51 protein-coding genes, 6 tRNA genes and 1 riboswitch (1 of these 58 only partly in view) are annotated in these 56,335 nt (G+C 71.1%); of the genes, 22 read left to right on the top strand and 35 right to left on the bottom strand.

The window, feature by feature from the left end:
- The first annotated feature begins 122 nt into the window (after positions 1–122).
- Positions 123–1,385, top strand: a complete 1,263-nt coding sequence (locus ACFYNU_RS21730; RefSeq protein ID WP_356596084.1) for a PrsW family intramembrane metalloprotease — start codon at positions 123–125, stop codon at positions 1,383–1,385.
- 35 nt (positions 1,386–1,420) lie between these two features.
- On the opposite strand, the gene ACFYNU_RS21725 is transcribed toward ACFYNU_RS21730, so the two are convergent.
- The 5 genes from ACFYNU_RS21725 to ACFYNU_RS21705 form a co-directional block, all read right to left on the bottom strand.
- Positions 1,421–2,485, bottom strand: coding sequence for a M23 family metallopeptidase (locus ACFYNU_RS21725; RefSeq protein ID WP_356596062.1), 1,065 nt, complete (start codon positions 2,483–2,485; stop codon positions 1,421–1,423).
- Positions 2,486–2,496: 11 nt separating this feature from the next.
- A riboswitch (cyclic di-AMP (ydaO/yuaA leader) is annotated at positions 2,497–2,651 on the bottom strand.
- A gap of 294 nt (positions 2,652–2,945) precedes the next feature.
- Complete coding sequence (locus tag ACFYNU_RS21720; RefSeq protein ID WP_388767018.1) at positions 2,946–4,148, bottom strand: PP2C family protein-serine/threonine phosphatase; 1,203 nt, start codon at positions 4,146–4,148, stop codon at positions 2,946–2,948.
- Positions 4,149–4,561: 413 nt separating this feature from the next.
- Positions 4,562–5,308, bottom strand: coding sequence for a MerR family transcriptional regulator (locus tag ACFYNU_RS21715; protein WP_356596058.1), 747 nt, complete (start codon positions 5,306–5,308; stop codon positions 4,562–4,564).
- A 154-nt stretch (positions 5,309–5,462) separates the two neighbouring features.
- Positions 5,463–5,536 (bottom strand) — tRNA-Met (locus tag ACFYNU_RS21710).
- A 92-nt stretch (positions 5,537–5,628) separates the two neighbouring features.
- Positions 5,629–5,808: a hypothetical protein gene (locus tag ACFYNU_RS21705; RefSeq protein ID WP_356596056.1), complete on the bottom strand. Its 180-nt coding sequence runs from the start codon at positions 5,806–5,808 to the stop codon at positions 5,629–5,631.
- Positions 5,809–5,909: 101 nt separating this feature from the next.
- On the opposite strand from ACFYNU_RS21705, the gene ACFYNU_RS21700 reads away from it, so the two are divergent.
- Complete coding sequence (locus ACFYNU_RS21700; protein WP_356596054.1) at positions 5,910–6,566, top strand: HAD family hydrolase; 657 nt, start codon at positions 5,910–5,912, stop codon at positions 6,564–6,566.
- Positions 6,567–6,582: 16 nt separating this feature from the next.
- Here ACFYNU_RS21700 and ACFYNU_RS21695 read toward each other — a convergent pair whose 3' ends face one another.
- The gene (locus ACFYNU_RS21695) at positions 6,583–6,798 is read right to left on the bottom strand and encodes a hypothetical protein (protein WP_356596052.1); all 216 of its coding nucleotides are present in this window, start codon (positions 6,796–6,798) and stop codon (positions 6,583–6,585) included.
- Positions 6,799–6,979: 181 nt separating this feature from the next.
- On the opposite strand from ACFYNU_RS21695, the gene ACFYNU_RS21690 reads away from it, so the two are divergent.
- On the top strand, positions 6,980–7,186 hold the full coding sequence (locus ACFYNU_RS21690) for an antitoxin (protein WP_356596050.1): 207 nt from the start codon (positions 6,980–6,982) through the stop codon (positions 7,184–7,186).
- Positions 7,187–7,303: 117 nt separating this feature from the next.
- On the opposite strand, the gene ACFYNU_RS21685 is transcribed toward ACFYNU_RS21690, so the two are convergent.
- Positions 7,304–7,735, bottom strand: coding sequence for a VOC family protein (locus ACFYNU_RS21685; protein ID WP_356596048.1), 432 nt, complete (start codon positions 7,733–7,735; stop codon positions 7,304–7,306).
- A 79-nt stretch (positions 7,736–7,814) separates the two neighbouring features.
- Here ACFYNU_RS21685 and ACFYNU_RS21680 point away from each other — a divergent pair, with 79 nt between their 5' ends.
- Positions 7,815–8,411: a TetR/AcrR family transcriptional regulator gene (locus tag ACFYNU_RS21680; RefSeq protein WP_356596046.1), complete on the top strand. Its 597-nt coding sequence runs from the start codon at positions 7,815–7,817 to the stop codon at positions 8,409–8,411.
- 120 nt (positions 8,412–8,531) lie between these two features.
- On the opposite strand, the gene ACFYNU_RS21675 is transcribed toward ACFYNU_RS21680, so the two are convergent.
- On the bottom strand, positions 8,532–9,431 hold the full coding sequence (locus ACFYNU_RS21675) for an alpha/beta hydrolase (protein WP_356596044.1): 900 nt from the start codon (positions 9,429–9,431) through the stop codon (positions 8,532–8,534).
- Between the two features lie 85 nt (positions 9,432–9,516).
- Between ACFYNU_RS21675 and ACFYNU_RS21670 the strand changes: the two genes are divergently transcribed.
- Positions 9,517–11,505, top strand: a complete 1,989-nt coding sequence (locus ACFYNU_RS21670) for a BTAD domain-containing putative transcriptional regulator (RefSeq protein WP_356596082.1) — start codon at positions 9,517–9,519, stop codon at positions 11,503–11,505.
- 17 nt (positions 11,506–11,522) lie between these two features.
- Here ACFYNU_RS21670 and ACFYNU_RS21665 read toward each other — a convergent pair whose 3' ends face one another.
- Positions 11,523–12,278: a DNA-binding response regulator gene (locus ACFYNU_RS21665; protein ID WP_356596042.1), complete on the bottom strand. Its 756-nt coding sequence runs from the start codon at positions 12,276–12,278 to the stop codon at positions 11,523–11,525.
- Positions 12,279–12,345: 67 nt separating this feature from the next.
- Between ACFYNU_RS21665 and ACFYNU_RS21660 the strand changes: the two genes are divergently transcribed.
- Positions 12,346–13,188, top strand: coding sequence for an oxidoreductase (locus ACFYNU_RS21660; protein ID WP_356596040.1), 843 nt, complete (start codon positions 12,346–12,348; stop codon positions 13,186–13,188).
- A gap of 116 nt (positions 13,189–13,304) precedes the next feature.
- Here ACFYNU_RS21660 and ACFYNU_RS21655 read toward each other — a convergent pair whose 3' ends face one another.
- Complete coding sequence (locus tag ACFYNU_RS21655; RefSeq protein ID WP_356596038.1) at positions 13,305–14,867, bottom strand: hypothetical protein; 1,563 nt, start codon at positions 14,865–14,867, stop codon at positions 13,305–13,307.
- Between the two features lie 577 nt (positions 14,868–15,444).
- Between ACFYNU_RS21655 and ACFYNU_RS21650 the strand changes: the two genes are divergently transcribed.
- Positions 15,445–16,791 (top strand): AAA family ATPase, encoded by a 1,347-nt coding sequence (locus ACFYNU_RS21650; protein ID WP_356596036.1) that lies wholly within the window; start codon positions 15,445–15,447, stop codon positions 16,789–16,791.
- Positions 16,788–17,663, top strand: a complete 876-nt coding sequence (locus ACFYNU_RS21645) for a hypothetical protein (RefSeq protein WP_356596034.1) — start codon at positions 16,788–16,790, stop codon at positions 17,661–17,663. The genes ACFYNU_RS21650 and ACFYNU_RS21645 overlap by 4 nt, the downstream gene beginning before the upstream one ends.
- A 93-nt stretch (positions 17,664–17,756) precedes the next feature.
- Here ACFYNU_RS21645 and ACFYNU_RS21640 read toward each other — a convergent pair whose 3' ends face one another.
- Positions 17,757–18,398, bottom strand: coding sequence for a TetR/AcrR family transcriptional regulator (locus ACFYNU_RS21640; RefSeq protein ID WP_356596032.1), 642 nt, complete (start codon positions 18,396–18,398; stop codon positions 17,757–17,759).
- A gap of 203 nt (positions 18,399–18,601) precedes the next feature.
- Here ACFYNU_RS21640 and ACFYNU_RS21635 point away from each other — a divergent pair, with 203 nt between their 5' ends.
- A complete protein-coding gene (locus tag ACFYNU_RS21635; RefSeq protein ID WP_356596080.1) occupies positions 18,602–19,618 on the top strand; it encodes a medium chain dehydrogenase/reductase family protein in 1,017 nt (338 codons plus the stop codon).
- A gap of 122 nt (positions 19,619–19,740) precedes the next feature.
- Here ACFYNU_RS21635 and ACFYNU_RS21630 read toward each other — a convergent pair whose 3' ends face one another.
- From ACFYNU_RS21630 to ACFYNU_RS21600, 7 genes are all read right to left on the bottom strand, one after another.
- A complete protein-coding gene (locus ACFYNU_RS21630) occupies positions 19,741–20,409 on the bottom strand; it encodes a DUF4232 domain-containing protein (protein WP_356596030.1) in 669 nt (222 codons plus the stop codon).
- Positions 20,410–20,714: 305 nt separating this feature from the next.
- Positions 20,715–21,518, bottom strand: a complete 804-nt coding sequence (locus ACFYNU_RS21625) for a type II CAAX endopeptidase family protein (RefSeq protein WP_356596028.1) — start codon at positions 21,516–21,518, stop codon at positions 20,715–20,717.
- A 136-nt stretch (positions 21,519–21,654) separates the two neighbouring features.
- Positions 21,655–22,338, bottom strand: coding sequence for a phosphonatase-like hydrolase (locus tag ACFYNU_RS21620; protein ID WP_356596026.1), 684 nt, complete (start codon positions 22,336–22,338; stop codon positions 21,655–21,657).
- Positions 22,339–22,349: 11 nt separating this feature from the next.
- The gene (gene phnE, locus ACFYNU_RS21615) at positions 22,350–23,162 is read right to left on the bottom strand and encodes a phosphonate ABC transporter, permease protein PhnE (protein WP_356596024.1); all 813 of its coding nucleotides are present in this window, start codon (positions 23,160–23,162) and stop codon (positions 22,350–22,352) included.
- Positions 23,159–23,866 (bottom strand): ATP-binding cassette domain-containing protein, encoded by a 708-nt coding sequence (locus tag ACFYNU_RS21610; protein ID WP_356596022.1) that lies wholly within the window; start codon positions 23,864–23,866, stop codon positions 23,159–23,161. The genes phnE and ACFYNU_RS21610 overlap by 4 nt, the downstream gene beginning before the upstream one ends.
- Positions 23,866–24,783: a phosphate/phosphite/phosphonate ABC transporter substrate-binding protein gene (locus ACFYNU_RS21605; protein ID WP_356596020.1), complete on the bottom strand. Its 918-nt coding sequence runs from the start codon at positions 24,781–24,783 to the stop codon at positions 23,866–23,868. The genes ACFYNU_RS21610 and ACFYNU_RS21605 overlap by 1 nt, the downstream gene beginning before the upstream one ends.
- A gap of 182 nt (positions 24,784–24,965) precedes the next feature.
- Positions 24,966–27,038, bottom strand: coding sequence for an alkaline phosphatase D family protein (locus ACFYNU_RS21600; RefSeq protein ID WP_356596018.1), 2,073 nt, complete (start codon positions 27,036–27,038; stop codon positions 24,966–24,968).
- 131 nt (positions 27,039–27,169) lie between these two features.
- Here ACFYNU_RS21600 and ACFYNU_RS21595 point away from each other — a divergent pair, with 131 nt between their 5' ends.
- Positions 27,170–27,898: a GntR family transcriptional regulator gene (locus tag ACFYNU_RS21595; protein WP_356596016.1), complete on the top strand. Its 729-nt coding sequence runs from the start codon at positions 27,170–27,172 to the stop codon at positions 27,896–27,898.
- A gap of 15 nt (positions 27,899–27,913) precedes the next feature.
- On the opposite strand, the gene ACFYNU_RS21590 is transcribed toward ACFYNU_RS21595, so the two are convergent.
- Positions 27,914–28,987 carry a zinc-binding dehydrogenase gene (locus ACFYNU_RS21590; RefSeq protein ID WP_356596014.1) on the bottom strand — a complete coding sequence of 358 codons (1,074 nt, stop codon included), beginning with the start codon at positions 28,985–28,987 and terminating at the stop codon, positions 27,914–27,916.
- Positions 28,988–29,259: 272 nt separating this feature from the next.
- Between ACFYNU_RS21590 and ACFYNU_RS21585 the strand changes: the two genes are divergently transcribed.
- The 3 genes from ACFYNU_RS21585 (at position 29,260) to cutA (ending at position 31,721) form a co-directional block, all read left to right on the top strand.
- Entirely contained in the window at positions 29,260–30,324 is a 1,065-nt protein-coding gene (locus ACFYNU_RS21585) for a cobalamin-independent methionine synthase II family protein (protein ID WP_356596012.1), read from the top strand.
- A 171-nt stretch (positions 30,325–30,495) separates the two neighbouring features.
- Positions 30,496–31,158 (top strand): HAD-IA family hydrolase, encoded by a 663-nt coding sequence (locus ACFYNU_RS21580; RefSeq protein ID WP_356596010.1) that lies wholly within the window; start codon positions 30,496–30,498, stop codon positions 31,156–31,158.
- Between the two features lie 239 nt (positions 31,159–31,397).
- Positions 31,398–31,721, top strand: coding sequence for a divalent-cation tolerance protein CutA (cutA, locus tag ACFYNU_RS21575; protein WP_356596008.1), 324 nt, complete (start codon positions 31,398–31,400; stop codon positions 31,719–31,721).
- Between the two features lie 379 nt (positions 31,722–32,100).
- Here cutA and ACFYNU_RS21570 read toward each other — a convergent pair.
- The 6 genes from ACFYNU_RS21570 to ACFYNU_RS21545 all read right to left on the bottom strand — a co-directional run bounded on the left by ACFYNU_RS21570 (position 32,101) and on the right by ACFYNU_RS21545 (position 36,719).
- Positions 32,101–32,173: transfer RNA gene (locus tag ACFYNU_RS21570), tRNA-Lys, on the bottom strand.
- Positions 32,174–32,318: 145 nt separating this feature from the next.
- On the bottom strand, positions 32,319–34,457 hold the full coding sequence (locus ACFYNU_RS21565) for a DEAD/DEAH box helicase (protein WP_356596006.1): 2,139 nt from the start codon (positions 34,455–34,457) through the stop codon (positions 32,319–32,321).
- Between the two features lie 204 nt (positions 34,458–34,661).
- On the bottom strand, positions 34,662–35,261 hold the full coding sequence (locus tag ACFYNU_RS21560) for a hypothetical protein (protein WP_356596004.1): 600 nt from the start codon (positions 35,259–35,261) through the stop codon (positions 34,662–34,664).
- Positions 35,262–35,434: 173 nt separating this feature from the next.
- A complete protein-coding gene (gene crcB, locus ACFYNU_RS21555; protein WP_356596002.1) occupies positions 35,435–35,788 on the bottom strand; it encodes a fluoride efflux transporter CrcB in 354 nt (117 codons plus the stop codon).
- Positions 35,785–36,252, bottom strand: coding sequence for a CrcB family protein (locus ACFYNU_RS21550; RefSeq protein WP_356596000.1), 468 nt, complete (start codon positions 36,250–36,252; stop codon positions 35,785–35,787). The genes crcB and ACFYNU_RS21550 overlap by 4 nt, the downstream gene beginning before the upstream one ends.
- Before the next feature lie 89 nt (positions 36,253–36,341).
- A complete protein-coding gene (locus ACFYNU_RS21545; RefSeq protein ID WP_023540541.1) occupies positions 36,342–36,719 on the bottom strand; it encodes a metallopeptidase family protein in 378 nt (125 codons plus the stop codon).
- A gap of 100 nt (positions 36,720–36,819) precedes the next feature.
- On the opposite strand from ACFYNU_RS21545, the gene ACFYNU_RS21540 reads away from it, so the two are divergent.
- From ACFYNU_RS21540 to ACFYNU_RS21510, 7 genes are all read left to right on the top strand, one after another.
- Positions 36,820–38,499 carry a metallophosphoesterase gene (locus ACFYNU_RS21540; protein WP_356595998.1) on the top strand — a complete coding sequence of 560 codons (1,680 nt, stop codon included), beginning with the start codon at positions 36,820–36,822 and terminating at the stop codon, positions 38,497–38,499.
- 80 nt (positions 38,500–38,579) lie between these two features.
- Positions 38,580–38,652 (top strand) — tRNA-Glu (locus tag ACFYNU_RS21535).
- Between the two features lie 38 nt (positions 38,653–38,690).
- A tRNA-Asp gene (locus ACFYNU_RS21530) sits at positions 38,691–38,765 on the top strand.
- A 22-nt stretch (positions 38,766–38,787) separates the two neighbouring features.
- A tRNA-Phe gene (locus tag ACFYNU_RS21525) sits at positions 38,788–38,861 on the top strand.
- Between the two features lie 159 nt (positions 38,862–39,020).
- Positions 39,021–42,968, top strand: coding sequence for an ATP-dependent RNA helicase HrpA (gene hrpA / locus ACFYNU_RS21520; RefSeq protein WP_356595996.1), 3,948 nt, complete (start codon positions 39,021–39,023; stop codon positions 42,966–42,968).
- Positions 42,969–43,072: 104 nt separating this feature from the next.
- Positions 43,073–43,147: transfer RNA gene (locus ACFYNU_RS21515), tRNA-Asp, on the top strand.
- Between the two features lie 32 nt (positions 43,148–43,179).
- Positions 43,180–43,605: a DUF6274 family protein gene (locus ACFYNU_RS21510; RefSeq protein ID WP_388767015.1), complete on the top strand. Its 426-nt coding sequence runs from the start codon at positions 43,180–43,182 to the stop codon at positions 43,603–43,605.
- A gap of 405 nt (positions 43,606–44,010) precedes the next feature.
- Here the strand turns inward: ACFYNU_RS21510 and bldC are convergent, their stop codons facing one another.
- Both bldC and ACFYNU_RS21500 read right to left on the bottom strand, forming a co-directional pair.
- On the bottom strand, positions 44,011–44,217 hold the full coding sequence (gene bldC, locus ACFYNU_RS21505; RefSeq protein ID WP_003949541.1) for a developmental transcriptional regulator BldC: 207 nt from the start codon (positions 44,215–44,217) through the stop codon (positions 44,011–44,013).
- 552 nt (positions 44,218–44,769) lie between these two features.
- Positions 44,770–45,618 (bottom strand): hypothetical protein, encoded by an 849-nt coding sequence (locus tag ACFYNU_RS21500; protein WP_356590692.1) that lies wholly within the window; start codon positions 45,616–45,618, stop codon positions 44,770–44,772.
- Between the two features lie 154 nt (positions 45,619–45,772).
- Here ACFYNU_RS21500 and ACFYNU_RS21495 point away from each other — a divergent pair, with 154 nt between their 5' ends.
- Positions 45,773–46,873 carry a Glu/Leu/Phe/Val dehydrogenase dimerization domain-containing protein gene (locus tag ACFYNU_RS21495; protein WP_356590690.1) on the top strand — a complete coding sequence of 367 codons (1,101 nt, stop codon included), beginning with the start codon at positions 45,773–45,775 and terminating at the stop codon, positions 46,871–46,873.
- 300 nt (positions 46,874–47,173) lie between these two features.
- Positions 47,174–47,422 (top strand): DUF3073 domain-containing protein, encoded by a 249-nt coding sequence (locus ACFYNU_RS21490; RefSeq protein ID WP_356590688.1) that lies wholly within the window; start codon positions 47,174–47,176, stop codon positions 47,420–47,422.
- A 98-nt stretch (positions 47,423–47,520) separates the two neighbouring features.
- On the opposite strand, the gene purM is transcribed toward ACFYNU_RS21490, so the two are convergent.
- The 8 genes from purM to purQ all read right to left on the bottom strand — a co-directional run.
- Complete coding sequence (gene purM / locus ACFYNU_RS21485) at positions 47,521–48,600, bottom strand: phosphoribosylformylglycinamidine cyclo-ligase (RefSeq protein WP_356590686.1); 1,080 nt, start codon at positions 48,598–48,600, stop codon at positions 47,521–47,523.
- A 140-nt stretch (positions 48,601–48,740) separates the two neighbouring features.
- On the bottom strand, positions 48,741–50,258 hold the full coding sequence (gene purF / locus ACFYNU_RS21480; protein ID WP_356590684.1) for an amidophosphoribosyltransferase: 1,518 nt from the start codon (positions 50,256–50,258) through the stop codon (positions 48,741–48,743).
- A gap of 144 nt (positions 50,259–50,402) precedes the next feature.
- Positions 50,403–51,230 carry an META domain-containing protein gene (locus ACFYNU_RS21475; RefSeq protein ID WP_356590682.1) on the bottom strand — a complete coding sequence of 276 codons (828 nt, stop codon included), beginning with the start codon at positions 51,228–51,230 and terminating at the stop codon, positions 50,403–50,405.
- Positions 51,231–51,305: 75 nt separating this feature from the next.
- Complete coding sequence (locus ACFYNU_RS21470; RefSeq protein ID WP_356590680.1) at positions 51,306–52,100, bottom strand: sterol carrier family protein; 795 nt, start codon at positions 52,098–52,100, stop codon at positions 51,306–51,308.
- A 10-nt stretch (positions 52,101–52,110) separates the two neighbouring features.
- Positions 52,111–53,013 (bottom strand): M23 family metallopeptidase, encoded by a 903-nt coding sequence (locus tag ACFYNU_RS21465; protein ID WP_356590678.1) that lies wholly within the window; start codon positions 53,011–53,013, stop codon positions 52,111–52,113.
- Positions 53,014–53,124: 111 nt separating this feature from the next.
- A complete protein-coding gene (locus ACFYNU_RS21460; RefSeq protein WP_356590676.1) occupies positions 53,125–53,649 on the bottom strand; it encodes an ArsR family transcriptional regulator in 525 nt (174 codons plus the stop codon).
- A gap of 123 nt (positions 53,650–53,772) precedes the next feature.
- Complete coding sequence (purL, locus tag ACFYNU_RS21455; RefSeq protein WP_356590674.1) at positions 53,773–56,031, bottom strand: phosphoribosylformylglycinamidine synthase subunit PurL; 2,259 nt, start codon at positions 56,029–56,031, stop codon at positions 53,773–53,775.
- A protein-coding gene (gene purQ / locus ACFYNU_RS21450; protein WP_356590672.1) for a phosphoribosylformylglycinamidine synthase subunit PurQ crosses the window boundary here: on the bottom strand, positions 56,031–56,335 show its final stretch. The gene runs 376 nt beyond the window's last position; only the last 305 of its 681 coding nucleotides appear in the window; its start codon lies beyond the right edge, outside the window — the gene reads right to left on this strand; it ends in the stop codon at positions 56,031–56,033. Before purQ ends, purL begins: the two co-directional genes overlap by 1 nt.

The raw sequence follows: 56,335 nt of genomic DNA, 5'->3' as shown, positions 1-56,335 counted from the left end.
CCCCGCAGGAGCCTCCGTACGAGTCCACGTACGAGTCCGCGTACGACTCCCCGTACGAGTCCGCGTACGGGTCCCCGCATCCGGCGATCCCCGCGTTCGAGCGACAACAGCAGCTCGGTGACATGTGGGCCGCCGTGCCGGAGCGGGCCCGCTGGCGCTACCGGCCGCACCGCTCGTTCTGGCGGCATCCGGCCGTGCGCGCGGGCGGGGTGATCATCGTGCTCGCCATCTGCGGGCTGCTGATCCTCTCCCTCGTACGGGAACAGACCGGCACGCGCGGCTTCCTGGTCGGTCTCGGTCTGGCGACCCTGCCGGTGCCACTGCTGATCACGGCGTTCCGCTGGCTGGACCGGGTGGAGCCGGGGCCCTGGCGGAATCTGATCTTCGCCTTCGCCTGGGGCGCCTTCGCCGCCGCCCTGGTGGCGATCACGGCGAACTCCTTCGCGACGCAGTGGATAGCCACCGCCACCGCGGACCCCACCGGCGCGGAGTCGCTGGGGGCCACGGTGGTCGCGCCGATCGTCGAGGAGAGCGCGAAGGCCGTCGCGATCCTGCTGATCTTCCTCTTCCGGCGGCGGTCCTTCACGGGTCTCGTCGACGGGGTCGTCGTCGCCGGCTTCACCGCGACCGGCTTCGCCTTCACCGAGAACATCCTCTATCTCGGCAACGCCTTCGGCGAGGACCAGCAGATCGGCAACTCGGGCTTCGCGTCCGTGACGGCGGCGACCTTCTTCGTACGGGTCGTGATGGCGCCGTTCGCGCATCCGCTCTTCACGGTCCTCACGGGCATCGGCTTCGGCATGGCCGCGCTCGCCGCCCGCCGCCGGCGGGTGCGCCGATGGCTGCCGCCGGTGCTCGGCCTCGTGCTGGCGATGGGCATGCACGCGCTGTGGAACGGCTCGACGGCGCTGTTCGGCCCGTACGGCTTCTACGCGGTGTACGCGGCCTTCATGGTGCCCGCCTTCGCCCTGCTGACCTGGCTGGCGATCTGGAGCCGGCAGCGCGAACTGCGCACGGTCTCGGCCGAGTTGCCCGCGTACGCGGCGGCCGGCTGGCTCGCCGAGACCGAACCGCTCGCGCTGTCCTCGATGCGGGCGCGCTCGATGGCGCGCGAGATGGCGGGGCGTAGTTACGGCCCTTCGGCGGCCCGCACGGTCGGCGAGTACCAGACTTTCGCGACCGCCCTGGCGTTCCTGCGCCACCGCGCGCGGCGCGGCGCGGCGGAGGCGGACTTCGCCGAACGCGAGCAGGAGTTGCTGCACCACCTGTGGCAGCGCCGGGAAATGGCGTCGCCCGCGCTGGCGTACGCGGCGCGGGCGACGGGCCGGGTCTGGACACCGCCGCCGTACATCGACTACGGCGGCTACAACCCGTACAAGACCTGAGACATCTTCTTCCGGGACAGAATCTGGGACACGCCCTAGGGCGTGAGTCCCTTGCTGCGCAGCCAGCTCAGCGGGTCGATTCCGCTGCCGCCCGCGGTGTGCACCTCGAGGTGCAGATGCGGACCGGTGACATTGCCGGTGGCTCCCACGCGTCCGATGGTCTCGCCGGTGGTGACCTTCTGGCCGGCGCCGACGGTCATCGAGGAGAGGTGGGCGTACCAGATCTCCGTGCCGTCGCCGAGCTCCAGCACCACGCGGTAGCCGTACGACCCCGACCAGCCGGCCGACTTGACGGTGCCGCTGTGGACGGCCTTGGTGGGCGTGCCCGTGGGGGCGGCGAAGTCGAGGCCGGTGTGCTGGCCGGAGGACCACATGGAGCCGGTCTGGCCGTAGGTGGAGGTGAGCGTGTACGAGGAGGTGGGGAGCGAGAAGCTGGCGGCCAGCTTCGCCAGGCGCTCCTTCTCGGCCTTGGCCTCGGCCGCTTCCTTCGCCTTGCGCTTCTCCTCGGCGGCCTTCTCCTCCGCCTCGGTCTGCTGCTTCTTGGCATCGGCCGCGGCCTTCTCGGCGGCGGCCGTCTCGGCGCTCGCCTTCTGCGCGGCGTCGGCCTCGGCCTGCTGCTGCTCCGCCTGCTGGAGGATGCGGGCGCGCAGCGCCTCGCCGGAGTCGGTGGTGCCCTGCTGGGCGTCCGCGGCGGTGAGGCCCGCCGTGGTGAGCGGGGAGGGCGTCTCGTCGCTCTTCTTGTCGCCGTCGGACATGAAAGACCCGACGCCGGGAAGGGACTTGGCGTCGGGAAGATTGTCCGAGATCGCGTCGGGGAGGGATATCGAGACCGCGGGCTTGTCCTGCGCGGAGGCGATGCCTCCCGCGCCGACCGCGGCGATGACACCTACACCGAGGACGGTGGAGCTGCGGGCGAGAGCGTTGCGCTGCTTGGCCACACGGTGCTTGCCGCGTACGGGACGGACGGACTCCGCGGTGGGATTCCACTCCTGCCAGTCCCTGTTCGCCTCGCCGTCGGCGCGGTCGGTGCCGGCGAGCCGGCTGCCGGGTCCGAAATGGAGTGGGGCTGAGGCTTCGGGGGCAGGCCTGTTGGACGCCACTGGGGCGCTCTCCTTTCCTTCCTTCTCGCCTACCGGGTTAGCTGACGGGTTCGGAGCAGGAAGGTCTCCTACGAGCGCTTCTCGCCGCACAAGGCAGCAACAGGCGCCCGATTCACCCCAATTGGTGGTTCCCCGGTTTCCTTGCGGAATTCGGCGCGTGCGCACGGTGCCGTCTCTTTCGACGGCTGGGACAACCGCGCTGCGTTATCGAACGTTAATAGACGACCGGGGCTTATTCCAAGCTGTTCCGGGTGATCGTTAGCACGAGCGGCCTGGACCAACCGGGACACAACCGGGTGGAATCGGGCGAGTTGATCGGCCTTCGAGCCGTGTGCGATCACACACTCGAACTGACGGTGCGTCAAATGTTATGCGGAGCGATGCTCCTCAACTACGCAGTGTGGTGGGCGAGATGACCGCGCCCGGCGCCGCGGCACCGACGGACCGGAAGGAGCCGCCGTCACGGCACGACGGGCATCGTCCGGCGCCGCTCCGGCTGCCGCTCGGTGGGCCGGCTGACGGCCAGCAGCGCCATGTCGTCCGTGCTGCCGCCGCCGGTGTGCAGCCGTACGTCCCCGACGATCGCGTCGAGCAGTTCGTCGGGGCCGGGGAAGATCCGCCCCGCGAGCCGTTCGCGCGGGTTGTAGAAGACGCCCGCCCTGTTGCGCGCCTCGGTGAGCCCGTCCGTGTAGAGGAGCAGCGTCGCGCCGGAGTGGTAGGGGATCTCGTCCGCGCGGTCCGGCCAGGCCCCCAGCTCGCCCATTCCGAGCGGCAGCGCCGGTTCGCCGGGGGCCAGCACGGTCAGCGCGCCGTCCGCCGCGAGCAGCAGCGGCTCCGGATGCCCGCGGTTGACCACGCGCACCATGCCCTCGGCGTGCGGGATCTCCGCCAGTACGGCGGTGGTGAAACCCTCGAACAGATCGATCCCCGTGCGCCGTGTGCCCTCGCGCGTCAGCGCCCGCTCCAGCCGGCGCGCGACCCCTTCGAGCGACCGCTCCTGCTCGGCGGCCTCCCGGAAGGCGCCGATGACGACGGCCACGGTCTCGACGGCGCCCATGCCCTTGCCGCGTACGTCGCCGACCACCAGCCGTACCCCGTACTCCGTGTCCTGGACGGCGAACAGGTCACCGCCGATGAACGCGCCCTCCTCCGCCGCCTCGTAACGCGCGGCGATGTGCAGCCCGCCGATCCGGGCGGCGGGTGTCGGCAGGACGGCGCGCTGGGCCGCCTCGGCGATGACCCGCGCCGAGGCCAGGCGTTCGCCACTGCGCCGTACGACACCGTTGATGGCCAGGGCGAGGACGGAGACCGTGAAGACGGTCAGCGATTCGGTGACGGTCTCGACCCCGCTCACCGTGTCGTTGACGAAGTGCAGCGCGATGGCGGTGGCGGTGGACAGGACGCCGACGACGACGGTGCGCGCGAACGAGAAGAACGGGGCCGCGACCAGCGGCGCCGCCGCGTAGAGCGGGGAGGCGGTGATCGCGGTCGGGGTCGCCTGGTCCAGGATGATCGCGCCCACGATGATCAGGAAGGGCAGGAGCTCCACGATCGGATGCGCCGGGCGCCCGGCGTGCCGGCCGCGTCCGCGTCCGCGCCGGGCCGGACGCGGATCCTCGGGACCGAAGCCCGCGGGGTGCTTGCCGGCGGTGGTGGAGGGCAGGCCGTCCCAGGTGGGGTCGTCCGGGTCGAAGGGCGGCGGGGCGACCGTCGGCGGACGCGAACTCGACAGCCGGATCGCCCGGGATTCGGCGTCGGCGCGCCGGAAACCGCGGTCGACGCTCCGCCGGATGCCGCGGCGGGCGCTGTTCCCGAGGGCGCGGAGCCTGCCGGGCAGGCCGGGACGGCGGGCAGCCCTGTCGTCGGGACGGCGGTCGCCGCTTCCGCCGCCGCCCGCCGTCCCGTCGTCTCCGCTGTCTCTCGGGTGCCCCACCAGTGGCCTCCTGCCCGGTCCGTCGACGGCTGCGGACGGTACCGCGCCCTCCCCAGGCTGGCCCCTCACGCGCCGGGCGGCTACCCGCCGTCGACCGAGTGGGCTATCGGCGGGCCGGTGCGGTGACCGGGACGGCGCCCGGGTCAGTCGGTGAGGTGGCGCTCGGCGTACACCTTCATCGCGTCCCGTACGAGGACGGCCGTGCCCTGCTCGTGCTTGTCGTAGTGCCGGCCGAAGCGCGCGTCGTCGACATACATCGCGGTGACACCGATGACGTACGACCGGGAAGGGCTCGTGACGCCCGACAGCCAGTCGCAGTGCCGGGCGGCGACGGCCTGTGCCCCGTCACTGTCGGCGGCGAGACCGTCCTTCTTGGCCTGTCCCCAGTCGCGGGCGATGGACTCGTGCCGTCCCATGAACTCCCGGCGCTCGCTCTCGCTCAGCGAACGCCACCAGCGGTCCCCCTTCTCGTACGCCTCCCGGCCCCACCGCTCGGTCACCTCCTCCTCGTACCGGGTGTGATCGAAGCCGTCGAGAATCTCCTCGGCCATGAGCTGTTCTCCCCTCTCGGTCTTGTGGAGAGTGGTCCGCACCGACGCGATCAGACGTCCCACCCGCGCGCGCTCCTGTTCGAGCAGCGCGAGATGGGTGCGCAGGGCGGCGGCCGTGTCCTGTTGGCCGTCGAGGATCCCGGCGATCGCGGGCAGGCCGAGGCCGAGTTCTCGCAGCAGCAGGATCCGCTGCAACCGGACGAGGGCGTCCTGGTCGTAGTAGCGGTAACCGTTGCCGCCGACCCTGCTCGGGTTCAGCAGTCCCAACTCGCCGTAGTGCCTGAGCGTGCGGCTCGTCGTGCCGGCCTTCTTCGCGATGTCCTGGATCGACCACTCCATGACCGAAACGCTAAATCTTGACGTTGCGTAAAGGTCAAGGCCGATCGGTCGGCGTCCGGCGAACGCGGCCGGGCGGGCGGCCGGGCGGGCGGGCAGGCAGGCAGGCACGACGAAGGCCCGGATCCAGTGGATCCGGGCCTTCGTCTTCTGCCAGTAGCGGGGACAGGATTTGAACCTGCGACCTCTGGGTTATGAGCCCAGCGAGCTACCGAGCTGCTCCACCCCGCGCCGTTGAATGCAACATTACGCCATCCGGACCAAGATCATCTCCATTTCCGATGTCCCGGCCCCGATCGGCCCCCCGTCGGCCCCCGATCGGCCTAAGCCGCCTCCACCACATCCGCCCGGACCGCCGCGGCCCACTCGACCAGCAACCGCTGATACTCCTGCTGCTCGGCGGGGGACAGCGCCCGGCCCGCGCGCGCCCACAGGGCACGGATCTCCGCGTTGACGACGGCGGCGGGGCGGACGGAAACGCTGGCATCGGAGGAAGCTGACATGCCCCAAGGCTACGGCCCGCCACTGACAATCGGCAGAGCGTGTCCCCCCACGGCCGCGCACCGCCACCATCCGGGGCCCCGCAGCCCCTACGCTTACCCCGGTGATCGAAACCATCGTGTTCGACGTCGGCGAGACTCTCGTCCGCGACGACCGCTACTGGGCCTCCTGGGCCGACTGGCTCGGTATCCCCCGCCACACCATCTCCGCGCTGGTCGGCGCCGTCACCACCCAGAGCAGGGACAACGCCGACGCGCTGCGCCTCATCAAGCCCGGCATAGACGTCGGGGAGGCGTACCGGGCCCGGGAGGCCGCCGGCCGGGGCGAGCACCTGGACGAGTCCGATCTCTATCCCGACGTACGGCCCGCCCTGGCCGGTCTGCACGAACTCGGCGTGCGCGTCATCATCGCGGGCAACCAGAGCGTCAAGGCCGGTGAGCTGCTGCGGGGCCTCGATCTGCCCGCCGATCTGGTCGTCACGTCCGGCGAATGGGGTGTCGCCAAGCCGTCGGGCGAGTTCTTCGCCCGGGTGGTGGAGGCGGCGGACACCGTGCCGGAACGGATTCTGTACGTCGGCGACCACCCCATGCACGACCTGTTCCCCGCCCAGCGGGCCGGGCTGCGGGCGGCGCATCTGCGGCGTGGCCACTGGGGTTATCTGGCGGCGGACGATCCGGACGTCGTCGCGGCGGCGGACTGGCGGATCGACACGCTCACACAGCTGACGCCGATCGTGGCGGAGCAGCGGCAGCCGACCTGACCGGTGCTCCGAGCGGTCACCCGGCGCCGCCGTACTCGTGCGGCTGCCCGCCCTGCCACTCCACCCAGACGGGGTCGTCGAGCAGTTCCCACGCGTCGGGCAGCCCGGCGAGGCGCAGGAATTCGATCAGATGGTCGTCACTGTGCGCGAGTCCCATGATCCGGCCGCGGACGGTGACCCGCCGGCCGCCCGTCCCGGACGGCCGGTGTACGACGATCGGTGCGTCACTCATACGGTCAAGAGTGCGACTCCCCCGTCCGGCGCGCAGCCTCGGGGTCCGGTCTTTACCCGGAGATCGCAGCGAAATGGTGCACTCAGCTGCGGTTCCTCACGATTTGTCGCCGCCCGGATGCGGGACAGGGGGGACGCCCCGATGCTGGGAGGGGAGCAACCCCCACAAGGGAGGACGAACCATGTCGATGCTCGACAAGCTCAAGGGCCTGGTCAAGGGCCACGAGGACACCGCGCGGAAGGGCGTCGACAAGGCCGGTGACGCCGTCGACAGGAAGACCGGCGACAAGTACAAGGGCCATGTCGACACCGCTCAGCAGAAGCTCAACGAGCAGCTGGGCTCCCAGGACCGGCCCACGCCGGGCGACGACCGCCCGCCGCAGAACTGACGCGTGGCGCCGGTACGCGGCGCCGACACGCGAAAAGGCCCCGACCGGTTCCCGTTCCGGTCGGGGCCTTCGCGGCGTCCGCGCGTATCAGGACCGCGCGCATTGGAACCGCGCGTATCAGGACCGCGCCATCGCGAGGCCGACGTACTGCTCCGCGAACTCCGGGGTCGGTTCGATCGGCGTGATCATGTCGATCAGTACCCCGTTCGGGTCGGCCACGATGAAGTGCCGCTGGCCGAAGTCCTCGCTGCGTAGGGTGAGTACGGGGGTCAGGCCCTCGCCGTCGACGAGCCGTCGCCACTCCGCGTCCACGTCCGCCACCTCGAAGTTGAGGAGCAGCCCCTGGACGGGCCTGCCGTAGCCGGCGGGCACCGTCGGGTGGGTGGGGTCGAGGAGCGCGAGCTCGTACGGGACGGGGCCCGGCCGCCGGAGGCTGACGTACCAGTCGGCCTCGAACGTCGTCTCGAAGCCCAGCAGCCGCGTGTAGAAGTCGTGGGATTCCTGGAGCCGCGCGGTGGCGATCACGGGATAGAAGCTGGTCAGCTCCATGACAGTTCCTTTCGCATACCATTGGTACGCGAACAACGCTATTCGCATACTATTGGTATGTCAAACGGAGAGAAGCACGATGCCGCAGGAGCAGGGGACCCGGGCCCGGCAGCGGGAGAAGACCAGGCAGACACTGCTGCGCGAGGGCCGGAGACTCTTCGCCGAGGTCGGTTACGGCGCGGTGAGCCTCGCCGAGATCGTCACCGCGGCCGGTGTCACCAAGGGCGCGCTCTACCACCACTTCGACAGCAAGACCGCGCTCTTCCGCGCCGTACTGGAGAACGTCCAGGAGGAGGTCGGGTCACGTGTCGCGGACGCGGCCGGCACGCGGGACGATCCGTGGGACCAACTGGTCACCGGCTGCCAGGAGTTCATCACCGCGACGACCGCGCCGGACATTCAGCGGATCATGCTTCTCGACGGGCCCGCCGTACTGGGCTGGACCGAGTGGCGGGCGATGGACGAGGCGTCGTCGGCCCGCCATCTGACGGAGGCGCTGGCCGGGCTGGTGGCCGGGGGTGTCATCGCCGCACAGCCGGTGGCGCCGCTCGCGCATCTGCTGTCGGGCGCGATGAACGAGGCGGCGCTGTGGCTGGCGACATCGGCGGACCCGGCGGACCTGACCGACACGCGGGCGGCGCTGGGGCGGTTGCTGGACGCGCTGCGGGTGCGCTGAGCGGGTCCGATCCGCCCGGCCCCGGTCCGCCCGCCTCGGTCCGCCCGGCCCCGGTCCGCCCGGCCCCGGTCCGCCCGGCCCCGGTCCGCCCGCCTCGGTCCGGCCTTCGGGTGCGGCTGTTCAGCGGGTGAGCAGGTCCCGTATCGCCTCGACGACCTCCCCCGGTGCCTCCTCCGCCATGAAGTGGCCGCACGAGACGGTCGTGTGCCGCAGGTCGGGCGCCCAGGCGCGCCAGCGGGCGGCGGCGTCGAAGCCCAGGGCCGCGCCCCAGTCCTGCTGGAGGACGGACACCGGCATCCGCAGCCGGTTCCCGGCGTCGCGGTCGGCCTGGTCGTGGGCGACGTCGATCCCGGCCGAGGCGCGGTAGTCGGCGACGATGGAGGGAACGGCCGCGCGGGAGGCCGCCAGATACTCGGCGCGGATCTCGGCCGGAATCGCCCGCGGGTCGCGCGTCCAGATGTCCAGGAAGTGGCCGAAGAACGCGTCCGCGCTCGCGCTGATCATCCGCTCGGGCAGACCGGGCGGCTGGGCCATCAGATAGAGGTGGAAGCCGACGGCGGCGGTGGTGCCGTGCATGACGTCCCAGGTGTCCAGCGTCGGCAGGACGTCGAGCGAGGCGAGATGGGTGATCACCTCCGGGTGGTCGAGCGCCGCGCGGACGGCGACGAGGGCGCCCCGGTCGTGCCCGGCCAGCGCGAACCGGTCGTGCCCGAGCGCGCGGGCGAGCGCGACGGTGTCGGCGGCCATGGTGCGCTTGGAGTACGTGGCGTCGCCCGGCCCGTCGGACCGGCCGGTGCCCTCGGCGGGCTTGTCGCTCGCGCCGTAACCGCGCAGGTCCGGGCAGATGACGGTGTGCCGGGCGGCGAGTTCCACGGCGACATGCCGCCACATGAGATGCGTCTGCGGGAAACCGTGCAGGAGCACGACCGGGCTGCCCGAGCCGCCGACGGCGACGTTGAGAAAGACACCGTCGGCGACGGCGACGCGCTGATAGGTGAAGCCGGGGATGGTGGGGTGCATGATGCGCTCTTTCGTAGGGTGCTTCCAGCCTGTGGCAGGCGAATCAGCAGTGGGTCAGCGCGGGAGGCGGAGCACCGTGGAACGGGTGGGCGACGAGGTCTTCTTCGGTGTGCTCGGCCCCGTGACGGCCGAGGACCGGGGCGGACCGATCGCGCTCAAGGGCCCGCGCCACCGCGCCGTACTGGCCCGGCTGATCGTCGCCCGCCGCCAGGTCGTCCCCGTCGGCCGGCTGGTCGCCGACCTGTGGACGGACGATCCGCCGCCGGCCGGGGCGGTCGGCGCCGTACAGACCTTCGTCGGCGCGCTCCGGCGTGCCCTGGAACCGGACCGGCCGCCCCGTACCCCCGCCCGGCTGCTGGTCACCGAGGGCCCCGGGTACGCGCTGCGCCCCGGGCCGGACGCCGTCGACGCCTGGCGTTTCGAGACGGCGGTCGGCGAGGCGGCGGCGCTGGAGCCCGCGCGGGCGCTGCGCCGGCTCGGCGAGGCGCTGGAGATATGGCGCGGGCCCGCGTACGCCGACTTCACTCAGGAGGAGTGGGTACGGGGTGAACGCGCCCGGCTGGCCGAACTGCGGCTCCGGTCCGTCGAGCGCAGGGCCGAGGCGCGGCTTGCCGTGGGCCAGGCCGCCGAGGCGGTCCCCGACCTGGACGCGCATCTGACCGATCACCCCTGGCGCGAGGACGCCTGGCGGCTGCTGGCGCTGGCCCTGTACCGCACGGGCCGTCAGGGGGACGCCCTCGCCGTCCTGCGCCGGGCCCGGTCGACGCTGGTGGAACAGCTCGGGCTGGATCCGGGGCCGGCGCTGCGACGGCTGGAGGCGGACGTACTGGCGCAGAATCCGGCGATCGACGCCACGGCCGGCCTCGCCGAGACCGCGTCAGGGCTGTGGACGCGGGCGGCGGTGGCGTACGACCGCACGGTCGCGGCCGGCGCCCGCGCCCGCCTGGAGACGACCGTGGGCCTGCTCCGCGATCTCGCGGTGACCGGCGCCGACGGGCTGACGGCGGCGCGCGAGCAGCGGATGGCGGCGATCACCGCCGCCGAGGAGTCCGGCGACCCGGAACTGACCGGCCGGGTGATCGGCGCCTACGACGTGCCCGCGATCTGGACGCGCGGCGACGATCCGGAACTGGCGCGGCAGGTCGTCGCCGCCGCCGAACGCACCCTGGCCGTGCTGCCCCGGCGCGACGGGTACGACGCGGTGCGCTGCCGGCTCCTCGCCACCGTCGCGGTGGAGATGCGCGGCACGCGCTCCGCACGCGGACCGCAGGCGGCGGCGCAGGCGGAGACGATCGCACGGCGCCTCGACGACCCGGCGCTGCTGGCGTTCGCGCTGAACGGGACGTTCATGCAGTCCTTCACTCGCGCGGGCCTCGCCCCGCGCCGCGCCGAAGTCGGCGCGGAACTGGTCGAGTTGGGCGCGCGGCACGCTCTGGCGACCTACGAGGTCCTGGGTCATCTGATCCGCCTTCAGGCGCTGGGCGCGCTGGGCGACTTCACGGCGGCCGACGCCCACGCGGACGCGGCGGACCGGCTGGCGGCCCGCCACGAACGGCCGCTGGTGGGCGTCTTCACCGAGTGGTACGGCGCGCTGCGGCTGGCCGCGTCCGGGGATCTCGCCGGGGCGAGGGCGGCATACGAGACGGCCGCGACCAAGCTCCCGGCCGCCGGAATGCCGGGGCTGAGCGAGGGCCTGCTGCCGCTCGCGCTGCTGTCGCTGCACTTCGCCGACGGCCCCGCCGTCCCGCCGCGCGAGGCGGTCGACCCGGAAGCCGACTGGGGACCGTACCGCCCCTGGATCACCCCGCTCACCGCGCTGTCCACCGGCGACGACGCCGGGGCGCTCCGCGCTCTGCGCGCCCTGCCGGAGGCGCCCCACGACCTGCTGTACGAGGCCCGCTGCTGCCTGGAGGCAACGGCGGCCCTGCGTCTCGCGGACCGCACGGCACTGGTCCGCGCCCGCACCCGGCTGCTCCCGGCCTCCGCCGAACTGGCGGGCGCGGGAAGCGGGTTGCTCACGCTGGGCCCGGTGGCCGGGTATCTGAGCGCGATCGGGAGGGCGCTGGACGGCTGAGGGGCCATGGCGCCGGCTCACTCGCGCCCCGGTGTCAGCCCCAGCTCCCCCGCCCGTACTCCCGCCTGGAAGCGGGAGTCCGCCTCCAGCCCGGTCATCAGCTCCGCCACCCGCCGCCGGTACGTACGCAGTGAGACGCCCAGCCGTCTCGCCGCCGACACGTCCGTGCGGCCCGACGCCAGTTCCCCGAGGATCACACGGGCCTCCGCGTCGAGATGCGGGACGTCGCCGCGCAGATAGGTGTCGAGGTCGAGTGCGGTGTCCCAGAGCGCGCGGAACATCGAGTGGACGCCGTCGACCAGGGTCTGCAACGTCGTCACCGTGTACTCACGGCCGGCGGGAGTCTCCCGGCCGGCGAGGATCATCACCCGGCGGTCGATGAGGATCGTCTCGTGCGGCAGCCGCGAGCCGCTGATCCGTACGAGCGCGCCCGCGCCCCGCACCTGCCGCAGATGCGCCCGCGCCTCCTCGTCGGCGAGCGCGACCGGGCTGAGCAGTTTGCGGACGGTGAGGCCCGGGGCGTACGGGGTGTGCCGGATGTCCGGGGTGTCCGGGGTGTCCGGGGCGTACGGGGTGCTCTGGTTGCTTGGGGTCTTGGGGGCGTACGCCGTGCTCATCCGGGCCCGGACCGCCTCCCTCGCCGCCGGCTGCGACCACGTCCTGAGGTCCCGCGCGGCGCAGACGAACTCGTTACGCGCGGAGGCGAAGAGATGCCCGGCCCGCGCGACCAGCTCCGCGTCCCCACGCACTGAAAACACGTGTTCGTTCCGCATCTCCCCAGTCTGGCACCAAGCTGCCACCCGCTCGCCGGATGTGGCGGCCGAGCGCAGCATGGGCCGTATGACGACCAAGACCTTCTCCCTGGGCGGAGACCTGACCATCAACCGGCTCGGCTTCGGCGCCATGCGCCTGGCCACCGGCACCTTCGACGGCCCGACGCGCCCTTCCGAGACCGGCATCGCGGTGCTCCGGCGGGCCGTGGAGCTGGGTGTGAACCACATCGACACCGCCGGGTTCTACGGCCGAGGAGGCGTACGGGCGAACGAGCAGATCCGTACGGCCCTGACCCCCTACCCCGCCGACCTGGTGATCGCGACGAAGGTCGGTCCGCTGCCCGGCCCGGACGGTGTGCCGAGCGGGCAGGCGACGCCCGACCAGCTGCGCGGCCTGGTCGAGACCGATCTGCGCACCCTCGGGCTCGACCGGCTCGACCTGGTCTATCTGCGGGTGGGCGGGATGACCGGGCCGGGCGGGGAGTCGGTCGCGGAACGGTTCGCGGCGCTGGCCGAGCTGCGCGCGGAGGGGCTGATCCGGCACCTGGGCATCAGCAACGTCGACGCGGCCCAGTTCGCGGAGGCCCAAACGGTCGCGCCCGTCACGGCGGTGCAGAACCAGTACGCCGACGACAGCGCGCTCCTCGCGGAGTGCGAGGAGGCGGGTATCGCGTACGTGCCGTACTTCCCGCTCGGCGGTGGCGGCACCCCGCTCGACACCGAACGGCTCGGCAAGGTCGCGGCGCGCCGGGGCGCGACCACGGCGCAGATCGCGCTCGCCGCGCTGCTGGCGTCGTCGCCGTCGGTCCTGGCGATTCCGGGCACCGGCTCGCTCACCCATCTGGAGGAGAACGTCGCGGCGGGCGACATCGCTCTCGGCGACGAGGACCTGTCCGTGCTGCGCGGCTGACGGCGCCGCGCGGCTGACGGCGGAACGCGGTGGCCCCCGGGAGTCCGGGAGTCCGGGACCCGGGGCCGACCGCGTAGCGCGTAGCGCGTACCGCCTATCGCCTGTCGCCTGTCGCCTCAGGTCGGGATGGGCTTGATCTTGCTGCAGTTCTTCCATTCGACCCAGGGCCGTGCGCCACCGTTCTTCGGCGCCGTCGCGTACATCGGGTCGCCGGTGATCGTCTGGTTCTTCTCCTCATGGGTGATGTCGATCCCGAAGAGCTTGAACCCGAGGGTGAACTGCCCGGCGGAGATACCGAAGCCGATGCCCAGCGAGGCGTTCCACCAGTCGGTGTTGGCCTTGTAGTCGAGCTTGCTGAGCTTGCCCTTGTCGTACAACAGCCGTTCCAGCGGGCTCGCGTCGGGGCCCGGCACCTTGGCCGCGTCGCTGGGGGTGGGCAGCGGATTCTTCGCGGGCTGGTCGCCGTTGCCGCGCAGCCAGTCCTCCACGGCGGTGCTGTCGGCGTCGTTGTCGAGGATGAGTTCGGCCGTCTCGGTGTGGATCTGCGAGTTGGTCGATCCGCCACCGCCGCCGACATCGATGGTGACGGGGCCGGCGTTGGCGCCGCCCTCGACCTTGACGCCGCCGCCTCCGCCGGCCTCCTCGCTGGTGGTGATCATCAGCTTCTCCGGGCGGTGCGCCTTGCCGTCGGCTTCCTCCTGGTCGTAGGTCGCCGCGTCGTAGGTGACGGAGACCTGCTGCATCCTCTCGCCGGTGGCGATCCCGCCCGCGCCGCCCGCGCCCTTGACCGTGAACGTGTAGACGAAGGTGATCTTCCCGGCGTTCGGTCCGCTGTGCGAACGCATGACGACGACGTCCTCGGTCATCGTGCCGTTGGCCAGCTCACCGGATATCTTCCCGAGGTCCTTGGGGCCGTCGCCCTTGCCGCCCTTGCCGCTGCCCTTGAACTTGCCGCCGAAGTTCGCGTTGCCGGACGCCTCGATGGAGGTCTTGGTGATGTCGACGTCCGGCGCCTTCTCCGGCGGCAGGTCGGGCTTCTTCTTACCGGCGTGGTAGCCGCAGATCATCCCGAGTTCGGAGGAACGGGGCCCGGCGGGGCGGGAGTTGCACTCGTCCTGGGCCTTCAGATACTCGGTGAACTGCTTGGCGTCCGCGAGGTTCAGCTCCAGGTCCTTCTGCGCGTCGCCGGTCTTGTTCCCGGAGAAGAGCCACTGCCCGCCGCTGCCGCTGCCCTTCAGATACGTACCGCTCAGCTTGGCGCTGCCGCCCCAGTCCTCCAGGCCGCGGATGCCCGCGGAGATGCTGGCGGTGACGCCGCCGCCGACCTCGGTGATCCGCTCCAGGGTGACGGTGCCGTCGGACCACTGCTGGAGTTTGACCGTCTCGGAGCTGCTGATCTTGATGAAGAAGATCTGGACGACGACCGTGGTCTTCGTCTGGTCCTGGGACAGCAGACACCTGGTGGGCTCGAACGGGTCGCCGTTCGGTACGAAGGGGTCCCCGCCCTCGCCCCCACCGCCCCCGTCGCCGCCCCCGCCCTCGCCGTCCGCGTAGTCGCCGGTGGCGCAGGCCTCGTCCCCGCTCAGCGGGTGAAGTACGCGGCACACCGCGCTCTTCAGCCCGGTCGCCTCGTCGGCGGGTACGGACAGGCCGACGATCGCCGCGATGATCGCGGCCACGACCCCGAACATCGCGGCGTACTCGGCCCCGCTCTGCCCCCGGTCGCGCCAGTGACGCCAGTCCGGCCAGTCCCACCAGTCATGCCAGTCATGCCCGTCCGGCCAGTCCCGTCGGCTTCTGTCACGCTGCCGGCCTCTGTCACGCTGCCGCCCGTCACACACCCTGATCTCCCGCCCCACGCCGTAGTGCCCCCGAGCGGCAGCAGCGTAAGTACAGGTCAGGGCCCATACGCAGGGCCCACGGACCCACTCGGGGGCCCGCTGCGGGCCGAACCGGCGGGTGTTCATCCGCCCGTTGACCACGGGCCGTTCACAGGCCACCCGGCGGCCGACGGGCGCGGGAGTCCGGCGTACCGATCGCCTCTCTGAACCACTCTCCGATCGCCTCGGTCCGCGCGTAACCGCGACCCGTGCAGAATCGTTCAACCAGACATCGTGCGCGTACGCATCCGATCCCCTGGTGCGTACGTGACACGGCTGAGGGCCGACCCGGCCAAGCGACGGGTCGGCCCTCGTGCGAGTCAATTTCGCCGGAAGTCGGGAGGGGTCCCGAGCCGCCCTGCCTACAGTCCCCCGTATGCGTGAGAACACCAGGGCAGAAGTCCGCGACATCGCGGCGGCCACCGCGAGCGAGACCGTCATGCGCTACGCCGACGCTCTCGCCCGGTCTCCCTACGCCCAGCAGACCATCGAGTCCACGGCCCGCGAAGTGGCCACCGAGACCGCCCGCGAGATCGCCGGCGAACGCGTCGCCGACGCGGCCGAGATCGTCCGCACCGCCGAGAAGGCGGCGGGAGACACCGCCGACGAGACCGCCCGGCGCGTCGCCGAGAAGACGGCCACGACCCTCACGGAGGAGGCCACCGCCAAGACGTCGGAGCGGACACGACAGTCGGTGGAGGACGCGCTGGCGACAGCGGCGGCGCAGTGGGAGGAGGCGCTGGGGAACGCCGGGCGCGAGTGGGAGGAGGCGCTCGGGAAGGCCCGGCGCGAGTGGGAGGAGTCACGGGAGGCCGTGGCGCGGTCGGCCGGGCAGTTCGCCCGCGACGAGGCGGTCCGTACGGTCGTCGCGACCGTCGCCGACTCGGTCCCGCCCGTCGTGGAGGTCAGGGTCGCCCAGGCCGATCCCGTCCGGGTCGGCGGCCACACCCACGCCGTACTGCCGGATGTCCTGCTGGCGCTCGGCGCCGGCTGCCACGTACTGCTGGTCGGGCCGGCCGGGACCGGAAAGTCGATGATGGCCCAGCAGGCGGCCCAGGGCTTCGGGCAGGAGTTCCACGCCCTCTCCCTCGGGCCGACGACACCGATGAGCAAGATCTTCGGGTACTACGACGCCCACGGCCACTACCACGGAACCCCCTTCCGCAGCGCGTTCGAGCACGGCGGACTGATGCTGCTCGACGAACTGGACAGCGGCCATCCCGGGCTGCTCGCGGAGCTGAACCAGGCGCTGTCCATCCGGTCCTGCGCCTTCGCCGACGGCATGGTCGCCGCGCACCCCGACTTCCGGCTGATCGCCACCGCCAACACGTACGGCACCGGCGGCGACCGGCAGTACGTGGGCCGGCAGGCGCTGGACGCGGCGACGCTGGACCGGTTCGTCGTCATCGACGTACCGGTCGACGAGGAGCTGGAGGAGCGCATCGCCCTCGCGCACGCGCCCGCGCGGCCGGTGGACGCCCGGCAGATGATCGAGGAGGTACGGCGGCTGCGCGCCACGGGGGCCGAGAAGCGGCTGCCGGTGATGTTCTCGCCCCGGGCCAGTATCGACGCGGCCAAGCTGCTCCAGGCGGGGGCGAGCGTGGAGCAGGCCCTGCGGTGGCGGGTCGTACGGGGCATGTCGGCGGCCCACCGTTCCGCGCTGGGGCTCGGTTCCGAGGAGAGGGACGGTCTGGGCGCCGGCGAGGGGGAGTTCGGCGTATGACCTGCGAGGACCCGCGTCAGACGGACACCGTCCACGCGCTGCCCCCGATGTGGTCGTGGCAGGAGTTCGTGGACCGCGTCCACGCGCCGGACACCATCGACGACGGGGACGGGCGCCACCCACCGGGCGACAGCGAGTGGGCCGGCGCCTCGTGGGCGGAGGCGCTGCGGCTGGCCGAGGACGGGTGGACCACCGTCCTTCCCGACGTGGACGCCGAAGTCGCCGAACTGCGCGAACGCGCCGGGGAGGAGGTCCTGACGACGGCCCTCGTGCCCACGTGGGACGTGACCGGCAGCGAGGTGGACGTCGGCGCCTATCTGAGCGGTGCGCCGGAGTGCATGGTGGACTCCGTGCCGCAGCGGATCTCGGCGCGGGGGCGGGTGGTGACGTTCCTCGTCCCGGCCGGGTACGTCAACACCACGCCGCACTCGGTCATTTACCACCGGGGGGTCGCGCTGGCCGCGTTGTGCTCCTCGATCATCGCGGCGGGGCACAGCGTCGAGATCTGGTCGGGCTTCTGCGCGTACGTGAGCGACACCGACCGTTACGCGGCGGTGGCCCGGGTGATCTCACCGGCGGAACCGCTGGACATGGGACGGCTGATGTTCGTGATGGCGCATCCGGCGATGCTGCGCCGCCTGTGGTTCGCGGTGTGGGACAGCGCCCCCCGGGCGGTGGCCCGCCGTATGCACGACTCGCGCTACGGCACACCGCCGAACACCTGCTATCCGGAGGATCTGCCCACGGGCATCACGGAGCCGTACATCCTGCCGCATCTGTCGCCGGAGGACAGGCAGTGGGAGTCGGTGGACAGCGCGCTGTCCTGGTGCCGCGAGATGTTCACCGGTCTGGGGCTGCTACGGGCCGCCTGACGCGAGACGAGTGCGGCGGGCGTCCGGGGGATCTCACACCGCCGGCTACGCCGCGGCGCCCGCGCCGGATCCGCCGTCCGGTCCGTCGTCCGGTCAGGCGTCCGTGAAGTGCGCGAGGGAGGTGATGACACGTTCGGCGATGCCCGGCGGCCAGCGGAACGAGGGGGAGACCGCCCGCTGATGGGCGAGTCCGTGCAGACCGAGCCAGAGCGCGACCGCGTCGGCGGGCAGGTCGTCGCTGGTCGCGGAACCGGCGGCGACGCACTCCGCCAGCGCTTCGGCGAGCCGCCCGAGGCTCTCCTGACCGAGCGTGGCCACGTCCTCCTCGGTCACGGAACTGGCGTTCAGATCAGGGGTCCAGAGCCCCCCGAACATGATCCGGTAGCGCCCCGGACGGGCCAGCGCGAAGTCCAGATAGGCGTGGCACAAGGCCGTCAGCCGCGCACGGGATTCACCGTCGGCGGCGTCCACGGCGGTACGCAGCCGCTCGTCCAGCTCCACGAAGGCGTCGCGCACGACGGCCAGCATGATGGCGGGCTGGTCCGGGAAGTGGCGGTAGATCGAGGGGGCGGCGATTCCGACGCGGCGCGCGACGGCGCGCAGTGTGACGGCGCTCTCGTCACCGGTCTCCTCCAGCAGGCCGACGGCCGCGGCCACGATCTCCTCGCGCAGTCGGGCGCCCTCGCCCCGGCGGTTGCGGACGCGGCTCTGTGTCGCTGATGTGTCTTCTCCCATGGCGTTACCTTACAGCGCGAAGCTTATGGGTGTTCCCTCTTGCGGTCGCTCGGCTAACACTCGTATCCTTACATCACGAAGCCGATTCGAGCGGACAGGAATCCACCATGAGCACGACCATGAACGCGCCTGCGCACACCGCCGTACACACCGCCGCGCACACCGCCGTGACCAGCGGCGTTCCCGCCGCAGCCACCGAGATCATGCTCCCCGGCCCGGTCGAGCCGAGCGGACTCCAGGTGCGGACGCGCCCCCTTCCCGCCCCCGCCGCCGGGCAGGTGCTGCTGCGCATGGACGCGACGGGGGTCTCGTTCGCGGAACAGCAGATGCGCCGCGCCAAGTACTACGACCAGCCGCCGTTCCCCTTCGTCCCCGGATACGACGTCGTCGGCACCGTCACCGCCACCGGGCCGGGCGTGGACGCGGGAATGACCGGACGCCGGTACGCCGCGGTCACCAAGGTCGGCGCCTGGGCCAGTCATCTGCTCGTCGACGCCGTGGAACTGGTGCCGGTGGCGGCGGACCTGGACGTCGCCGCCGTGGAGGCCGTCGTCGTGAACGGCGTCACCGCCTGGCAGATGCTGCACCGGACGGCCGAGGTCCGCCCCGGCGGCACGATCGTGGTGCTGGGCGCCAACGGCGGTGTCGGTTCCGTACTCGTCCAGCTGGCCCGCCATGCCGGGATCACGGTGATCGGGACGGCGTCCCCGCGCCACCACGCGACGGTACGGGAGCTGGGCGCGACCCCCGTCGACCACCACGACCCGGAGATGTACCGGCGGATCGCCGAGCTGGCGCCGGACGGTGTGGACGCGGTGTTCGACCATGTCGGCGGCGCCGGGCTGGTCGAGTCGTGGCGGCTGCTGCGCCGCGGCGGAACGCTCGTCTCGTACGGCACCGCGGCCTCCAAGGACGACCCGGGCAGCTCGCGGCTTCCGGTGCTGCGACTCTTCGCGCGCATCCTGCTGTGGAATCTGCTGCCCAACGGCAGGGGCGCCCACTTCTACAACTTCTGGGCCGGCCGGCGCCGCCCGGCGACCTGGCGGCGCCGGCTGAACGACGACCTTACCCAGGTGCTGCGGCTGATGGCCGACGGCTCGCTCACCCCGCGCGTCGCCGCGCGGATCCCGCTGTCCGACGCCGCGTCGGCCATGACCCTCGCCGAGTCCCGCACGGTCGCCGGCAAGGTCGTCATCGTGCCGGACCAGCCCCGGACGTGAACGCGCCCCGACCGGTGGACAGTGGATACCGGTCGAGGCGTTCGCGATCGGTGGCGGTCGTGCCGCCACGGGGGTGCAGGGGTCACCACGGAGGTGCGGGGGTCACCACGGAGGTGTGGTGATCAGCTCGCGCCGCCCTGTCCGGCGCTGCCCATCGGGCCGACCTTGACCGAGGAGCCGGAGCCGTCGGTGGCCGGCAGCGTGGCGGAGCCGGGCCATTCGACGGAGAACGACTTCGTCTCGTTGGGCGGGGTCACCAGCAGCGCGCTGACGCTGACACCGGAACCGCCCGAGTCGTTCATCGGGTACGTGACACCGAAGAACGTCGACTCCCCGTCCGCGAGAACGGTGGTGTCCGCCTCCTGCCCCGTACGCTCCGCCGACAGCGATCCCGCGCTGGTCTTCAGGTCCACGCCCGCGTACGCCGCCAGCACACAGTCCTTGCCACCGAGGTTCTTGAACTCCACCACCACCGTGCCCTCGGTGTCACCGCCGATCGTGCCGTCCGACGCGCTGATGTCGAGGTCGTCCGTACGGCACTTCTCCGCCCCACCGCCGGAGCCCGCCTCGGAGCCCGCGTCCTGCCGCCCGCCCGAACCCTGCTCCTGCCCGTCGCCCGAGTCCGAACCATCCGAGTCCGAACCGCCCGACCCGGAGCCGCCGTTCGACGCGGACATGGTCGACGAGCCCGACGGATCACCCTGACCCGTCAGGTCCTCGTCGTTGCACGCCGTCAGGGAGAGAGTCGCGGCGACGGCCAGAGCGGCGAAGGTGAGCTTGCGAACGCGCATTGTTTTCTTCCTCATCGGTCGGGGACCCGTGGGCCGGCCGCTCGCTACGAGCCGCCGTTTCTGATCACCAAGAGCGGCCCCACCCGCATCGCCGTTGCCCCCAACCCCCGCCTAATACATCCCCGTTACACGCATCACCACCGACCACACCCCCGCCCGCACCGCCTCACCCAGCGCCCCACGGGCCCGAACGCCGGTTCCCACGACGATCACGCATCACTCCCCCACCACCCCGTCCTGGGACAGACCCGTAACCCGGGGAATCTTGACCCGTACGCCCCCGGCCCACGGCCACCACCGACGGATCAGCGGGGCTCCGGTCCGGCGGGAACCGGTTCGACGGCGCGCCGCCTGACGAACAGGACGACGATCAGGACCACCTGGAGAAGGACGGGCAGAGCGACCCTGGGGGACACCTGCGGCTCCGTGCCCACCAGATGGGAGAGCAGGCTGGTGTCCCACAGACCGTGGACGAGCATCGGCAGCAGGATCACACCGCCGACCCGCAGGCACAGATAGAAGAAGTAGCCCGAGGTGGAGACGACGACGGCCTGCACGAGGGCCTGGGACCCCTGCCCGACGGCGTTGCTGACGTGGACGAGGCCGAAGACGAGCGACGAGTACAGCGCCACCTTTCCCTCGCCGAACCCGGCACGGCGGAAGACGTGCACGCCGATGCCCCGGAACATCAGTTCCTCGCCGACGCCGACGAACAGTCCCAGCAGCAGCAGACAGAGCACCAACGACAGGCTCTGATCGGCGAGATGGCCGTAGTTCAGGCCGATCACCGAGACGGCCAGCATCGAGACCGGCACCCAGCGCACCCAGCCTCGTACGGGAGCCCGGTAGCGCAGGATCTCTCCCCACCAGCCGAGCCAGGTCACCACCGCGGCGGCGTACACGATCGAGATCCCGATCGGGACCAGGGCGTCGCGGACAAGGGACTCGGTGGTCGGGAACCGGCTGTCGGAGTCGCCCGTGTCCACACCGATCAGCGCCCCGACGCCCTGGATGATGCCCGCGTAGATCACGACGACGACCAGGAACCACGGCCAGGACAGACGTCGCCCCGCCCGATCCCCCCGCGCCGCGTCCGTTGTCTCACTCACGGTGGTGCCGTCCTTCGCCCGGCGGCGACGCCGCCCGGCTCGACGGCCGTACGGGGTCACCGCGTCCTCGCCCCCGTCACCGCCGCAGTCTCTCACCCGGCGCCGGGCGAGCGGTTCGTACGGCCCGACCCCGCCCTCAGCGCCCGGCCGGCGCCGGAGCGCCGTCCGTCCCGACGCCGAGCAGCGCCGGAATCGCCGCCACCCCGTCGAGGATGTGCGTCGGGTGTTCCGCGTCCAGTTCCGTACGGGTCTGCGCGCCGGTGAGGACGCCGACGACGAAGCCCGCGTCCGCCGCCAGTCCCGCGCGGATGTCCAGGGCGGTGTCGCCCGCGACGAGGACGCGTCGGGCACTCCGCGCGCCGGTCAGCTCCATGGCGCGGTGGATCATGTCCGGCCGGGGCCGGCCGCCCGCCACCTCCGAGGCGCAGACGACCGCGTCGAGATGGTCGCCGAGCCGCCACCCGAGGGAGGCGAGCAGGGGATCGGTGACCTGGCGGTCGAAGCCGGTGGTGAGCGCCACCTTCACTCCCGCCGTACGCAGTGCCGCCAGTGCCTCGGGCACACCGGTCAGCGGTACGGGTGGAGTCGCCCCGTACGCCTCGCGCAGCCGTGTCACGAAGTCGGCGTGCGCCGCCTCGACGTCGGTGCGGCCGGTGAGCGCGGCCAGCGCCTCGCGTTTGTCGGCGCCCATCCACCGGCGCAGCGTCTCGTCGGACACGGGCCCGCCGTGCTCGGCCACGACGGACGCGAGCACCCGGTAGACCGTGCCGCCTTCGTCCACGGTGGTCCCGGCGATGTCCAGTACGGCCAAGTCGATCATGGGGTATCCCTTCAGGTGAGGCGGCTGCGGACGGCGGCGGAGAGCCGGTCCACGAGGACGATCAGGACCACGACCACGAGGATGTGCGTGAGCATCTCGTCGAACTTGAACAGCCGGATGGACTGGTTGATGAGGAAGCCGATGCCGCCCGCGCCGACCAGGCCGAGCACGAGCGACGAGCGGACGTTCACGTCGAACCGGTAGAGCAGCAGCCCGGCCAGTTGCGGCGCGACCGTGGGCAGCAGGGCGTGTACGGCCACCTGGACGCGGCCGGCGCCGGCCGAGCGCAGAGCCTGGGCGGGCCCGGGGTCGGCGTCCTCCAGGGCCTCGGCCCAGAGCTTGCCCATCACACCGACGTTGTGGCACACCAGCGCCAGCACGCCCGGGAACGGCCCGAGGCCGACGGCGGTCACGAAGACCAGGGCGAACACCACATCGGGTACGGCGCGCAGGAACGACAGGACGGACCGCGCCGCCTGGTAGACCGAGCCCGACGGCGCGGTGCCGCGCGCGGCGAGCAGCGCCAGCACCAGCGAGAACGGCACGGACAGCGTCGTACCGAGCAGTCCGATCCACAGGGTGACGAGCGCGGCCGAGAGGCTGGGTTCGAGGACTCCCCACGACAGGTCGGGCGGGACGGCCTCGGCGAGGAAGTCGGCCATGCCGCGCCAGCCCTCGGCCAGGGCGCCGAAGGACACGTCGGTGGCCCGCCACGCCACGATGTGCGCGGCCACGACGGCCGATGTGACGAGCAGGCCGATCGCCAGGGTCCTGGGCACCCGGGGCCGGGGAGGTACGGGCAGGCGGCGGATCTCCGTCGTCATGACACGGCCTCCAGGGCGGCGGGTCGGTAGAGGGCGTCGACGGGCTGGTCGGGCGCGCCGTCGAGCACGACCCGGCCGGCCCGCAGGCCGACGACGCGGTCGGCGTGACGTGCGGCGTAGGCGGGCTGGTGCAGTACGGCGAGTACGGCCAGCCGCTCCTCGTGGGCGAGTTCGGCGAGCAGGCCGAGTACCTGCTCGGAGGCGGCCGGGTCCAGGGCGGAGACCGGTTCGTCGGCGAGCAGCACGCGCGAGCGCTGGCACAGGGCGCGGGCCATGGCGACCCGCTGCTGCTGGCCGCCGGAGAGGCTGCCGGCCCGGTCGTGGGCGCGGTCGGCGAGACCGACGCGGTCCAGGCAGGCCATCGCCTCCTCCTTGACCTCGTCCGGGAATCCGAGGAGCGACGAGCGCAGCGGAAGCCGGCCGAGCGCACCGGCGCACACGTTGTTCAGAACGGAGCGCCGGCGGACGAGATGGATCTGCTGGAAGACCAGCGCGATGTCGAGCCGGTCGCCCGGCCGGCCGTCGACGGTCACGGTGCCCGCCGTGAGCGGTACGAGCCCGGCGGCGGCGCGCAGCAGTGTCGACTTGCCCGAGCCGTTGGCTCCGAGCACGGCGAGCAGTTCGCCCTGTGCGACGGTGACGTCCACGCCGTGCAGTACGGGCCGCTCGCCGAAGCGCACGGTGATCCCGGAGAGTTCGAGCATCAGACGTCCTTCTCGGTGAGCCCGAGCGAGTCGGCCAGTTCGAACAGCGGCCGGTAGGTGGACTTGTCCACGGTGACCAGCGGTCCGGGCGGGCTGACGTCGAGCAGGGCGCCGATCTCCGCGACCGCCGCCGGATCGAGGCCGAGGAGGGCGTCGTGCACGGCGGTCTTGAACGCGGCGGGCAGGTCGCCCCGTACGGTGATCGGGTCGTTGGGTATCGGGTCCGAGTTCCAGATCCGGCGGAACTTCGACGCGTCGAAGGTGCCCGCCTCCTTGGCGCTGGACAGCTGCTGCGAGTTGATCTCGGCGGCGTCGACCGCGCCGTTGACGAGCGCGAGCAGCGCCTCCGGATGACCTCCCGCGTAGTTGAGCTTCACGTCGTCCTTGGCCAGGCCCGCGTCCAGCAGCGCCTTGCGGGGCAGGGCGTCGCCCGAGGTGGAGCCGATCGACGCCAGGGCGAGGGATTTGCCGCGCAGTTGCTCGATGGAGGTGACGGAGGACTTGGCGGGGACCCAGATGCCGGCGGTGTAGCTGGACAGCTTGCCGTCGGCGTCGCCGAAGGAGGCGACGGCCTCGGCGTCGGCGCGCTTGGCGGCGAAGACATAGCCGAGCGGCCCGAAGATGCCGATGTCGAGCTTGCGGTTCTCCATGGCGAGCACCTCGGCCGAGTAGTCCTCGGTGATCGTCAGCTCGACGGGACAGTCCAGGGACTTCGACAGCGCGTCGGCGAGCACCTTCGCGGCCGGGGTGAGCCGGGCGGGGTCCTCGAACGGCTCGACCCCGAAGCGGATCCTTCCGTCCGGGCAGGTCGCCGAGGAGGCGGCCGACTCGGCGGAGCCGCCGCAGCCGGTGAGGAGCGTGACGGTGGCGAGACCCGCCACGAGGGCGGCCGTGAGGGTGGAACGGCGGACGGACACAGCGGACTCCGAAAGACGGGTTGGGGGGTGTCCCGGGCGCGGTGCGGGCTTGCGGCAACGCTCACAGTTCGCACCGCGGCCGGTCAATGGCTTGTATTGACAAGTCATCGTCTATTCATGTGCTGGCAGCCGGACGGTCAGACCTGGCGGCCGGGAAAGGTCAGGCCTGGTGGCCGAGAAGGTCAGACCTGGTGGCCGAGATCGTCCGCCGTACGCCGGACCTCGAACAGCCGCCTGCCGTCCCGGTTGATCCAGGTCGCGGTGAGTGTCGCCGGGGACACCGTGGTGTCGGCGACCAGCTTGAGGAACACATGCGGTTCGACCGCGCTGTGGACCAGGTTCGGGTTCGGGACGTTCAGGCTCGGGATCGTGCGGTCGTGCAGCGGGCTGACGATGTACTGCCACAGGTCGTAGCCGACGCGCGGCCCGTAGTTCAGGGCACGTGAGACATGGATGTCACCGCCGACGAGGAAGCAGCCGGGGATGCGCTCGGCGGCGACGTAATCAAGGATCGCGTCCTTCTCGTGCTGGTACGTGGCCCAGTCGTCGGACTCGGAATTGCCCTTGTCGTCCCAGATCATGCCGGTGGCGATGGCCTTGAAGGTGGCGGTGCTGCTCCTGAGCCCCGCGCGCAGCCAGTCCCACTGGACCTGCCCGAGACAGGTGCGCTCGGCCGGATCCGCCCAGCTCGGGCCGGTGTTGCTGAACCAGCGCGGGTCGAGGAGGAACACCTCGACCGGGCCGCGCCGGAAAGAGGTGTAGACGCCCTGGCCGTCCGTCCTGGTGGTGAGCGGCCTGCCGTCGGCGCCGTGGCCGAACGTGGCGTTGGCCCGGTGGTCGACGAAGGCGGTACGGGTGTTCTTCTTGCCGGTGAAGCCTCCGTCGATGTCGTTGCCGCCGAAGTCGTGGTCGTCCCAGGTGCCCCAGACGGGCATGGACGCGACCATGCCCGCGATCTCCGGCTGCACCAGGAACTCGCGGTGCTTGGCGCGCGCCACGGCGAGGTCGCCGGAGTCGACGTACGGGGTGTCGCCGAGCAGTACGAAGCTGTCGCAGCCCTCCTCGCGCACCCGCGTCCAGACCGTGCTCGGCGTGGAGGGCGCGCACGAGCCAAGACCCATGGTGACGACGGCGGGCAGCCCCGCCGGGGGCGCGGTGGTGAAGGAGCCCGTCAGCGGGGCGAAGCCGGGCGCGGCGGTCCGCGGCGTGATCGTGAAGTCGTAGCGCGTGTCCGGCCGCAGGCCCCGGACGTCAACCAGAAGGGTGTCGTCGTTGGCCGTGGACACCTGGGCGGTGGCCATGACCGACTGGCCGGACCCCGCGCGTACGGCGCAGCGCCACACCGGGTGGACCGCCGGGTCCAGGCCCGGTCTCGCCCAGATCCGGGCGGTGGTCTCGTCCACATGCCCCACCAGCGGGCCCGCCGGGGGCTGGGGCGGCATGGGGGTGGGAGCGACGGCGGGCGCGGTGCCGGCCCGCACACGCGCCACATAGCCGGCGAGGGCGGTGAAGAACGTGACGCTGTCCCGTACGGCCGCCGCGGGCTGCACCGGCGCACCGGACGCGTCGAAGCACTTGTCGACGGTGAGGCTGGAGACGAGGAACCGGCCCGATCCGTGCGCGCCCTCCAGCAGCGACGGCGAGGCGCCCGCGGCCGTACACGCCAGCAGCACGCGCATCCCCCGCCAGGACCCGAAGGTCTCCCAGCTGACCCGGACGCCGGACGCCCGGCCGGTCAGGACGCGGCCCGACACCACCGGCAGCGCGGAGACCAGCGGGTGGTCGGCGGCCATGGGGTGGATCGTGTCGTGGTCGGTGTCGGTGCGTACGGCCCGCAGGGCGGACGGCAGATACGGTACGGCCGCGCCGAACTGGTCGGACTGCGCGAGGTCGAGCACCACCCCGCCGCCCGCCACGAAATCACCCAACGAGGCCGTCTGGGCGGCCACATAGGCGGTGTAGCGCGCGTCGTTGTTGGTGAAACCGCCGAACGCGATCAGGTCGGCGCCCTGCGCGGTGGCCGGCCGGGACAGATCCAGCGGGGCCACAGAGAACCCGGCGCGGCGCAGCAGTTCGGCGAGACCGGTGGCCTTCGTCCACTGGTCGGCGAACTCCAGCACCGCCGCGCGCGGCGGTGCCTGGGCGCCGGCCGCGCCCGTGGTCAGGGCGAGGGACGGGGCGGCGCCGACGGCGGTCAGCGCGGCGGCCACGCCCCCGACGACGAGCGAACGGCGGTGGATTCCTTCATGGGTCATGGTGTCCTCCTTGGCCGAAACCGTCCCAGCGGCGGGGAACCCCGGCAATAGCTTGTAGTGACAAGTCATGTGCTGTTCATGTCCGAGTCCTCGATCGGTCACGATCGGCGGCCACCTGTAGAGTCAGGTGCATGAAGGAACCTCTGCACCGGTCCGTCGCGGCCGAGTTGCGCCGGCGTATTCGCAGCGGCGCGATCGAGGTGGGGCAGACGCTGCCCTCGGAGGCCGACCTCTGCCAGGAGTTCTCGGCCTCACGCGGTCCGGTACGACAGGCGCTGGCCACCCTGCGGGACGAGGGCCTGATCGGCGGCGGCCAGGGCAAACGCGCCGTGGTGCTGGACGCCGTACCGACCCAGCCGTTCGAGTCGTTCCTGTCCTTCACCACCCGCGCCGAGATCACCGGCCATGTGCCGGGCCAGCGACTTCAGGAGATCGCGCTGCGCCGGCCCGACGCGACGGTCGCCGCCGCCCTCCAGATCGACGCCGACGACCTGGTGGTCCAACTCCTGCGGCTGCGCCTGCTGGACGGCCGGCCCGCGATGCTGGAGCGGATGACCTACACCGAACCGGTCGGCCGCCCGCTGCTGAACGCGAACCTCGACGCCGGCTCGATCTACGCCCTGCTCACCACCTGGGGCGTCGACCTGGACTCCGCGCGCCACACCTTCGACGCCGTCGCGGCCGACGCCACCGACTCGGCGCTGCTGGACGTACCGGTGGGCTCGCCGCTGCTGCGGGAGCGACGGCTGACGACGGACTCACGCGGCGTACCGATCGAATGGTCCGACGACCGTTACCGCCCCGACGTGGCCACCGTGACGGTCACCAACACCCGTACGGCACGCACCGCGATGCTCTAGTCCGGGCACCCGGGGTCATCCCAGCCCCGGAGCCAACGCCTGTCGCGGGGCGGCGGCGCCGCGCGCCGCCTCGATCGCGGCATCCACGCGGTCCAGCGGATACGTCGTCCCGACGAGGTCCGCGAAGGGGAACGTGCGGTGGTGCTCCGTCAGGAACCGCACCGCCGTCAGCAGGTCCTCGGGCCGGTAGTTGTGTACGCCGACGACGGTGTGCAGCCCACGGACCAGCCGCTCGGGATCCAGCGGTACGGGCTCCCCCGGCGACACCGACCCCACGAGCACGGCCACGCCGCCCACCGCGAGGGAGTCCAGACACATCCGTACGGCGGCGGGTTGCCCGGAGAACTCCAGTGCCACATCGAACGAGCCCGCCGGCGCCGAGCCGTCACCGACGTCCCGCGCGCCGAACGCCAGAGCCTGCCGCCGCCGGACCGGATCCGGGTCGACCGCGACCACCCGGGCACCCGCCGTCGTCGCCATCGCCACCGCCGTCAGCCCGAGCATCCCCGCGCCCGTCACCAACACCCGCCGCTCCGCGACCGTCCCGGCAGCCACCAGCGCGGCGGCGACGGTCGCGGTGGCACAGGACGCCGGACTGGCGACCACGTCCGGAACCTCGTCGGGCACCGCCACGACGGCCGTACCCGGCAGAACCACACAGTGCGTGGCGAACCCGCCCGTCAACGGGGCGTCTTCCAGCAGCGGTTGGTGCCCGTACTTGCTCAACTCCAGGCACTTCTGCGTCAGTCCGCGTTCGCACCGCTCACACCCCCCGCACGACGCGGTGACCGACCACACCACCCGCGCCCCGACCCCCACCAGAGCCCCATCAACCCCCCGCACACCCCCCGCCCCCACCCCGACCACGGTCCCCACCTGCTCATGCCCCAGCACGGCCGGCACCGGGGAGGGCCGCTTCCCACCCACGGTATGCAGATCGCTCCCGCACACGGTGGCCAGATCGACCCGGACCAGCAGCTCCCCGCGGCCGGGGACCTGGGGAGTGCTGTCCGAGACAACGGTGAAGGGCCGGTCCACACCGTTCCACCGCGCGTAGCGGACGGGGACGGTGTCCATCGAAGAGTTCATGGAGGGAACTTGTCATGGCTCCGCGCCAGACACCAAGCATTGTAGATACAAGTTCGCGCGGTGTTCACCTTGCACCGGCTCCCGTTCGTACCCGTTCGTACGGATCGGTCAACCCGCAGCCGCCCTCGGCCAGAAGCTCGATCGGGTGAACCCTCGCCCGACGAGCTGGTCATGTTCCGCCGCCGAGGGGCGCGGGAAGCGCCGGGAGCGACAGCGCCGAGGGGCTCCGCTCCCGGTCTGAAGGCGTGCCGGTGACTCCTAGGGTGCGGATCATGAGCATTCCTACCGAGCCGATCGGCAGCCTTCCCCGTCCACAGGCGCTGATCCAGGCGTACGCCGACCATGCCGCCGGGCGAGTGGACGACGCTGAACTGGCGCGCCTTCAGGGCGAGGCCGTCGCCGACACCCTCGCCCAGCTGGAGAAGCTGGGCAGCCCGGTCCTGGTCGACGGCGACCAGGGCAAGCCCAGTTCACTCACCTACCCGCTCACCGGCCTGGCGGGCCTGGATCCCGACGGTCCTGTCATCCCCTTCGCCGACGGGCACACCCGGCAGCTGCCCGTCCTGACCGGCGGACCGTTCCGCTACCAGGTGCGGGCCGAGACCTACCTCCGCGCCGCCCGCGAACGCACCGACCTCCCGGTCAAGCAGGCAGTCGTCGCACCCTCGGCCCTGAGCCTGCTCCACCCGGCCGGCGGCATCGACGGATACTCCCGTGAGTCGTTCCTGAACGACCTCGCCGACGAGTCCGAGGCCGACATCCGCGGCTGCCTCACCGCGGGCGCGCACCGCGTGCAACTGGACTTCACCGAGGCCCGGCTGTCGCTGAAGCTCGACCCGTCCGGCAGTCTCCTCGACGACTTCGTCGCCCTCAACAACAAGGTCGTGGGCCGGTTCACCGAAGACGAGCGGGCCCGTCTCGGCGTACACACCGACCCCGGGGCCGACCAGGACTCCACCCACAGCCTCGACGTCGACTACGCCGAGCTGCTGCCCAAGCTGTTCCAGCTCACGGTCGGCAACTTCTACCTCCAGCTGGCCGGCGAGCCGGACCGCGAACGCGTCCTGCGGATCGTCGCCGACCAGCTGCGCCCCGGAATCCGCGTGTTCGTCGGCGTCACCGACCCGATCGACCCCAGGATCGAGACCCCCGAGGAGGTACGCGACCGCGTCCTGGAGGCCGCCCGCCACATCCCGGCCGACCAGCTGGGCACCTGCGACGACGCCGGCTTCGCCCCCTTCGCCGACGACACCTCCACCTCAAGGGAGACCGCCTTCGCCAAGATCGAGGCCCGCCTGCGCGGCACCGAACTCGCCGCCCAGGCTCTCGGCCTGTAGCCACGGCGATGGCACCCGCTGGAGCGGCGGGTCTCCAGCCGCAGTCCAAAAGATCATGCTCTTCCAGAACGGCTGGTGGTTCGTCAGTACACAGCGACTCGCTCACTCGGGAAGCGCTGTGTGACGCGGGGTAGCGTCCGGTAAGGCCAATCGCGGAAGGGACGTCACCGCATGCCGCACAGCACTGTCGCCGCCGACGGGCACGAGCAGCGCGGTCTGATCCTCGACTTCGCCGGAGTGCTCACCGCCAGTCCCGTCGACGTCCACCGCGCCTGGTGCGTCTCCGAAGGGCTGGCGCCCGGAGCATGGCGCGGCACTCTCGGCGATCATCCCGAAGGGCGCCGCCTCTACACGGCGTTGGAGATCGGCGAGATAGGGCAGACCGAGTGGAACCGGCGCACGGCCGCTCTCCTCGGGAAGCACGTCGATCCCGTGAACCTGATGGGGCGGGCCTGGGCCGAGGTGCCCGCGGCCGGCCGGATGGCGGCGCTAGCCCGTTCCGCGCGTGCGGCCGGCCATCGGCTGGCGTTGCTGTCCAACAGCTTCGGCCTCGATCCGTTCAACCCGTACGAACACGTCGGCGTCTGGGACCTGTTCGACGTACACGTCGTGTCCGAACTGGTGGGGCTGGCCAAGCCCGACCCGGCCATCTACCAGCTCGCCCTCGAACTCATCGGCGTCCCGGCCGAGCGGTGCGTCTTCGTGGATGATCACGCGCTCAACCTCCCGCCGGCCGCCGAGCTGGGCATCACCACCGTCCACGCGACGGACGAGGCCACCGCGGTGGCCGAGCTGGAGACGCTCCTCGGCGTGACGGCGGCGTCCGCCACGTAGGCCCAACTGCGGTCCGGTCAAAGCCTGTCGGCACCAGTGCGCCACCCAGTGCTGTCCGTGCGGATCCGCCGGAGGACACCACCGCGGAGCGCATGAAGGCGCTCCGCGTGCGGAAACCCACAGCGGCGGGCCTGCCTCTGGGCCCGCATGAGCCGCTTCGCATTGCCCAGCTCTCCTCCGGGAGGGCGGGGACGCTTTCGTCGTGTTCGGCGCGCCCGGGGATGGATAGGCTCCCGACCATGACTGACCTCGTGCAGGTGTCCACCGCCACCGAGACCCGTGAACAGGCCGTCCGGCTCGCGCAGTCCGTCGTACGTGAGCGCCTGGCCGCCGGAGCGCAGATCATCGGCCCCGTCACGTCAGTCTTCTGGCACAAGGGCGAGTTCGGCACGGGCGAGGAGTGGCAACTCCTGATGAAGACCCGCTCCGACCGGTATCCGGCCCTGGAAGCACACCTGTTGGAGCATCACCCCTGGGACAGCCCCGAGGTCAGTGCCGTCCCCATCGTGGCTGGTGCGGAATCCTGCCTGCGCTGGGTGATGTCCAGCACCGAAGCCGAGTAACTCGTCAGGCCGCCGCCTTGGCCGGCGCGGCGTCCGCGGCTGCCAGTCCGCAGTGGGCGCCGGACCCAAGTGGCAGGGCGAGAAGCTGAGCGGACGTGACCGTGGTCGCCCGATACAGAACGGCCAAGGCGGCAGCGCCCCCGCCCCGGAAGCGGCACGGCCTGATGAAGGACCGGCCTTACGGGACCCCTTCATGGTGTTCGTGGACCCGGCGACATCGGAGCCGTACACCATCACCCGCTGATCCGAACGGCCCCGCTCACCGGGCACATCCGATGGGCGGGGCTTCGTCATGTCGTGATCGTTCGCACTTCGGGCCGGCACTGTCCGAGAAATGACGAAAGCCCAGAGGGGGCAGTCCCCCTCTGGGCTTTCTCTGTAGGCCGTGTGGGACTCGAACCCACAACCAATGGATTAAAAGTCCACTGCTCTGCCAATTGAGCTAACGGCCCCTGACGAGTCATCCACGAGCATAGCCCGCCCGGGGCGGCGAGCCGATCGGGTATCCCCCCGGTAGGGGGTGGAGCACGGGGCGGGGCCCGTAGCGCAGCCGGGTTCGGTGCGGTACGGGCCCCGTCGTGCTTGGTGGTGGGGCGGTCAGCCGTTGCGCTTCCAGCGCGGCTTGTCGTCGCGGCGGCCGAACGAGCCCGTGCTCGTGCCCGTACCGGTCGTGCCTCCGCGGTGGTCGTCGCGGCGGCCCGACGGGCGGTCGTGGCCGCCGGAGCGGAAGCCGCCCGAGGGGCGGTCGTCGCGGCGGTCGCGGTTGAACGGGCGGTCACCGGTGGGACGGTGGTCCCGGCCCTGGAACGGACGGGCGCCGTCGCGGCGGTCGTCCCTGCGGTCGCGGTTGAAGCCGCCTTCCTTGCGGTCGTCGCGGCGGAAGCCGCCACCGGCCGGCCGGTCGTCACGACGCTGGAAACCGCCGCTCGCGGGCCTGTCGTCACGGCGCTGGAAGCCACCGCGGTCACCACCGCGGTCGTCACGGCGGTCGTCCCTGCGGAAGCCGCCTTCCTTGCGGTCGTCACGGCGCTGGAAGCCGCCACGGTCACCGCTGCCGCCGTCGCGCGGCGTGTAGCCCTTCGCGCCACCACGGCCGCTGCGCTCGCCGCGGTCGTCCCGCCGCGCGTAGTTGCCACGGTCGTCACGCGACGTCTGCGCCGGGACGGCCGCGATCGCCGCCGCCGCCTCGATGGCCGCCGCTGCCTCAGCCGCGACCTCGGCCACCGCCGCCTCCGGGTCGTCCCCGCGCTCGCGCGCCGCACGCGCGACGAGGCGGTCGGCCTCCTCGCGCAGTTCGCCGGCGCGGCGCTGGAGGCGCTCCAGCTCCTTGGTGAGGTCGGCGACCTCGCGCTCCGCCTGCTTGGCGGAGTTGTTCGCGGAGTCGGCCTGCACCTCGGTCAGCGAACGCGCGCCGGTGATCTCAGCGACCTCCGGCTCGAACGCGCCCGCTCCGGCGACCATGTGACGCGCGGCGTCGACGCCCGCGTCCTCCATCAGCCGGAAGATCTGGCGGCGCTGGTGCGGCAGGGCCAGCGAGACGACGACGCCGGACTTGCCGGCGCGCGCCGTACGGCCCGAACGGTGCAGGTAGTCCTTGTGGTCACCGGCCGGGTCCACGTTCAGAACCAGGTCGATGCCGTCGACGTGGATACCGCGGGCGGCCACGTCGGTCGCGACGAGCGCGTTGACGAGACCTTCCTTGAAGTCCGCCAGCGTCCGCGTCCGCGCGCCCTGCGTCATGCCGCCGTGCAGCGCGTCCGCCTTGACGCCCGAGTCGCGCAGCTGCTCGGCGATACGGTCGGCGCCCAGCTGCGTACGGACGAAGATGATCGTGCGGCCCTTGCGCGCCGCGATGGCGGCCGTGACGGGCGCCTTGTCCTTGGGCTTCACGACGAGCACGTGGTGGCTCATGGTCGTGACGTTGCCCTGCGCGCTGTCGACCTCGTGGTGCACGGGGTTCTTCAGGTAGCGCTTGACCAGCGTGCTGATCTCGTTCTCCATCGTGGCGGAGAAGAGCATGCGCTGGCCGCCGGCCGGCACCTGGTCGAGCAGTTCGGTGACCTCGGGCAGGAAGCCCAGGTCGGACATCTGGTCGGCCTCGTCGAGGACCGCGATCTGCACGTTCTCCAGCGAGCACGCGCCGCGGTTGATGATGTCGCGCAGCCGGCCGGGGGTGGCGACGAGGACGTCGACGCCACGCTCCAGCGCGTAGATCTGGTTGCCCATCGACGTACCGCCGCAGACGACCTTCATCTTCAGGCCGAGCACGTCGCCGTACGGCTGGAGGGCGTCGGCGACCTGCATCGCCAGCTCGCGGGTCGGGGTCAGGATGACGCCGCGGGGCTTCTTCTTCTCGGTGTGGCCCTCGGTGAGGGTGGCCAGCAGCGGCAGACCGAAGGAGAGGGTCTTGCCGGAGCCGGTACGGCCGCGGCCCAGGATGTCCTTGCCGGCCAGGGCGTCCGGGATGGTCGCGGCCTGGATCGGGAAGGGCGCGACGACGCCGTTCTGGGCGAGCTTGCGGACGATGCCTTCGGGCAACCCCAGGTCGCCGAAGGTGATTTCGGGAGTCTTCGGGGCGGCGGGGGTCTCCGCCGTCTCCGTCGTCTCGACCGTTTCGGTCGACTCCGGGGTCTCTACGGCCTCTGAGGTCGCTACGGCCGCTGCCGGCACGCTCTCGATCGAGTCGTCGGAGACGTTCTCGGGCATGACGGTGTGGTCAGTACTGGAAATGGACATGCGAAATGCGAAACCTTCCGGAGTCTCGGCACGCGCCCAAACTCCGTGATTCGCAATTCGACCGCCTCAATGCGGTCAGCCACGGCAAGGGAGAGTACGCGCCACGCGGCGCTCTTCTGTGTCGGCGCCAGGCAATGATCAAACGATCTACTACCATACGCACCGCTCCCCCTCCCTGGCAAACCGCCCCCCGCGCGACCCGCCTCACACCGGCCCCATCTGCGGCGACGCCGCGGGCTCCTTCAGCATCCCGTACCCGTCCCCGGGCGACAGCGCGCTCGTCCGTACGTCCGCCATCGGCGACGCCGTCGGCGGCTCCGGCGGACCGCTCGGCTCGGGCTGCGTCGGCGGCTCCGGATCGGGGTCCGGCAGCGGCGGCTCGGAGGCCGGCGGCGGGGTACGCGTCGGCTGTTCCGCGGGCGGTACGTCACCGTCCGGCGGCCTCGGCGCCGGCGGAAGCGGCTTGCCGTCCGGGCCCTTCGACGGTTTCGCCGCCGGGTCGCCCGACTTCTCCGCCGCCCCCGGCTTGCCCTTCTCACCGTGCTTGCCGGAGTGCTCGGCGCCCTTCGGCCCCGCCTCGCCCCGGCCGTCCACCGGCAGACCGACACCGGCGTCCGCCGCCGTGCCACCGTCCGGCTCGGCGACGGACCCGTGCTGCTCCGCCGATCGCGAGGGGGCCGGCTTCCCTTCGTCGTCGCCGACGCTCATGCAGCCCGTGGAGGTGGCGACCGCCATCGAGGTGACGATCCAGACGGCGAAACGGCCGGTGGCGGACAAACGGCCGGCGGCGGACAACTGGCGCACGCGGGGCACCTCCGGGGGCGTGGAACGGCTCGCCCACCGAAGGAGGCCCGACGGCGCCCGACGGCAGGGGAATGATTGCCCTGCTCAACTTCCGTTGCCCCACTAGGGACACGCCCGGCACCCGCCCAACCGACTCCGGGCCGTGCCGGGCCGTACCGGGCAGTGCCGTGCCGTCAGAGCGCCCCCAGCTCCCACCCGGCCCACACCGCACCCAGACCCACCAGCAGCGACCCCGTCACATACGCGCCCGCCAGCAGCGGCTTCCCGCGCTCAGCCAGCCGCAGCGTCTCGTACGAGAAGGTCGAGTACGTTGTGAGCGCCCCGCACAGCCCCGTGCCGAGCAGGGTGTACGCCGCCGACGACACCGCCGCCCCGGCCAGCACGCCCAGCACCAGGCTCCCCGCCACGTTGACGGCGAACGTCCCCCACGGGAACAGGGTTTCGTGCCACGTCTGCACCATACGGTCCGTCAGATACCGCAGCGGCGCGCCGATCGCGCCCCCCACGACGACCAGCAGCCAGTTCACGGCGCCGCCACCGGCCCCACGGCCCGCCGCGTCACCGTCGCCGCCAGCCACACCGCCGCCAGCGCGGCCACGAGCGTCACGGCCGCGTACCCGAACGCCCCCGGCGCCTCCCCGTGCCTTACCAGCCGCAGGAAGTCCAGCGTGTACGTCGAGAACGTCGTGAAGCCGCCCAGCACCCCCACCCCGAGGAACGGCCGCACCAGCGGACGCACCGACCGGCCGCCCTCGGCGACCAGCACCATCAGCACACCGATCAGCCCGCAGCCCACCACGTTCACCACGAACGTCGTCCAGGGAAAGGTCCCGTCGGGGGTGGGCCACAGGCGCTCCGCGCCGTACCGCGCCGTCGCGCCCGCCGCACCGCCCGCCGAGATGACGGCCAGCACCTGCCACAGCCGGTGCCCAGCCGTCTCGGCGCGCTGACCGGGCAGCCGCAGATCGACATCGGGGTCGACCGGTTCCACAGAATCCGCAGAATCCACAGAATCCGCAGGATCGACAGGATCGACAGGATCGACAGGGTCACCCGGCCCGACAGGATCCCCCGCCGCGCTCACCCGTACCCCAGCTCGTGCAGCCGCTCGTCGTCGATCCCGAAGTGGTGCGCGATCTCGTGCACCACCGTGATCTCCGTCTCGGCCACCACTTCCTCGCGCGTCTCGCACATCCGCAGCGTCGGCCCCCGGTAGATCGTGATCCGGTCCGGCAGCACCCCCGCGTACCACTCGCCGCGGTCGGTCAGCGGAGTCCCCTCGTAGAGCCCGAGCAGATCGGGGTCGAACTCCTCCCCCGACTCCTTCGCCGAGGCGGGGTCCGGCTCGTCCTCCACGAACACCGCGACGTTGTCCATCAGCCGCATCAGCTCCGGCGGGATCCGGTCGAGCGCCTCGGCCACCAGTTCTTCGAACTCCTCGCGCGTCATCTCCAGCACCCCGCCATTGTCACGCAGGTCCGCGGGATCGGGGGCCACCAAGATCGGGGAAAGGCGACGCCCGCGCATGATCCCTCACCCCCCTGGGCATACGCGCCCAATGGCCCGCGACGTACGCCGTGTCCCGTTCCGTACCGCGCTCGGAGCGATCAGCCGAATCCCACAGCGATTCCAACGGCGGTTCCAACGGCACTACCGGTCCCGCGGCTCCGTCCCGACCAGCGCCCTCGTCAGCTCCCCGCACCCCTACAGCCGCGCGCTCGGCCTCGTCGCCGTCGTGCTGTTCGGCGCCTGGCTCGGGCTGCTGATCGTCGGCAGCGTCCGTACGCCGGTCGGGCCCATGGACACGAAGATGACCCTGCGGCCCTCCCTCACCGGCGGCACGAAGATCAACGTCTCGCCGCTGGGCGCCCTGGAGCTGGACTCGCACACGGCCCCGATCCGCCTCGACGTCGACGTCGACCAGCTCGACCCGGTCCGCTCACAGGCCCTCGTCGAGCACCCCGAACGTCTCTCCGGCCTCCAGGACGAGGTCGCGCACGACGTCTCGGCCGGGGCCACGGAGCTGGCCGTACGGTCCTGTGTCGCGGTCGTCTCCGGCGCCACCGCCCTCGGCCTGGCCGTCTACCGCCGCCCGCGCCGCGCGCTGGCCGCCGGCGGGCTCGCCCTCGCCCTGCTGGCCGCGGCCGGCGTCACGGCGTTCGCGACCTGGAATCCGAAATCGGTCCTGGAGCCCCGCTTCTCCGGGCTGCTCTCCTCGGCCCCGCAGGTCGTCGGCAGCGCGCGCTCGATCGTCACCGAATTCGACGTCTACCAGAAGGAGTTGGCGCGCCTGGTCACCAACGTGACCAAGCTGTACGACGCGACGTCGACCCTGCCCTCGTACCAGCCGGACCCCGGCACCCTGCGCGTCCTCCAGGTCTCCGACATCCATCTCAACCCCGCCGCGTGGGCCATCATCGGCTCGCTCGTGAAGCAGTACAAGATCGACCTGATCATCGACTCCGGCGACACCATGGACCACGGATCGGCCGCCGAGAACAGCTTCCTCGACCCGATCCCCGACCTCGGCGCCCCGTACGTCTGGGTCCGCGGCAACCACGACTCGGCCGCCACCCAGAAGTATCTGCGGGGCCTGAAGAACGTCCATGTCCTCGACAACGGCCGCGCCGTCACCGTCGCCGGGATCCGGGTGGCGGGCACGGGCGATCCGCAGTTCACCCCCGACCGCTCGCTGCCCAACGGCGGTGATCCGGCCGAGGAGATGGCGGGCGTCCGGCTGGCGTCGGCCATCCGCGACCAGGAGCGGGCGGGCACCCCGGTGGACATCGCCGTCGCGCACAACCCGATCGCCGCCAGGGAGACCGACGGCACCGTCCCGCTCGTGCTGGCCGGCCATGTCCACCACCGCGACACCGAGATCATGCCGCTCGGTACGCGCCTGAAGATCGAGGGTTCGGCGGGCGGCGGCGGGCTGCGCGCGGTGCAGAACGACGAGCCGGAGAAGGTCCGCGCCTCGCTGCTCTATCTGGACAGCACGACGAAGCGGCTCCAGGCGTGGGACGAGATCACCCTGGGTGGTCTGGGGCTGACGACGGCGGAGGTCAGCCGCCATCTCCCGGAGGAGGCGGGCGTACCGGGCACGGACCCGTCACCGTCGGCACCACCCTCGGGGTCCCCGTCCGGATCCCCCTCCGGAACGCCCTCCGGATCCCCCTCGGGCGCACAGTCCGGACCGGCGTCCGGACCGCCGTCCGGCTCCCGCTCCCCCTCCCCGTAAACCGTTTTGGCGATAGCTCCCCGCATCCCATATGCTTCTCACGTCCCCGACGCGCTACCAAGCGCCCAGGCGGGCCCTTAGCCCTCATCGTCTAGTGGCCCAGGACGCCGCCCTTTCAAGGCGGTAGCACGGGTTCGAATCCCGTTGGGGGCACGCAACACCGTGTGCGAGACTCGTCTCGCACATTGCTTGGTCCTGTGGAGCAGTTTGGAGTGCTCGCCACCCTGTCAAGGTGGAGGCCGCGGGTTCAAATCCCGTCAGGACCGCTGTGGCTCGCGAGAGCCGCGTGGCTGGGTAGCTCAGTTGGTACGAGCGATCGCCTGAAAAGCGATAGGTCGCCGGTTCGATCCCGGCCCCAGCCACTCCTCTTCTTCAGCAAGTGCTCAGCAAGACCCCAGCAAGTCGTTCGATACAGACGCCCCTGCCGATCATCTCGGTGGGGGCTTCCGTGTCCCCGCCCCACGAACGCCCGCGAAATGGGTTCGCCACTCTCCGGGCCCGGGTGAGACCCTGGGCTCGGTATGTCTACTTCCCTCGCCGACCTTCAGTCCCTGCTGGCCGAGGTGTCGCTGCGCGACTCGCAGCGCCTCGGCCGCCGTCTCGAAGGCGTCCGGCGCATCCGTAAGCCCGAAGCCCGGCAGGCCGTCCTCGACGAGATCGCGGTCGAGGCGGGCAGGTCCGCCGAGCGTGTGCGCGCCCGCGCGGCGCGGATGCCGGCGATCACGTACCCCGAGCAACTGCCCGTCAGTCAGAAGAAGGACGTGATCCTGGAGGCGATACGTGACCACCAGGTCGTGATCGTCGCCGGGGAGACCGGCTCGGGCAAGACCACCCAGATCCCCAAGATGTGCATGGAGCTGGGCCGGGGCGTCCGGGGGATGATCGGGCACACACAGCCGCGCCGGATCGCCGCCCGGACCGTCGCCGAGCGCGTCGCGGACGAGCTGAGGACCCCGCTCGGCGAGGCCGTCGGCTGGAAGGTCCGCTTCACCGACCAGGTGAACCAGGACGCGACCTTCGTCAAGATCATGACGGACGGCATCCTGCTCGCCGAGATCCAGTCGGACCGCGATCTGCGCGCGTACGACACGATCATCATCGACGAGGCCCACGAGCGCAGCCTCAACATCGACTTCCTGCTCGGCTATCTCGCCCAGCTCCTGCCCCGCCGCCCGGATCTGAAGGTCGTCATCACCTCGGCGACGATCGACCCGGAGCGCTTCTCCCGTCACTTCGGCGACGCGCCGATCGTGGAGGTGTCGGGGCGTACGTTCCCGGTCGAGGTCCGCTACCGCCCGCTGCTCGAAGAGGACAGCGACGAGGGCGACCGCGACCAGATCACCGCCATCTGCGACGCCGTCGACGAACTCCAGTCGGAGGGGCCCGGCGATGTCCTGGTCTTCCTCTCCGGCGAGCGCGAGATCCGCGACACCGCCGACGCCCTGGACAAACGCAAGCTCCGGCACACCGAGGTGCTCCCCCTCTACGCGCGCCTCTCGCACGCCGAGCAGCACCGCGTCTTCCAGAGACCCGGCGGCGGCTCGACCCGCAGGATCGTGCTCGCGACGAACGTGGCGGAGACGTCGCTGACCGTGCCGGGCATCAAGTACGTGATCGACCCCGGCACCGCCCGTATCTCCCGCTACTCGCACCGCACCAAGGTCCAGCGCCTGCCGATCGAGCGCATCTCGCAGGCCAGTGCCAATCAGCGCAAGGGCCGCTGCGGGCGTACGTCGGACGGCATCTGCATCCGGCTCTTCTCCGAGGACGACTTCGACGCGCGGCCCGAGTTCACGGACGCCGAGATCCTCCGTACGAACCTGGCATCGGTCATCCTCCAGATGACGTCGGCCGGTCTGGGCGAGATCGAGAAGTTCCCCTTCATCGACCCGCCGGACCACCGCAACATCCGTGACGGCGTCCAACTCCTCCAGGAACTGGGCGCGTTCGACGCCGCGCAGAAGGACCCGCGCAAGCAGCTCACCCAACTCGGCCGCAAACTCTCCCAGTTGCCCGTGGACCCGCGCCTGGCGCGCATGGTCATCGAGGCCGAGCGCAACGGCTGTGTACGCGAGGTGATGGTGATCGCCGCCGCGCTGTCCATCCAGGACCCGCGCGAACGCCCGGCGGAGAAGCAGACCCAGGCCGACCAGCAGCACGCCCGTTTCCGCGACGAGACCTCCGACTTCCTCGCCTTCCTGAACCTCTGGCGCTACATCCGCGAGCAGCAGAAGGCCCGCGGCTCCTCGGCGTTCCGCCGGATGTGCAAGGCGGAGTATCTGAACTTCCTGCGGATCCGCGAGTGGCAGGACATCTACTCCCAACTGCGCACGGTCGCCAAGCAGATGGGCATCAAGTTCGAGGAGAACGACGACGCCCCCGCGCCCGACCAGTCCGTGCACATCTCGCTGCTCTCCGGTCTGCTGTCGCACATCGGCCTGAAGGACGTGAAGGACGGCGCGAAGAACGAGTATGTGGGGGCGCGCAACGCGAAGTTCGCGGTCTTCCCCGGCTCAGCCCTCTTCAAGAAGCCGCCGCGCGTCATCATGTCCGCCGAGCTGGTGGAGACGTCCCGGCTGTGGGCGCGGGTCAACGCGAAGATCGACCCCGACTGGATCGAGCCGCTGGCCCAGCACCTGATCAAGCGCACGTACAGCGAGCCGCACTGGGAGAAGGACCAGGCGGCGGTGATGGCGTACGAGAAGGTCACGCTGTACGGCGTACCGATCGTCGAGCGGCGCAAGGTGAACTTCGGCCGGATCGACGCGGAGGCGTCGCGCGACCTGTTCATCCGCAACGCGCTCGTCGAGGGCGACTGGCGGACGCACCATCAGTTTTTCCATGACAATCGCAAACTTCTGGGCGAGGTCGAGGAGTTGGAGCACCGCGCCCGGCGCCGCGACATCCTCGTGGACGACGAGACGCTGTTCGACTTCTACGACGAGCGGGTGCCCGACCATGTGGTCTCCGGCGCCCACTTCGACTCGTGGTGGAAGCGCAAGCGCGTGGAGGAGCCCGAACTCCTCGACTTCGAGCGCTCGATGCTCATCAACGAGGCGGCGGGCGCCGTCACGAAGGACGACTATCCGGACTCCTGGCGGCAGGGCCGGCTCAAGTTCCGGGTGACGTACCAGTTCGAGCCGGGGGCCGACGCGGACGGCGTCACCGTCCACGTACCGCTCCAGGTGCTCAACCAGATCACCTCCGAGGGCTTCGACTGGCAGATCCCGGGACTGCGCGAGGAGGTGGTGGTGGAGCTGATCCGCTCCCTGCCGAAGCCGATCCGCCGCCACTACGTCCCGGCGCCGAACTACGCGAAGAAGTTCCTGGAGCGCGCCGTGCCCCTTCAGGAAGCGCTTCCCGTGACGCTGGCGCGCGAGCTTCAGCGGATGGTCGGCGTGCCCGTCACGGCGGACGACTTCGATCCCGGCCGGGTGCCGGACCATCTCAAGGTCACCTTCCGGATCGTGGACGAGCGGCGCCGCAAGATCGCCGAGGACAAGGACCTGGAGGCGCTGCGGACCGCGCTCAGGCCCAAGGCCCGCCAGGCGCTCTCACAGGCCGCCGCGGCGGTGGCGGGGCCCACGGGCGAGTCCGTCGAGCGCTCGGGCCTCACCGACTGGACGATCGGCACGCTCAGCCGCACCTTCGAGACCCGGCGGGCCGGCCAGCCGGTCAAGGCGTACCCGGCGCTGGTCGACCAGGGCCAGACCGTGGCCGTACGGCTCTACGACACCGAGGCCGAGCAGCAGCAGGCCATGTGGCAGGGGACGCGGCGGCTGATCCTGCTCAACATCCCGGTCAATCCGGCCAAGTTCGCCTCGGACACCCTCACGAACAAGCAGAAGCTCGCCCTGTCCCGTAATCCGCACGGCTCGATCCAGGGGCTCTTCGAGGACTGCGCGACGGCCGCGGCGGACCGGCTGATCGCCGAGCACGGGGGCCCGGCGTGGGACGAGAAGTCGTACCGCGCGCTGTACGAGAAGGTCCGCGCCGACCTGGTCGACGTGACGGTGCGGACGATCGGCAACGTCGAGCAGATCCTGGCCGCCTGGCAGGCGTGCGAACGGCGGCTGAAGTCCACGAACAGCCTGGTCCTGATCAACAACGTCCAGGACGTGAAGGACCAGCTGGCGGAGCTGATGCCGGCGGGCTTCGTGACGCGTACGGGGCTGCGCAGGCTGCCCGACCTGATGCGCTACCTGGTCGCGGCGGACCGCAGGCTCCAGCAGATGCCGACGAACGTCCAGCGCGACACCACGCGGATGGAGAAGGTCCACGAGATGCGGGACGAGTACGCGTGGCTGCTCGAACAGCTCCCGCGCGGGCGGCCGGTGCCGCGGCAGGTGCTGGACATCCGCTGGATGATCGAGGAGCTGCGGGTGAGCTACTTCGCGCACGCGCTGGGCACGGCGCAGCCGGTGTCGGACAAGCGCATCGTGAAGGCGATCGACGCGGCGGTGCCGTAGCTCCTCGCGGGGGCGCGGATCCGGTTCGACCGCACCCTTCGAGCTGCTGTACAGTCTGTCTTCGCAGCCGCCGGTAGGAACAGCGCACCGGAGCTGCGAATTCTGGTCCTGTGGAGCAGTTTGGAGTGCTCGCCACCCTGTCAAGGTGGAGGCCGCGGGTTCAAATCCCGTCAGGACCGCGTTGTATAGCAGCGGGCCCGCATCCCTTCGGATGCGGGCCCGCTGTCGTGTGAACCCCGGCCCGACACCGCCCGAGGCCGCGCCTGCGGCGGAGCCGCGATCAGACACAGCAAATCCCCTCGGGACCCCGGTGCATGACAGCGCGCTCCAAGCCCCGTTGCCGCGTCTTGGGTTGACGCGTCACCCCGGCGCCGGTAAGTCATCAGCAGGGGCCCTTATCCGAGGGGTGGCGCGCATGGTGGCACCGGCGGCCAGACACGAGACTCGCGCGCTTCTGCGTGCCCATCTGGCGGCTGCTACGAGCTACCGCCACGTCACACGGCACTGCGCGGTCTGCCATCGTCTCCAGCGGCTCGCCATGGAGCCTGCCGCGCCCGCTCCCCCGGACGCCGGAGGCACGACAACCAACAACTCCGCCCCGAACCGCCCACCAGAAGCGGACAGCGACCCTCATTAGGCGCTATGACCGGAGTTGGCAAGAGGTTGCCTCTGTGACGGGTGTCACCGCTCACATTTCCGGAACGGCTGCGCTTACAACCCGCCTACAACCCGCAAATTTCATATGTGCAATTGCACGCCCCCGCAAGCGCTTCCTTCCTCGCCCCAACTCCCGTCCCACCGGCGCCCCGTCGCGGTCCCACGGCACAAAAAAGATCGCGCTGGACCCGGCGGAGTCCAGCGCGATCAAAGTGACTTGCCCCGTGTTGCGGGAGCGTGGGCCCTGTTGGGGCAGGTGCCCGTCGTGTCGTGCGTTGTGTAGCTGTGTGGATCAATGTGGAGCTATGAGGTTGGACGACCGGATTGGGGACCCGGGTGTCCGGTTGGGGTTGGTTGGTTGTCAGCTGTGCCCTGACGAGGCTTTTCAGGCCTCGCTGCGCTGCTGCGGAATACCCGCGAGCAGTGCGCGGACCTCTGCCTCGCGGTACCGGCGATGCCCACCGAGCGTGCGGATGGACGTGAGCTTGCCGGCCTTTGCCCAGCGTGTGACCGTCTTCGGGTCCACGCGGAACATCGTGGCAACCTCAGCCGGGGTCAGCAGCGGCTCGGCATCAGGGGTGCGAGCGGTCATGAGCGGCCTCCTCGGGAGAACCGAACCATCTCGGTTCTTTCCTCTAAATTCTGCACCTTGACCCGCGTTGCCCGAAATGGCGGACGCGGGCCGAGTCGGTTATAGGACGAACGGCTTGTCCTCGGCACTACAACTACACCATCTGTCCAGCCTCGTCGGCCAAACCGATGGAATTGCCCTCTCAGGTGTTCATCAACGACGGAAGCCGATGGACCATGCCATAGCGGACAGTTACGTCGCAGTGACGATCAGTCACAGGAGCAATCAGGAGTCACGAGACCCCCCATAGAACGCAATACTGAGCATTCCACCCTTACTTGGACGGAAGGAGCCCTCCCCGGACTCCTTGTCCTATTTTGACACGAGGGTGGGCGATGGGCGCAAGAGCCCCGTTAGTGCGGTCCGTCACGCTTGAGGCAAACCACCCGGATCGGGGCCTTGGTCCCCCGGCGTGCGACATATGGCCCCCGCGCCCCGGTCCGCGCGACCCTCCGCGCCCGCGCCCGTACGCTCCGTCGAGTACGCCCTCCGGCCCCTCCGCCCCGGCAGCCCTCAGTTGGCGAACTGGCGGTCCCTGACCGCCCGCCAGCGCTCCGCCAGCCGTTCGTACGCCACACTCGCCGCCTCGCCGTCGCCGGCCCGCAGCGCGGCGATCCCGGCCGCCACGTCCGCCGCCGAGCGGTCGTCGGCGAGCTGCGGTCCGGTGAGGGCGTGCACCAGCCCGCCGTAGTCCAGCTCGACCAGCGAGCGGGGGTGGAACTCCTCCAGCCAGCGGCCCACGTCTATGAGGCCCTCGATCAGCGGCCCCTCGTCGACCGACTCCCGCAGCGCCTTCAGCGCGCGCGCCAGCCGCCGCCGCGCCTGGACCATCGGGGTCCGGTAGCGCAGGGCGGGCGCCGTGGGGCCCTCCTCCTCGTACGCCCGGTACTCACGCTCGTCGTCGGCGAAGAGCGTGAACCAGCGCACCGGCACCTGCCAGACCGCCGTCCTGATCCACGGCCGGGCGTCCGGATTGCGCTCCCGCCACTGCTCGAAGTCCGCGGCTGCCTGCTCGCGCACGACCGACGGCAGTACGGCCTCCAGCAACGGCTTCGGCAGGGTGCCGTCCAGCGACTCCAGCGCCAGCCAGCCGCGCAGCCGGGTGCGCCACGGGCAGACGCACACCACGCCGTCCACCTCCGTCACGAACGCGTCGGCGCTCTCGTGCACGGGCACCGGGACCGGCGGCGTGGGCAGCAAGTCGGCCAGGGAGCGCCGCAGTTCGTCCTGTGCGGTCGGTGTGCGCTCCCGGGCCGCGTAACGCGCCCAGTGGCTTCTCTCCGGCTCCGGGAAGGCCGCCAGGGGCTCGTACACCCGCAGGTAGGAGGCGTAAGGGACGAGGAGTGAAGACACCGCTGGCATGGGGCGAATCGTCCCATGCCCGTACCCCCCGGGAGGGTGATCCTGAGCACTGCGTCGGATCTACGTCACGGTAGGACTTACCCTCATGCGCAAACAGTCCCTCCCACACCCCCAGGAGGGCCTACTCACCGCTTCGTACTTGGGAGTCACCACCGTGACCGATGTGACCGGAGCCCCTGTCGCAACTGTCGATGTACTGAACACCCTGTTCCACTCCGAACAGGGTGGCCATGAACAGGTCGTCCTCTGCCAGGACCGCGCCAGCGGGCTCAAGGCAGTCATCGCCCTGCACTCCACCGCCCTGGGCCCCGCCCTCGGCGGCACCCGCTTCTACCCGTACGCCTCCGAGCAGGACGCCGTCGCAGACGCGCTGAACCTGTCGCGGGGGATGTCGTACAAGAACGCCATGGCCGGTCTGGACCACGGCGGCGGCAAGGCCGTGATCATCGGTGACCCCGAGCTGATCAAGACCGAGGAGCTGCTGCTGGCGTACGGCCGTTTCGTGGCCTCGCTCGGCGGCCGTTACGTCACGGCCTGCGACGTCGGCACGTATGTCGCGGACATGGACGTCGTCGCCCGCGAGTGCCGCTGGACGACCGGCCGCTCGCCCGAGAACGGCGGCGCCGGCGACTCCTCCGTACTGACGGCGTTCGGAGTCTTCCAGGGGATGCGCGCGAGCGCCCAGCACCTGTGGGGCGAGCCTTCGCTGCGGGGCCGCAAGGTCGGCATCGCCGGCGTCGGCAAGGTCGGGCACCACCTGGTCGAGCATCTGCTCCAGGACGGCGCCTCCGTCGTGATCACCGACGTACGGGACGAGTCCGTGCTCCGGATCACCGACCGGCACCCCGAGGTCACCGTGGCCGCCGACACCGACGCGCTGATCCGCGCCGAGGGCCTGGACGTCTACGCGCCGTGCGCGCTGGGCGGTGCGCTGAACGACGACTCCGTGCCCGTACTGACCGCGAAGGTGGTGTGCGGGGCGGCCAACAACCAGCTCTCGCACCCCGGTGTCGAGAAGGATCTCGCCGACCGCGGCATCCTCTACGCGCCGGACTACGTGGTGAACGCGGGCGGCGTGATCCAGGTCGCCGACGAGCTGCACGGATTCGACTTCGAGCGGTGCAAGTCGAAGGCCGCGAAGATCTTCGACACCACGCTTTCGATATTCGCACGTGCGAAGGACGACGGGATTCCGCCGGCCGCCGCGGCCGACCGGATCGCCGAGCAGCGCATCTCGGAGGCACGCGCCCGCTGACGTCCCGAGGGGCGATCCGCCGACGCGGACCCACCGCGCGGCTCCGGGGGAGACGAGACTCACCCCCGGTCGGCGGGTCGTCCCTCCAGAAGAGGTTAAAATCGCAGCTGACCAGCGAGGACATCCGTTCTCGCCGGTCCCGCGCCGAGGCGCGTCATGCGGGCGGCGTACCGTATGGCCGCGGAAGCAGGTACCGTTGAAGTCCTAAGGACGGGTCTCTCTGCGGAGAGCTCGTTCTGAAACATGAACGCGTGTCAAGACTCTGGGGCCGTGGAGCCCCGTCACCGAGGGGGTCGAGCCATGGGGCGCGGCCGGGCCAAGGCCAAGCAGACAAAGGTCGCCCGCCAGCTGAAGTACAACAGCGGCGGGACAGACCTGTCGCGTCTGGCCAATGAGCTGGGCGCATCGCCTTCGAGTCAACCGCCGAACGCGGAGCCGTTCGAGGATGACGACGAGGAAGATGACCCGTACGCACAGTACGCGGAGCTGTACAACGACGACGATGAGGACGATGAGTCCGGCCCGTCGTCACAGCGCCGCGGCGCTTGACGTACGTACACCTCAAAAAGAAATCACCCATGTGACCCGGTCCGGGCTCCCCGGACCGGGTTTCACCATGACACCGGCGACCCGTCGCCGGACCTGAATCAGCTCGCATAGTCCCCGGTCAGCGCCGCGCCCGTGCTCGCGGGGCCGGTGCTCTCGCGGTCCACGACACCGCCGGCCACCCAGGCGTCCACGCCCCGGTCGGCGAGAGTGGTGAGCGCCGTGTCCACCGATTCCGCGGGGACGACGGCGATCATGCCGACGCCCATGTTGAGCGTCTTCTCCAGCTCCGTACGCTCCACCTGGCCCGCCGAGCCGATCAGGTCGAAGACCGCGCCGGGCGCCCACGTGGAACGGTCCACCGTCGCGTGCAGATGGTCGGGGACGACCCGCGCCAGGTTGTTGGCAAGGCCGCCGCCGGTGATGTGGCTGAAAGCGTGCACCTCGGTGGTCCTGGTCAGCGCCAGACAGTCCAGCGAGTAGATCTTGGTGGGCTCCAGCAGCTCCGCGCCGAGCGTGCGGCCGAACTCGGCCACCTCGCGCTCCAGCGACCAGCCGAGCCGGTCGAACACGACATGCCGGACGAGTGAGTACCCGTTGGAGTGAAGCCCGGAGGACGCCATGGCGATCACGACGTCACCCGTACGGATACGATCCGCGCCCAGCAGCCGGTCCGCCTCGACCACTCCCGTACCGGCGCCGGCGACGTCGAAGTCGTCCTCGCCGAGGAGGCCGGGGTGCTCGGCGGTCTCGCCGCCCACGAGCGCGCAGCCCGCCAGCACACAGCCCTCGGCGATGCCCTTGACGATGGCGGCGACCCGCTCGGGGAACACCTTGCCGACGCAGATGTAGTCGGTCATGAACAGCGGTTCGGCGCCGCACACCACCAGGTCGTCGACGACCATGCCGACGAGGTCGTGGCCGATCGTGTCGTAGACGCCCATCTTGCGCGCCAGGTCCACCTTCGTACCGACGCCGTCGGTGGCCGAGGCGAGCAGCGGGCGCTCGTAGCGCTTGAGCGCGGAGGCGTCGAAGAGGCCCGCGAAGCCGCCGAGACCGCCGACGGTCTCGGGGCGCTGGGTCTTCTTCACCCACTCCTTCATCAGCTCGACGGCGCGGTCGCCGGCCTCGATGTCGACGCCCGCGGCGGCGTAGGAGGCACCGGAGGATTCAGCTGGCATGTCGGAGAGCTTTCGTGTCAGTGCTGCGGAGATTCGGTTCGGATCCGTGGGGTTCGGGGCGTGGCCGCAGGCCGCCGCGACCGGTGGAAGGAGGGTCGCGGCGGGCCGTACGGGCACGTTCACGGGCGCTCATGGCGCTGTTACGGCCGCCTGAGCGCGTCGGCGGCGTCGGCGCCGCCCGCCAGCTCGGTCTCCAGCAGCTGCTTGCCGAGGAGTTCCGGATCGGGCAGGTCCATCGGGTACTCGCCGTCGAAGCAGGCGCGGCAGAGGTTCGGCTTGGCGATGGTGGTCGCCTCGATCATGCCGTCGATGGAGATGTACGAGAGGGAGTCGGCGCCCAGTGACGTGCCGATCTCCTCGATGGACATGCCGTTGGCGATCAGCTCCGCGCGCGTGGCGAAGTCGATGCCGAAGAAGCACGGCCACTTCACCGGCGGGGACGAGATCCGGATGTGGACCTCGGCGGCGCCGGCCTCGCGGAGCATCTTGACGAGGGCGCGCTGGGTGTTGCCGCGGACGATCGAGTCGTCGACGACCACCAGACGCTTGCCCCTGATGACCTCTTTAAGAGGATTGAGCTTCAGCCTGATGCCGAGTTGGCGGATGGTCTGCGAGGGCTGGATGAAGGTCCGGCCCACGTACGCGTTCTTCACCAGTCCGGAGCCGTACGGGATGCCGCTCGCCTCCGCGTAACCGATCGCGGCGGGGGTGCCGGACTCCGGTGTCGCTATGACGAGGTCGGCCTCGGCGGGCGCTTCCTTGGCGAGTTTCCGCCCCATCTCCACCCGGGAGAGGTAGACGTTCCGCCCGGCGATGTCGGTGTCGGGGCGGGCCAGATACACGTACTCGAAGACACAGCCCTTGGGCTTCGCTTCAGCGAATCGCGAGCTACGGAGACCGTTCTCGTCGATGGCGATCAGCTCGCCGGGCTCGATCTCCCGGACATAGGCGGCACCGCAGATGTCGAGGGCGGCGCTCTCGGAGGCCACCACCCAGCCGCGCTCCAGCCGGCCGAGGACCAGCGGGCGGATGCCCTGCGGGTCGCGGGCGGCGTACAGGGTGTGCTCGTCCATGAAGACGAGCGAGAAGGCGCCCTTGGCGTGCGGCAGGACCTGAGGCGCGGCCTGTTCGACGGTGAGGGGCTTGCCGTCGTCGTCCGTCTGTCCGGCGAGGAGCGCCGTGATCAGGTCGGTGTCGTTGGTCGCCGCGACGCGGGTCGTGCGGCCGTTCTCCTTGGGCAGATCGGCGACCAGTCCGGCGAGCTCGGCCGTGTTGACCAGATTGCCGTTGTGGCCGAGCGCGATGGAGCCGTGAGCGGTTGCTCTGAAGGTCGGCTGCGCGTTCTCCCACACCGAGGCTCCGGTGGTGGAGTAGCGGGCGTGACCCACGGCGATATGGCCTTGGAGAGAGCCGAGGGAAGTTTCGTCGAAGACCTGTGAGACAAGGCCCATGTCCTTGAAGACAAGGATCTGGGAGCCGTTGCTCACTGCGATGCCCGCGGACTCCTGTCCGCGGTGTTGCAGTGCATACAGTCCGAAGTAGGTGAGCTTGGCGACCTCTTCACCGGGGGCCCAGACTCCGAAGACGCCGCAAGCGTCCTGAGGGCCCTTCTCGCCGGGGAGCAGGTCGTGGCTGAGTCGTCCATCACCACGAGGCACGCCACCGAGTGTAGGCGAGATCGACCGCTGGTCCGAATGCGGTACGTACGTGGGCCGTGAGGTGGACGGTGAAGTGGGCCGGCGGCGTGTCGCCACCGGCCCACTCGGGGAGGTCCCCGTCCACCGGGGAAAACCGTGTCGTCACTACTTCGCGGCGGCCCCGGCACCCGCGCTGAGGCCCTCGCCGTCGGCCGTCTTCAGGGTCAGCTCACGGTGGTGCACCTCATACGTCACCTGGCCCTTGAGCACCTTCGTCAGCTCCTGCTCCACCGACATTCCGGGCTCCGGGCAGAGCTTCCTGGTGGATTTGAGCGGTCCGAAGGTGATCGTGGAGCTCGAGACCTTCGCGGACGCCGAGAATCCGTTGCAGCCGAGGTTGCCGCTCACGGTGCCGTCCTTGGCGAAGGTGAGCGTCGCCTTCGGGGCCTCGCCCTTCTTGTCCTTGGGCAGCGAGCGGGCCGTGCCGTCGGAGACGAGGGAGGTGACGGCCCAGCCGGTGCCCACGAGCGGCGCCGGCTTCTCGGCGGTCAGGGCGATGGAGTCGCCCCCGTCGGTGGTGAGGGTGAGCTTCTTGTCCTCGACCTCGGCCTTGACCTTGCCCGCGAAGGCGTCGCCGAGTGCCTTCTCGAAGGCGGCCAGCTCCTCGGGGCAGCCGATCTTCGTCGTCGGCAGCCGCTCACCGAAAGTGATCGTGTCGCCGTCGATGGTGACCTTCGCCCCGACGCCGTTGCAGCCGGTCCGGGCACTGGCGGTGCCCTTGGAGTCGATCTTCAGGCTGGCGTCGGCGGGGGCGGCGGTCTTCTTGCCGTCGACGCTGAAGCTCTCGATGCTCCAGCGCACGTCGGTCAGGGGAAGTTCGGTCTCGACCGCGCTGCCGGCATCGGCCGCCCCTTCGGACTCTCTGCCGGTCTCGGTGCCGCAGCCGGCGAGGGCGAGGAGGGCCAGGGTCGTGAGGGCGGTGACGGTGGTCACTGGCTGTTTCCGCATACCGGTGTGACGAGGCGCACCGGGGTCTGGTTCCGTACGGATCCCGGGGAGGCGGATCGGTCAGCTCATGACGGGGAGCAGCGGACCGAGATCCGCGCGCTCGCCACTGGCGCTGACCTGGGACGATTCCAGCGCCTCGAACCAGGTCGTACGTCCGGTGGCGAGCCGCAGCCAGGTGAGCGGGTCCGTCTCCACGACGTTGGGCGGGGTGCCCCGGGTGTGCCGGGGGCCCTCCACGCACTGCACGACGGCGTACGGCGGGATCCGCACCTCCGTCGAGGCGCCGGGCGCCTTCGCCGCGAGCGCGTCGGCGAGCAGCCGGGTGCAGGCGGCGAGCGCCTGCCGGTCGAGGGGGATGTCGAGCCCGGCGGCGCGGTTCAGGTCGTCGGTGTGGACGACGAGTTCCACGGTGCGGGTGACCAGGAAGTCCCCGAGGCGCATGGCCCCGACCCGGATGGCGATCAGCCGGTCGGCCGGGGCGTCCGCCAGCAGCGCCGTGATCCGGCCGGCCGTGCGCGCGAACAGCTCGGCGGGCTCGGCGGAGGCCGCGTACGCCTTGACGTCGTCGGAGATCGGGGCGGCGTACGCGGCCGTGGCGAACGCCCACTCGGGCAGGCCCACCTCGACGGCGGGCGGCGCGGGCTGCTCCAGGGCGCGGCTGACGCTCTCGACGCCGAAGCACAGGTGCGCGGCCAGTTCGCGTACGGTCCAGTCGCCGAGGCCGGCGGGCAGGGCGAGCTGTTCGGGGGTGAGGGCGAGGACCGCTTCGCGCACGTGGGCGAACTGGGTGAGGACGGCGGTACGGGTCTTGGCGGAGTCGTAACTGCGCTGTCTGCGCTTCATGGCCGGTGGCATGTCCGGGAGGCTAATCGAGGCTCGGCGCGGGCGACGTCTCGCCCCGTGTCCCGCCCGGTGCCTCGTCCCGCGCCTCCTCCCCCGTCTCGTCCCCCGTCTCGTCCCCCGCGGTGAACGACTCCCCGTTGGCCGGGACGCCGATGCCGCGCCAGGTGAAGGGGACACCACGCGCCGTGTCCAGGTCGGGACCGTCCATCAGCTGGAAGTGCACGTGCGGCTCGGTGGAGTTGCCGGTGTTGCCGCACGCGGCGATCCGCTGCCCCGCCCGCACCCGGTCGCCGGCGGCGACGGTCGCCGAACCCTGCTTGAGATGCGCGTACATGGCGTACGTGCCGTCACCGAGGTCCAGGACGATGTGATTGCCGACGATCCACGACGGACCGGCCGTCTCCCGCAGCGAGGCCTCGATCAGCATCATCCAGACGAGCGCGGGCAGCGAGGTCCGGGTCAGATGGTCGCGGCGCCCGCTCAGGACACGGACGACGGTCGCGTCGGCCACGGCCAGTACGGGGGCGCCGAAGGCCGGGTAGTGGCTGTTCCCGCGTACGAGCGGCCACAGCTTCGCGAACGGCGGACGGGGGTCGGGGTCCGGCGCGGCCAGGATGTCGATGGCGTACGTCTGGCCGTAGGTGTGCAGGCCATGGCTGGGCACCTTGGTCGCCGGGCTGTTGAGCGCGAGCCAGCGCCCGGACACCGGCGCCCCGGTCTCCACGGGGGCGGGGGCGGTGCTCCCCTTCATCGCGCGGGCGGTGCGCCGCCCCTGGATGACCAGCACGGCCCCGGCGAACACGGCCGGGGGGAAGAGCAGCCAGAGCGGCGGGTCCCAGCCGACGAAGATCATGCCCAGGACCAGGACGACGACGAGCAGCAGACAGCAGCGGGCCAGGATCGCGGCCAGTTTCCGTATGGACATGGTGCGGGTCACCTCGGGTCTCCGGTAAATCTGCGACGGGGTCGGAACGGGGTCTGGGCGGGGTCAAAACGGGGTCCGCGGCACGGCCGGCCGCGCGGTCCGCCGCGCGGTTCAATTCCTGGCGGCGGACAGCATCACCAGCAGCGGTACGACACGGGCGGGCGGCACCTCGTACCGTCCGCGCCCCGTCGTCTGGAGCCAGCCCGCGCCGGTCAGCTGGCGCAGATGGTGGTAGATCTGGCCGGTGGTGCCTATGTCGTCCAGCGCGGTCAGTTCGGCGGCGGTGCGCAGACCGCCGAGGATCTCGCGCAGCAGCCGGAGCCGTACGGCGTGCCCGAGCGCCGCGAAGCAGTCGACGGTCACCGACCAGTCGGCGTCGAGGAGTTGGCCGGTCAGCTCGGTGAACTGCCACCGGTAGTGCTGCTCGGTCGGCAGCCGTACCGAGCCCGTGTAGGTCACACCGCCGTCGGGGACCTCCAGCTCCGCGAGTTGTTCCTCAAGTTGCTGAAGCGGCCGGAAGGCGTCGTCGGCCATCGGCCCCGGCCGCTCCCCTCGCGGCGGCCGGGACGGGCTCTCCCCTTCCTCCAGCGCGGCAAGGCGGCGTTCCAGCTCGGCGACGCGTTCTTCAAGCTCCATCTCCACGCTCCATGATGAGAAGTTACGTAATTACGTAATCGAAAGCAAGCTGTTGTCGCGTCCGGACACGACGAAGCCCCCGCCCGGTTCGGTGCGAACCGGGCGGGGGCTTCAGGATGCCGCTCAGGCCAGCAGTGCCTCGATCGTGCCCTCGTGCGCCGCCCGCAGCTCGCTCAGCGCGATGCTGAACTCGCCCTGGACCTCGATCTCGTCACCGTCCACCACACCGATCCGGGTCGCGGGCAGCCCACGCGCCCCGCACATGTCGGTGAAGCGCAGCTCCTCGCTGCGCGGCACGGCCACGACCGCGCGCCCGGCCGACTCGCTGAACAGCGCGGTGAACGCGTCGAGCCCTTCCGGCACGACCAGCCGCGCGCCCTTGCCGCCCCGTAGGCACGATTCGGTGACGGCCTGGATCAGACCGCCGTCGCTCAGGTCGTGCGCCGCGTCGATCATGCCGTCGCGCGATCCCGAGATCAGGATCTCGCCGAGCAGCCTCTCCCGGTCCAGGTCCACCTTCGGCGGCAGTCCGCCCAGATGGTCGTGGACCACCTGCGACCACGCCGACCCGCCGAACTCCTCGCGGGTGTCGCCGAGCAGATAGAGGAGCTGCCCCTCTTCCGCGAAGGCGATCGGCGTACGGCGCGTGACGTCGTCGATCACACCGAGCACGGCCACGACCGGCGTCGGGTGGATCGCGGTCTCGCCGGTCTGGTTGTAGAGCGAGACGTTGCCGCCGGTGACCGGCGTGCCCAACTGGAGGCAGCCGTCGGCGAGTCCGCGTGTCGCCTCGGCGAACTGCCACATGACGGCCGGGTCCTCGGGCGAGCCGAAGTTCAGACAGTCGGAGATGGCGAGCGGCTTGGCGCCGGAGGCGGCGACGTTGCGGTACGCCTCGGCCAGCGCGAGCTGCGCGCCCGCGTACGGGTCGAGCTTGGCGAACCGGCCGTTGCCGTCCGTCGCCATCGCCACACCGAGGTTGGTGGACTCGTCGATACGGACCATGCCCGCGTCCTCGGGCTGCGCGAGGACGGTGTTGCCCTGGACGAAGCGGTCGTACTGGTCGGTGATCCACGCCTTGGACGCCTGGTTGGGCGAGCCGACCAGCCTGAGCACCTGCTCCCGCAGCTCGGCCGCGCTCGCGGGCCGGGCGAGCTTGTTGGCGTCGTCGGCCTGGAGCGCGTCCTGCCAGTCGGGACGGGCGTACGGCCGCTGGTAGACCGGGCCGTCGTGCGCCACGGAGCGCGGCGGCACGTCCACGATCTGCTCGCCGTGCCAGAAGATCTCCAGCCGGGTGCCCTCGGTGACCTCACCGATGACCGTCGCGATGACGTCCCACTTCTCGCAGATCTCCATGAACCGGTCGACCTTGTCGGGCTCGACGACCGCGCACATGCGTTCCTGCGACTCGCTCATGAGGATTTCCTCGGGCGAGAGCGACGAGTCACGCAGCGGTACGGTGTCCAGCTCGACCCGCATCCCGCCGGAGCCGGCCGACGCCAGCTCGCTCGTCGCGCAGGAGAGACCGGCGCCGCCGAGGTCCTGGATACCGGCGACCAGCTTCTCGGCGAAGATCTCCAGGGTGCACTCGATGAGGAGCTTCTCCTGGAACGGGTCGCCCACCTGGACGGCGGGGCGCTTGGTCGGCTTCTGGTCGTCGAAGGTCTCGGACGCCAGCACCGAGACGCCGCCGATGCCGTCGCCACCGGTCCGGGCGCCGTACAGGATCACCTTGTTGCCGGGGCCCGACGCCTGCGCGAGGTGGATGTCCTCGTGCTTCATCACGCCGATGCAGCCCGCGTTGACCAGCGGATTGCCCTGGTAGCAGGGGTCGAAGACGACCTCGCCGCCGATGTTCGGCAGGCCCAGGCAGTTGCCGTAACCGCCGATGCCGGCGACGACCCCGGGCAGCACCCGCCGGGTGTCGGGGTGGTCGGCCGCGCCGAAGCGCAGCGGGTCCACGACGGCGACCGGGCGGGCGCCCATGGCGAGGATGTCGCGGACGATGCCGCCGACGCCGGTGGCCGCGCCCTGGTAGGGCTCGATGTACGAGGGGTGGTTGTGCGACTCGACCTTGAAGGTGACCGCGTACCCCTGGCCGACGTCCACGACGCCCGCGTTCTCGCCGATGCCGACGAGCATCGCGTCGCTGGCGGGGGCCTTGTCGCCGAACTGCTTGAGATGCACCTTGCTGCTCTTGTACGAGCAGTGCTCGGACCACATCACCGAGTACATGGCCAGCTCGGCGCCGGTCGGCCGGCGCTCCAGGATCTCGCGGATCCGCGCGTACTCGTCCTCCTTGAGGCCGAGTTCCTTCCAGGGCTGGTCGACGTCGGGCGTCCCCGTCGCGTGCTTGACGGTGTCCAGGTTCTTGATCGTCATCAGGCGCTTACCAGCTTCTTCAGGATCGAGGTGAAGAATCCGAGCCCGTCGGTACGGCCCGTACCGATCAGCGGTTCCACGGCGTGCTCGGGGTGCGGCATCAGACCGACGACATTGCCCGCCGCGTTGGTGATGCCCGCGATGTCGCGCAGCGAGCCGTTCGGATTGCCGTCCAGATAACGGAAGGCGACGCGGCCTTCGGCCTCCAGCTCGTCCAGCACGCTCTCGGCGGCCACGTACCGGCCGTCGATGTTCTTCAGCGGTACGGAGATCTCCTGGCCGGCCGCGTAGTCGGCGGTCCACG

This window comes from Streptomyces sp. NPDC006643 (assembly GCF_042870175.1).
Lineage (GTDB): Bacteria > Actinomycetota > Actinomycetes > Streptomycetales > Streptomycetaceae > Streptomyces.
This window is presented reverse-complemented; position numbering and strand designations above follow the sequence as displayed.

Coding starts and splice junctions, on each gene's coding strand:
- ACFYNU_RS21730 (WP_356596084.1), top strand. CDS start 123: ATGTGGGCCGCCGTGCCGGAGCGGGCCCGCTGGCGCTACCGGCCGCAC.
- ACFYNU_RS21715 (WP_356596058.1), bottom strand. CDS start 5,308: ATGGAGTGGTCGATCCAGGACATCGCGAAGAAGGCCGGCACGACGAGC.
- ACFYNU_RS21705 (WP_356596056.1), bottom strand. CDS start 5,808: ATGTCAGCTTCCTCCGATGCCAGCGTTTCCGTCCGCCCCGCCGCCGTC.
- ACFYNU_RS21695 (WP_356596052.1), bottom strand. CDS start 6,798: ATGAGTGACGCACCGATCGTCGTACACCGGCCGTCCGGGACGGGCGGC.
- ACFYNU_RS21690 (WP_356596050.1), top strand. CDS start 6,980: ATGTCGATGCTCGACAAGCTCAAGGGCCTGGTCAAGGGCCACGAGGAC.
- ACFYNU_RS21685 (WP_356596048.1), bottom strand. CDS start 7,735: ATGGAGCTGACCAGCTTCTATCCCGTGATCGCCACCGCGCGGCTCCAG.
- ACFYNU_RS21680 (WP_356596046.1), top strand. CDS start 7,815: ATGCCGCAGGAGCAGGGGACCCGGGCCCGGCAGCGGGAGAAGACCAGG.
- ACFYNU_RS21675 (WP_356596044.1), bottom strand. CDS start 9,431: ATGCACCCCACCATCCCCGGCTTCACCTATCAGCGCGTCGCCGTCGCC.
- ACFYNU_RS21665 (WP_356596042.1), bottom strand. CDS start 12,278: ATGCGGAACGAACACGTGTTTTCAGTGCGTGGGGACGCGGAGCTGGTC.
- ACFYNU_RS21660 (WP_356596040.1), top strand. CDS start 12,346: ATGACGACCAAGACCTTCTCCCTGGGCGGAGACCTGACCATCAACCGG.
- ACFYNU_RS21650 (WP_356596036.1), top strand. CDS start 15,445: ATGCGTGAGAACACCAGGGCAGAAGTCCGCGACATCGCGGCGGCCACC.
- ACFYNU_RS21645 (WP_356596034.1), top strand. CDS start 16,788: ATGACCTGCGAGGACCCGCGTCAGACGGACACCGTCCACGCGCTGCCC.
- ACFYNU_RS21640 (WP_356596032.1), bottom strand. CDS start 18,398: ATGGGAGAAGACACATCAGCGACACAGAGCCGCGTCCGCAACCGCCGG.
- ACFYNU_RS21635 (WP_356596080.1), top strand. CDS start 18,602: ATGCTCCCCGGCCCGGTCGAGCCGAGCGGACTCCAGGTGCGGACGCGC.
- ACFYNU_RS21630 (WP_356596030.1), bottom strand. CDS start 20,409: ATGCGCGTTCGCAAGCTCACCTTCGCCGCTCTGGCCGTCGCCGCGACT.
- ACFYNU_RS21620 (WP_356596026.1), bottom strand. CDS start 22,338: ATGATCGACTTGGCCGTACTGGACATCGCCGGGACCACCGTGGACGAA.
- phnE (WP_356596024.1), bottom strand. CDS start 23,162: ATGACGACGGAGATCCGCCGCCTGCCCGTACCTCCCCGGCCCCGGGTG.
- ACFYNU_RS21610 (WP_356596022.1), bottom strand. CDS start 23,866: ATGCTCGAACTCTCCGGGATCACCGTGCGCTTCGGCGAGCGGCCCGTA.
- ACFYNU_RS21600 (WP_356596018.1), bottom strand. CDS start 27,038: ATGACCCATGAAGGAATCCACCGCCGTTCGCTCGTCGTCGGGGGCGTG.
- ACFYNU_RS21595 (WP_356596016.1), top strand. CDS start 27,170: ATGAAGGAACCTCTGCACCGGTCCGTCGCGGCCGAGTTGCGCCGGCGT.
- ACFYNU_RS21590 (WP_356596014.1), bottom strand. CDS start 28,987: ATGAACTCTTCGATGGACACCGTCCCCGTCCGCTACGCGCGGTGGAAC.
- ACFYNU_RS21585 (WP_356596012.1), top strand. CDS start 29,260: ATGAGCATTCCTACCGAGCCGATCGGCAGCCTTCCCCGTCCACAGGCG.
- ACFYNU_RS21580 (WP_356596010.1), top strand. CDS start 30,496: ATGCCGCACAGCACTGTCGCCGCCGACGGGCACGAGCAGCGCGGTCTG.
- cutA (WP_356596008.1), top strand. CDS start 31,398: ATGACTGACCTCGTGCAGGTGTCCACCGCCACCGAGACCCGTGAACAG.
- ACFYNU_RS21565 (WP_356596006.1), bottom strand. CDS start 34,457: ATGTCCATTTCCAGTACTGACCACACCGTCATGCCCGAGAACGTCTCC.
- ACFYNU_RS21540 (WP_356595998.1), top strand. CDS start 36,820: ATGGCCCGCGACGTACGCCGTGTCCCGTTCCGTACCGCGCTCGGAGCG.
- hrpA (WP_356595996.1), top strand. CDS start 39,021: ATGTCTACTTCCCTCGCCGACCTTCAGTCCCTGCTGGCCGAGGTGTCG.
- ACFYNU_RS21510 (WP_388767015.1), top strand. CDS start 43,180: ATGCGGGCCCGCTGTCGTGTGAACCCCGGCCCGACACCGCCCGAGGCC.
- bldC (WP_003949541.1), bottom strand. CDS start 44,217: ATGACCGCTCGCACCCCTGATGCCGAGCCGCTGCTGACCCCGGCTGAG.
- ACFYNU_RS21500 (WP_356590692.1), bottom strand. CDS start 45,618: ATGCCAGCGGTGTCTTCACTCCTCGTCCCTTACGCCTCCTACCTGCGG.
- ACFYNU_RS21490 (WP_356590688.1), top strand. CDS start 47,174: ATGGGGCGCGGCCGGGCCAAGGCCAAGCAGACAAAGGTCGCCCGCCAG.
- purM (WP_356590686.1), bottom strand. CDS start 48,600: ATGCCAGCTGAATCCTCCGGTGCCTCCTACGCCGCCGCGGGCGTCGAC.
- ACFYNU_RS21470 (WP_356590680.1), bottom strand. CDS start 52,100: ATGCCACCGGCCATGAAGCGCAGACAGCGCAGTTACGACTCCGCCAAG.
- ACFYNU_RS21465 (WP_356590678.1), bottom strand. CDS start 53,013: ATGTCCATACGGAAACTGGCCGCGATCCTGGCCCGCTGCTGTCTGCTG.
- ACFYNU_RS21460 (WP_356590676.1), bottom strand. CDS start 53,649: ATGGAGCTTGAAGAACGCGTCGCCGAGCTGGAACGCCGCCTTGCCGCG.
- purL (WP_356590674.1), bottom strand. CDS start 56,031: ATGACGATCAAGAACCTGGACACCGTCAAGCACGCGACGGGGACGCCC.